This window comes from Achromobacter sp., from assembly GCF_050285565.1.
Classification (GTDB): domain Bacteria; phylum Pseudomonadota; class Gammaproteobacteria; order Burkholderiales; family Burkholderiaceae_B; genus Achromobacter.
Genome location: NZ_JBLZXG010000002.1, coordinates 1 through 55,185, shown reverse-complemented (window position 1 = coordinate 55,185; position 55,185 = coordinate 1). Strand labels below are relative to the sequence as shown.

The following is a 55,185-nucleotide window of genomic DNA, read 5'->3' as shown; positions in this document are numbered from 1 at the left end:
CAGGAACGCGTCCAGGCTGCGGAAGTCGGCGACCTTGGCCTCCCAGCCGTCGCCCGGCACGAACGGCAGTTCGCCCTGCGCGCCCCCGGCGCGGCAGCGGCGCACATCCGAGGCCGTGAAGCGCTGGCCGTCCAGCTTCAGGTCGTCGCCGGGCGCGATGTCGGCGAAGGCTGGCAGGCCCTGCAGCGTCTTGACCTTGCGGCGGCGGGTGATGGCGTACTGGCCCGAGGCGTCCGACAGCCAACCGTCCGAGCCGTCGTCGAACCACAGGTACCACTCGTTCCAAAAGCCGTCCTCGTAGCGCAACTGGATGCGGCCGATCACATCGAAGCGCTTGCCCTCATACTGGCCGGCCGCGCCCAGGCACAGCGGCGAATAGTCTTCCAGCACGTCGGCGGTCTCGCCGATGCGCCTGACCGATTCGGCGTCCTTGAGCAGCGTGCTGCGGCAGGCGCCGCAGACCGCCATGACCGACGCCGTGGAGGTGAACTTGACGGGTGCTCCGCACTGCGGACACAGGACCTGCTGCATGGGCGGGCGGCGTTCAGCTGGTGAGTTTCTTCAGGACTTCGGCCTTGGCCGCGTCGTAGTCGGCCGGGGTGATCAGGCTCTTGTCGAGCAGATCCTTGAGCTGCTGCAGGCGCTGCACCGGATCGCCGCCCGCGGTGGCCGCCGGTGCCTGGGCGCCGGCCGCCGGCTGACCCGGGGCCACGCCCAGTCCTGCCGCCATGGTCTGGCCCAGCGCCGCGCCGGCCGCCAGGCCCGCGCCGATGCCGGCGATGCCGCCTTCGTTCTGCGCCGCCAGCGGAATCGAGGTGGCGGTCTGGTACTGGGTGAACTTGCCCAGGTCGCCGGCCATGCCCATCGCGATCCGGGTGTCCAGCGCCTTCTGCAGTTCCTCGGGCAGCGACACGTTCTCGACCGTGAAGTTGTCGAGCTTGACGCCATAGCGCTCGAACACCGGCCCCAGTTGCTCGGCGATGCTCTGGGACATCAGGCCCTGGTTGCCGGCGATGTCCAGGAACGGCACCTTCGAGCCGCCCAGCGCCGTGGTCATGGCCGCGACCACCATGTTGCGTAGTTGCGCTTCCAGGTCGTCGACGGTGTAGACGTCGCGCGTGCCGCTGATCTCGCGGTAGAACTTGGCCGGGTCGGTGATCTGGTACGAATACACGCCGAAGGCGCGCAGCCGCACCATGCCGAATTCGCTGTCGCGCAGCGTCACCGGCTGGGCCGTGCCCCAGCGCCGGCCCAGTTGCAGGCGGGTGCTGAAGAAGATCACGTCCGACTTGAAGGGCGACTCGAACAGCTTGTCCCAGTTCTTCAGGTACGTCAGCACCGGCAGGGTCTGGGTGGTCAGCTTGTACATGCCGGGGCCGAACACGTCGGCCACCTTGCCTTCGTTGACGAACACCGCCATCTGCGATTCACGCACCGTCAGGCTGGCGCCATACTGGATTTCGAAATCCTGCATCGGATGGCGCCAGGCCAGCACGCCGTCGCTGTCCTCGTTCCATTGCAGGATGTCGATGAACTGTTTGCGGATAAATGAACCGAGACTCATGGCTAGTTCTCCTGTGTCAGAGATGGGGCAACGCGCGGGCCGCTCAGGTCAGGCAGGCGGCGTTGACCACGCCGGCGGCCAGCGAGATCGATCCGATCAGGCCGCCCATGGCGATGTTGTTTTCCTCGATGGCCTCGTGCAGGCCCTGGATGGCGCGCGAGACGACGGCGTAGACCACCAGTTGCACCACCATGGCCGCCAGGCCCCACACCAGGAACATGACGAAGCTGGCGTGGATGGCGATGCTGGAGCAGAGCGTGAACGAGAATCCGACCAGCGCGCCGCCGTAGGACAGCACCGCGGCGATATTGCCCTGGCGGATCAGCTCGAATTCCTTGTAGCGCGTCACGGTGGTGTACACCGCGGTGAAAATGCCCAGCATGACCAGCGCCGAAACGATGTAGATCAGATAGGTCACCGCCGGATGCATCGCTTCTCCCATAATCGCCCCTCCAGGCCCTGATTGCGCGCAGTATATACGGCGCCTTCGATATACTGCGAACGCATTTTCTGAGTCGGAACCCCCATGCGCGACCGCGTTCTCATCCTGTCGGTATTGATCGTCGCATCCTGCGGCCTGGGCTACGAGCTCATCAGCAGCGCGCTGGCCAGCTATCTGCTAGGCGATTCCATCCTCCAGTTCTCGTCGGTCATCGGTTGCTATCTGTTCGCGATGGGCATCGGATCGTGGTTGTCAAAATATGTAAGAGACGACGACGTTTTGAATCGATTCATCGACGTCGAGCTGGCGGTCGCATTATTGGGCGGGGTGTCGGCCGCGGTGCTGTTCATGGTATTTGCCTGGCTGTCGGCGCCCTTCCGCGCCGCCTTGTATGCCGGCGTCTTCATTATCGGGCTAATGGTGGGCATGGAGATCCCGCTGGTGATGCGGGTCTTCAACCAGCGCAAGGCCGAGTTCCGCGAAATCGTCAGCCGCGTGCTGACGTTCGATTATCTCGGCGCGCTGGCGGTGTCGCTGATCTTCCCGCTGCTGCTGGCGCCCAAGCTAGGCCTGCTGCGCACCAGCTTCCTGTTCGGCATGCTCAACGCCGGCGTGGCGCTGTGGACCACCTGGCTGTTCCGCGCCGAGATCCGGCGCCCGGCGGAACGGGCCGTGCGCGGCGGCGTGGTGCTGGGCCTGCTGGCGCTGGGCTTCCTGTTCTCCGGCCAGATGACGGCCTGGGCCGAAAAGGGCCTGTACGGCGACGATGTGGTGCACGCCGAGACCACGCCCTACCAGCGCCTGATCGTGACGCGCTGGCACGACGACCTGCGGCTGTACATCAACGGCAACCTGCAATTCTCGTCGCGCGACGAACACCGCTACCACGAGTCGCTGGTGATTCCGGGCCTGCAGGCCCTGCCCTGGGCCCGCAACGTGCTGGTGCTGGGCGGCGGCGATGGCCTGGCGGTGCGCGAAATCCTCAAGTACAAGCACGTCGAGCACGTCACGCTGGTGGACCTGGATCCGGCCATGACCGGCCTGTTCTCGCGTTCCGAACCGCTGACCAAGCTGAACCAGGGCTCGCTGACCGATCCGCGCGTCACCGTCATCAACGACGACGCCGGCCGCTGGCTGGAAAGCCACGCCGAGGTCTACGACTTCATCGTGGTGGACTTTCCTGACCCATCCAACTTCGGCCTGGGCCGGCTGTATTCGGTGCCGGTCTATCACCTGATGGCGCGGCACCTGGCCGAGAACGGCTACATGGTGATCCAGTCGACCTCGCCCTACTTCGCGCCGCGCTCGTTCTGGAGCGTGGACGCCACGCTCAAGGAAGCCGGCCTGAACACCTGGCCGTACCACGCCTACGTGCCGTCGTTCGGCGACTGGGGCTTCATCCTGGCCGGCAAGCGCCGCGACTACACGCCGCCGGACGCGGTCAGCGTGCCCACCCGCTACCTCGACCCCGCCACCCTGCGCGAGCTGTTCCACTTTCCCGCCGACATGCCGGCGCTGGCCATGCCGCCGAACCGCCTGAACGAACAATCGCTGGTGCGCTACTTCGACGAGGACTGGCGCAAGGTCATCCGCTGATGCGCCGCCGCACTTTCCTGCTGGGCGCCGCCACCGCCGCCGCCGCGGGCACGGCGGGCTACTACCGTTCGCGCGTGGTCGAGACCACGCCCGAGGTGCGCTACCCGGGCATGCAGGCCGGCCACGCGCTGCGCGACGGCGCGGCGCTGCCGCCGTCGTCCGGCGCCCGGCGCTGCCAAGTGGCGATCCTGGGGGCCGGCGTGGCCGGCCTGTCGTGCGCCTGGAAACTGGCGCGCGAAGGCTTCACCGATTTCGTCGTGGTCGAAGGCCCCGAGCCTGGCGGCAACGCCGCCGCCGGCGCGCGCGACGGCCTGGACTACCCGCTCGGCGCGCACTACCTGCCGCTGCCGTCGATGCAGTCCACCCACGTGCGCGAGATGCTGGCCGACTTCGGCATCGCCGAACGCGACGCCTTCGGTGAGCGGCCCTACTACGACGAAGCCATCCTGGCGCACTCGCCGCAGGAACGGCTGCTGCGCGACGGCCGCTGGGAAGACGGCCTCTTGCCGATGCACGGGCTGCCCGCGGCCGATATCGACCAGCATCGCAAGTTCCTGGCGCTGGTGGACCGGCTGCACGGCGCGGTCGGCAACGACGGCCGCAAGGTCTTCTGCATCCCGCTCGTGCTGTCCTCGCGCGACCCGGCCTGGCGCGCGCTGGATACGCTGACCTTCAAGCAGTGGCTGGAGCGCGAAGGCTATACCTCGCCGGCCCTGCACTGGTACCTGAATTACTGCTGCCGCGACGATTACGGCGCGCCCTACGACCGGGTCTCGGCCTGGGCCGGCCTGCATTACTTCGCCAGCCGCGACGGCCACGCCGCCAACGCCGCCGAGGGCGCGGTACTGACCTGGCCGGGCGGCCTGGCGCCGCTGGTGCAGCGGCTGCGCAACGCCGTCGACGCGCGTCTGGGCCACGGCAACTGGCTGCTGCCCGGCACCGCCGCGCGGCTGCGCGAAAGCGCCGCCGGCCCGCGCATCGACTGCCTCGCCCCGGGCCCGGCCGCCCGCGTCTACACGCTGCAAGCGCAACGCGCGGTCTGCGCCATGCCGCTGTTCGTGGCCCAGCGCCTGCTGCCCGACATCCGCGCCTACGGTTACGACCCGGCCACCCACGCCTCGCCGCACGCGCCCTGGCTGGTATCGAACTTCCTCATGGACGGCTATCCGCGCGAAGCCCCGGGCGAACCGCTGTCATGGGACAACGTGGTCTACCAGGGCCAGGCCCTGGGCTACGTGGTCTCGACCCACCAGTTGCTGCGCGTGGCGCGTTCGCCGCGCACGGTGTTCACCGCCTACCACGCCCTGAGCAACCAGACGCCGCAGGCCGCGCGCCAATGGCTTGCCGAGGCCCGCCCCGAGGCGCTGCGCGACGAGGCCGCCGCCGACCTGCTGGCCGCCTACGGCGACGAGTTCTGGCGCCGCGCGCGCCAACTGGAGATCACGGTGCGCGGCCACGCCATGGCCTCGCCCTATTGCGGCTACCTGTCGAACGCCGGGCTGGCCGCCTTGCGCGAGGTCGACGGCCCGGTGCTGTTCGCCCATGCCGATCTGTCCGGCTATTCGGTGTTCGAGGAGGCCGCCTGGTGGGGCGTGGTCGCGGCCGGACGCATCCTGGGGCAGCGGCCGGCAAGCTGACGCGACGGCCCGCAGAAGCAGCAGCAGCGGCAGCAGCAGTGACAGCCCGAGGCACGCCGGCCTGACGCCCGCCCGGCGTGCCCGGCGCCGTGGCCGCGCGCCTCATGGATAGCCCGCGTCGCGCGGCGCCCGTCCCTGCCCTACAATCGGGCGCTCTCTCCTGGACTCGTCAACAATCGCGATGGGCAAGCAAGTCATAGTGCTGGGCGCCGGCATCGTCGGCGTCTGCTGCGCGCTGGAACTACAGCGGCGCGGCCTGGACGTCACCCTGGTGGATCGCCAGCCCCCCGGCCGGGAAACCTCGGCCGGCAATGCCGGCGTCCTGGCCCGCAGTTCCCTCATGCCCTTCAACCACCCCGGCCTGTGGCGCCAGTTGCCACGCCTGCTGCGCAACGACACCGTGCAGTTGCGCTACCGCGCGTCGTACCTGGCGCGCAACCTGGGCTGGGCGGCGGGCTTCCTGGCGCGCGCGCGGCCGTCGGTGTTCCACCAAACCACCGCCGCGCTCGACGGTCTGATCCGGCTGTCGGCGGCCGAACACCTGCGCCTGTTGGAGCTGGCCGGCGCGCGCCACCGCCTGCGCGACAATGGCTGGATCTTCCTGTTCCGCAGCGAACAGGCCTGGCAGGGCGCCGCCCTGGCACGCGCGGCCTACGCCCGCCACGACGTGCCAACCGAGACCCTGACGCCCGCCGACCTGGCCCGGCTGGAGCCCGCCCTGGCGCCGATCTTCGCGCGCGCGCTCTGGATCCAGGGCTCGTATTCCGTGGACGATCCCGGCGCCGTGACCACCGCCTACGCGGACCTGTTCCTGCGCGCGGGCGGCGTCTTGCGCCAACTGCGCGCCACCGCCATCCGCCGCGACGGCGATCGCGGCTGGATTGTGCAAGGCGACGCCGGCTCGGCCACACTCGCGGCCCCGGCGCTGGTGGTGGCGCTGGGGCCGTGGTCCAAGGAACTGCTCAAAACCACCGGCATCGATCTGCCACTGGCGTTCGAACGCGGCTACCACATGCATTACGGCGCCGCCGACGGCCCCGCGCTGAGCCGCCCGGTCTACGACACCGGCGGCGGCTACGTGCTGTCGCCCATGGCGCGCGGCCTGCGGCTGACCACCGGGGTCGAGCTGGACGATTGCGACGCGCCCCCGCGGCCGGTGCAATTGGAACTGGCCGAGGCCCGCGCGCGCGAAGCCGTCGACCTGGGGCCACGGCTCGATCCGCAGGCCTGGCTGGGCCGCCGCCCGACGCTGCCGGACAGCCGCCCGATGATCGGCCAGGCGCCGCGCCATCCCGGTCTGTGGCTGGCGCTGGGTCACCAGCACATCGGCTTCAGCACCGCGCCCGGCACCGCGCGGATACTGGCCGAGCTGATGTGCGAAGACGGCGACCCGGCCCGCCATGCGGCGTTCCGGCCCGGCCGCTTCATCTAGGCCGTATCGACATTCAAAGAAGGCGATGCGCGGGATCAGCCCAGCAGCAAGGCGTCGTCCGACAGCTTCTCGCCGCGCACGCGCTCGAACATGGCCAGCAAGTCCGGCACGTCCATGCCGCGGCGCTCGTCGCCGGATACGTCCAGCACCACCTGGCCCTGGTGCAGCATCACCGTGCGGTCGCCCACGTCCAGCGCCTGGCGCATGCTGTGCGTGACCATCATGGTGGTCAGCTTGCTTTCGGCCACGATGCGCGCCGTCAGTTGCAGCACGAAGTCGGCGGTGCGCGGATCAAGCGCGGCGGTGTGTTCGTCCAGCAGCAGGATACGCGAGGGCTGCAGCGCCGCCATCAGCAGGCTCACGGCCTGGCGCTGGCCGCCCGAAAGCAGGCCGATGCGGTCGGTCAGGCGGTTTTCCAGGCCCAGGCCGAGCGTGGCCAGGCGTTCGCGGAAACCTTCCTTCATGGAAGCCTTGACCGCGCGGCCGTAGCCGCGACGCGCGCCGCGCAGTTGCGCCAGCGCCATGTTCTCTTCGATGGTCAGGTCTTCGCAGGTGCCGGCCATCGGGTCCTGGAACACGCGCGCCACGCGCGCGGCGCGGGCCCAGACCGGCTGGCGCGTGACGTCGGCGCCGTCGATCTCGATGCGGCCGGAATCGACCGGCAGGTCGCCCGAGACGGCGTTCAGGAAGGTCGACTTGCCGGCGCCGTTGGAACCGATGACGGTGACGAACTGGCCCGACGGGATGTCCAGCGACAACCCGCGCAGGGCGCGCGTTTCGATCGGCGTGCCGGCGTTGAAGGTGATCTTGAGGTCTTTTGCGGACAGCATATCAGCGCCCCTTCTTGCCGAGCAGCCGGCGCTTGAGCATGGGAATGACCAGGGCGATCGTGACCAGCACCGCGGTGACGAGGTTCAGGTCCTGCGCCTTCAGGCCGATGAAATCGCTATTCAGCGCCAGCGCGATGAAGAAGCGGTAGACGATGGCGCCGATGATGACGGCCAACGTGGCCAGCACCAGCTTGCGCGACGGCAGGATGCTCTCGCCGACGATCACGGCGGCCAGGCCGATGACGATGGTGCCGATGCCCATGGAGATGTCGGAACCGCCCTGGGTCTGCGCGAACAGCGCGCCGGCCATGGCGACCAGCGCGTTCGACAGCGCCATGCCGCCCAGGATCATGCGGCCGGTGTTCACGCCCTGCGCGCGGGCCATGCGGCCATTCGAGCCGGTGGCGCGCACCGCCAGGCCGGTCTGGGTGGCGAAGAACCAGTCCAGCGCCAGCTTGGCCAGGATCACGATGACCACCAGGATCAGCGGCCGCGCCACGTAGTCCGACAGCCATGCGGGCTGCAGGATGGTGAAGACGGTGGGTTCGGTGATCAGCGGCACGTTGGGCTTGCCCATGATGCGCAGGTTCACGGAATACAGCGCGATCATCATCAGGATACTGGCCAGCAGATCCATGATCTTGAGCTTGACGTTGAGCCAGCCGGTGACCAGCCCCGCGGCGGCGCCAGCGAAAGTCGCGGCGATGGTGGCCACGAACGGGTCGGTGCCCGCGGCGATCAGCGTGGCACAGACGGCGCCGCCCAACGGGAAACTACCGTCAACGGTCAGGTCCGGAAAGCGCAGCAGGCGAAAGGAGATATATACGCCCAAGGCCACCAGGCTGAAGATCAGGCCGATCTCCAGCGCGCCTAGCAACGAGAACAATGACATGGGTCAAATCCAATCAGGTAAGGAACGAGCATATTAGAGATTGGGAACGTCCAAATTCTTGCGTTTCGGGATCAGTTTTACCCGAGCTTTCGCAATAAACGTTTCCTGCCGTGCGATTTTCTCTCGATTCCTGCCAAGGCGTCGCCGGGCTCGGCGGCCAGGGCCGCAAGCGGGCTGCTTGATGGACGCTGCGGGGAGCAAAACGCGGCATGCCGCCAGGGACGTGCCGTTCAAGACCAACGCCATCGCGCCGGGCCGCGCGCATCTTGTGGATGCTGCCGCCCTGAGAACCCCGCGTACCGGCGCGAGGCAAACAAGAACACAAGATAAAACAAAACCCCGCTCATGCCGGGCAGGCACGGGCGGGGCCGAACGACTTGCGCTTTACTTTACCACCACCGCGGCCGACTTGATGATCGCGTCGGACAGCGTCACGCCCTGCTTGGCGGCGGCGCCCGGGTTCACGTAGAGCTCCAGCTTGGAGACCGTTTCGGACGGGATGGCGCCGGGCTTCTCGCCCTTGAGGATGCGCACCACCACCTTGCCGGTCTGCACGCCCAGGTCGCGGTAGTTGATGCCCAGGGCGGCGATGCCGCCGCGCTTGACGCTGTCGGTGTCCGAGGCGATCAGCGGAATCTTGGCGTCGTTGCCGACCTTCACCAGCGACTCGTAGGCCGAGACCACGTTGTTGTCGGTGTTGGTGTAGATGACGTCGACCTTGCCGATCAGGCTGCGGGCGGCGGACGCCACGTCGACCGAACGCGGCGCGGCGGCTTCGACCAGGCTCATGCCCGACTTGGGCAACAGTTCCTGCAGCTTCTTGACCACCACGACCGAGTTGGCCTCGCCCGGGTTGTAGACCATGCCGACGCGCTTGGCGTTGGGCACGATCTTCTTGATCAGCTCGATCTGCTTGTCCAGCGCCAGCAGGTCCGACACGCCGGTGACGTTGGTGCCCGAGGCGTCCATGCTGGCAACCAGCTGGGCGGCGACCGGGTCGGTAACGGCGGAATACACCACCGGCACATCCTTGGTGGCGGCCACCACGGCCTGGGCCGACGGGGTGGCGATGGCGACGATGGCGTCGGGCTTGTCGCCGACGAACTTGCGCGCGATCTGGGCGGCGGTGCCGGTGTTGCCCTGCGCGCTTTGATACTGCCACTTCAGGTTCTTGCCCGGCTCGTAACCGGCTTGCTTGAGGGCGTCCTGCACCCCGTCACGCACCGCGTCCAGCGCCGGATGCTCGACGATGGCGGTGACCGCCACCGACTTCTGCTGCGCCGCCACCGGCGCGGCGATCGCCAGCGCCAGCGCCATTGCGCCAACCGTCAGAAAATGTTTTTTTCCGATCAGCATAGTTAAGCTCCTTGAACCCTTGGTATTTGTTCATTATTACGGCTGTTCCGCGGGCTTCCCCACGGTCCGGACAGCCGTAAAGCCGTATAGTCTAACGTGTCGCAACACAAATTCGCTTGGGGGGAATCCCTGAAATGGTGCACGCGCGGCACGCGCGCCCCATGCCGGGGCGGGCGGCGCCCATATACTGAAAGCGCCGCGCCCGCGCGACACGACATCCGCGACATCCAAAGGGCCATATCATGATCAAACGCGCATTGGGCCGTTCCGGCCTGCAGATCCCTCCCCTGACCTTCGGCGGCAACGTCTTCGGCTGGACGGTCGACGAGGCCGGCACGTTTTCGCTGCTGGACGCGCTGGTCGACGCCGGCCTGAACTTCATCGACACCGCCGACGTCTATTCGCGCTGGGTGCCCGGCAACCAGGGCGGCGAATCCGAAACCCTGATCGGCAAGTGGCTCAAGCGCTCGGGCAAGCGCGACCGCGTGCTGATCGCCACCAAGGTCGGCATGGAAATGGGCCCGGATGCCAAGGGCCTGGCGCCGGCCTATATCCGGCGCTCGCTGGAAGCATCGCTGGCGCGGCTGCAGACCGACCACGTCGACCTGTACCAGTCGCACAAGGACGACCCCGACACCCCGCTCACCGACACGCTGGGCGAATACGCCAAGCTGATCGAGGCCGGCAAGGTGCGCGCCATCGGCGCCTCCAACTACACCGCGGTGCGCCTGTCCGAAGCGTTGATCGCCAGCGAACGGCACAACCTGCCGCGCTACGAGAGCATCCAGCCGGAATACAACCTGTACAGCCGCGAGCCGTTCGAGGCCCACCTGCAGGCGCTGGTCAAGGCGCAGGACCTGGGCACCATCAACTACTACGCGCTGGCCAGCGGTTTTCTCAGCGGCAAGTACCGCAGCCCGGCCGACGCCGGCAAGAGCGCGCGCGGCAAGAAGATCGTCGACACCTACCTGAACGATCGCGGCTACCGCATCCTGAAGGCGCTGGACGAAGTGGCCGAGGACGCCGGCTGCACGCCGGCGCAGGCCGCGCTGGCCTGGCAGATGGCGCAGCCGGGCATCACCGCGCCGATCGTCAGCGCCACCTCGCTGACGCAACTGGACGAACTGGTCAAGGCCGCCAGCCTGACGCTGACGCGCGACCAGTTGGCCAGGCTCAGCCTGGCCAGCGACTGGCGTTGACGCGAGCCCGCGCCAACGCCACGGGCGTCAATCCAGCTTGACGCCCGAGTCCGACACCACCTTGGCCCAGCGCGACACCTCGCTGTCGACGAACTTGCCGAAGGCCGGGCCGGTCAGCGTCGGGATCGCCGACCCGTTGCCCTCCCAGGTCTCCTTGATCTTCGGCGTGTTCAGCGCCTTGGTGATCTCGGCCGTCATGCGCTCGACCGCCTCCTGCGGCGTGCCGGCGGGCGCCCAGATCGCATACCAGGTCGACACCACGTAGTTCGGCACGCCGGCCTCGGCCGCGGTCGGCACGTCCGGCAGCGACGGCGAGCGCTGGTCCGCGGCCACCGCCAGCGGCTTGATCGCGCCCGAACGAATGTGACCGGAGGACGAGCCCAGGCCATCGAACGCCAGATCCACCTGTCCGCCGATCAGCGCGGTCAGCATCGGCCCGGCGCCCTGGTACGGCACATCCACCAGCTTGATGCCGGTCTGCATGGCGAACAGTTCGCCCGCCAGATGGTGGGTGCTGCCCTTGCCCGCCGTGCCGAAGTTGATCTCGCCCGGATGCTTCTTGGCGTAGTCGATGAACTCCCGCAGCGTCTTGACCGGCAGCTTGGTGGCATTGATCACCACCACCTGCGGCGGCTGCGCCACCAGCGCCACCGGCACGAAGTCCTTCTGGATGTTGTAGTTCAGGCTCTTGTACAGCGACGGCGCCAGCGCATGATGCGCGCCCCCCATGAAGAAGGTGTAGCCGTCGGGCCGCGCCTTGGCGGCCACGCCCGCGCCGACGGTGCCGCCGGCGCCGCCCTTGTTGTCGATCACCACCGACTGGCCCAATTGCATCGTCAACTGCTGGGCCAGCGGGCGGGCGAAGGTATCGGTGCCGCCGCCGGCGGGAAAGGGCACGATGAGCGTGATGGGCCGTTCCGGCCAGGACGCGGCGCCGGCAGTGCCGGCAAAGCCCGCGGCCAGCGTGGCCAGCAGGGCCGCGGCGAGTGTGCGGTATTTCATGATGTCTCCTCTTGCTGCAGCGTGGGGACGGCGCGTTTCCCGCGTCTCGTCTCTTGTGTTCTTGGGTTGGGATGCTGCCTGGTTCGGGAATCGTTCTGGAAGGGATCGGGCTCCTTGGAAAAAACTGGCCGGTCCCTGCGGACCGGCCCGGCATGACGGCGCTACAGCGCCTGATAGGTTTCGCGCAGCACGTTCTTCTGCACCTTGCCCATGGTGTTGCGCGGCAACTGGTCGACCAGGTGCACGCGCTTGGGCACCTTGAAGTTGGCGATGCGCGCCTTCAGTTCGGCCTGCATCGCGGCGGCATCGATCTTGGCGCCGTCCTTGGGCACCACCACCGCCACCACGGCTTCGCCGAAGTCGGGATGCGGCACGCCGATGACGGCCGACTCGGCCACGCCCGGCATGTCGTCGATCAGGGTCTCGATCTCCTTCGGGTAGACGTTGTAGCCACCCGAAATGATCAGGTCCTTGCTGCGGCCAACGATCGACAGGTAGTCGGCCGGCACGTCGCGGCCGGCGGATTCGCCGCCCCAGCGCCCCACGTCGCCGGTCTTGAACCAGCCGTCCTCGGTGAACTCCTCGCGGGTCTTTTCCGGCATGCGCCAGTAGCCCGAGAACACGTTGGGCCCGCGCACCTGCACGTTGCCGATCTCGCCCGGCGCCAGCGCGATGCCGGCATCGTCCACCACCCGCACCTGCACGCCCGGCAAGGCGCGGCCCACGGTGCCGGCCAGGCGTTCGCCATCGGCCGGATCGTACGGATTGGAAGTCAGCATGACGGTCTCGCTCATGCCGTAGCGTTCCAGGATGGCGTGGCCGCTGCGCTCGCGGAAGTCGTTGAAGGTCTCGGACAGCAGCGGCGCCGAGCCCGAGATGAACAGGCGCATGTTGGCGCACACCTCGCGATTGAAGCGCTTGTCGGCCAGCAGCCGCACGTAGTACGTCGGCACGCCCATCATCACCGTGCTTTGCGGCAGATAGCGCAAGGCCAGGTCGGCGTCCAGCCTGGGCAGCCAGATCATTTTGGCGCCGGCCAGCAGCGCGCCGTGCGAGGCCACGAACAGGCCGTGCACGTGGAAGATCGGCAGCATGTGCAGCAGCACGTCGTCCGAGCGCCAGCCCCAATACTTGTGCAGCACCTGCGCGTTGGACGCCAGGTTGCCGTGCGACAGCATCGCGCCCTTGCTGCGGCCGGTGGTGCCCGAGGTGTACAGGATGGCAGCCAGGTCGTCCGGCTTGCGCTTGACGGTCTTGAAGGTCTGCGACAGGCCGCCAGCGGCATCCAGCAGCGTGCCGGTGCGGTCTTCGTCCAGCGTGTAGACGTGGGCGCAACCGGCCTTGTCGGCGGCGCGCTGAACCCACTCGCGGTTCTTGCTGGCGCAGACCACCACGGCCGGTTCGGCGTTGCCCAGGAAGTATTCGATCTCGGCTTCGCGATAGGCGGTGTTCAGCGGCAGGTACACCAGGCCGGCGCGCAGCGTGGCCAGGTACAGCAACAAGGCCTCGGGCGATTTCTCGACCTGCACCGCCACCCGCGCGCCCTCGGGCAGCTTGAGCGAGGCGAGCAGATTGGCCAGGCAGGCCGTGGCGCGGTCGATGTCATCCCAGGTGTAGGCCAGCTCTGGGGTTTCGAGCGCGACCTGTTTGCGATCGGCGGGGAATCCGCCCTCCAGCACAGCGTATAGATTGGCGTTGCTCACCGTCTTCAGTCTCCGGAAAAGTGGGGGTCTACGCCGGCCAGGAAAGCGCGCACGCCCTCCTTGTGGTCGCGGCTGTCGGCGTAGGAGAAATAATCCTGGTATTCGGTTTCGGTCAAGGCGCCGCCCCGCGCCAGGCGGGCGGACAGGCGCTTGTTGATGCGCGCGGCCAACGGCGCGCCCTGGCAGATGCGTTCGGCGCTGCGCAGGGCCTGCGCGGCGACCTCGGCATCGGCCACGATGCGCGTCAGCAATCCCAGCTCGCGCGCTTCGGCGGCGCCGAACACGCGGCCTTCGAGCAGGATGGCCAGCGTCGCGGCACGCCCGGCCAGCGCCAGCAGGCCGCGCATCTCGTCGGGCGCCATGGGAAAGCCAAGCCGGTTGATCGGCACACCGAAGCGCGCCGATTCGCCAGCGATGCGCAGGTCGCACTGGCAGGCGATCTCCAGCCCGCCGCCGACGCACACCCCTTCGATCTGCGCCACCACCGGCTGCGGGCATTGCGCCACGGCCTGCAAGGCTGGCGCCAGCACCTCGCGGTGATAGCGCTGCACGCCCGCGGCATCGGCGCGTTCGACCGGGAATTCGCGGATATCCGCGCCGGCGGCGAAATTGCCGCCCTCGCCGCGCACGATCACGCAGCGCAGGCCGTCGTCCGCGGCGATGCGCGTGAAAACGTCGCGCAGTTCGCGCCACATGGCCACGGTGATGGCGTTCAGGCGCCCCGGATGCGACAACGTCACCCAGGCCAGGTGTCCGTCGCGGTGCAGCAGCACACGGCCTGCCGTGTTGTCCGTCATGTCCCCTCGCTGGTTATCGGTTTTTCGTGTCGCGGCGAGCCGCCGCTCAGCCCGCGCGCCCGACGCTGCGGCTGACCTGGGGCTTGCCGTCATGCAGGCGCGCCAGGTTGCCGTCCAGTTCATCCAGGTCGTACAGGTAATTGACCATCAGGCCGCAGGACCGCTTCAGGCCCTTGGCCGAGGTGTCCGCCGCCCAGTTCAGGCGCTCGATGCGCGCGCCATTGCCCAGGTGGAAACGCGCCACGGGATCGAGCGGCAGGCCGTTCTTCATGGCCTGCAGATAATGCGCGGCCAGGCGGAAACCGGCGCGCTTGACCACGTCGGGCGTCTTCTTGCCCTGGGCCGCGCGCGCCAGCCGCTCGACCCAGCGCCGACCGTCGGGCACGCCCGCGCGCTGGCGCGCCTTGGCGCGCGCCTTGTCCTCGCGCACGATGGCCTCGACCGCGTCGGCATCGAGCTTGCCGAGCCAGTCGGCGAAGCCCGGAATCGGCGACAACGTGGCGAACGACTTGAGCTTGGGCAGTTCTTCCAGCAATTGCTCGACCACGCGCTTGAGCAGGAAGTTGCCGAAGCTGATGCCCTTCAGTCCCGGCTGGGTGTTGGAAATGGAATAGAAGATCGCCCAGCGCGCCTTGTCCAGATCCTGGCGCGGCGCGGCGCTGTCCAGCAGCGCCTGCACGTTGTCGGCCATGCTGCCGGCGAAGGCCACCTCGACGAAGATCAGCGGCACGTCCGGCAATTGCGGATGGAAATAGGCGTAGCAGCGGCGATCCGGCGCCACCCGGTGGCGCAGATCGTCCCACGACTGGATCTCGTGCACGGCCTCGTAGATGATCAGTTTTTCCAGCAGCGAGGCGGGCGAGTCCCAGGTCAGCGGCCGCAACTCCAGCAGGCCGACGTCGAACCAGGCCGACAGCAGGCCTTCGAGGTCCTTGTCCAGCGCCTGGATGCCGGCGACCTGCTTGCGCCAGCGCAGCATGTCGGCGCGCAACTCGACCAGCAAGCGCAGGCCCATCGGCTGCGCGTTGAAACGCTTGAACAGGCGCGCGCCCTCGCCGGCGTCCGCGGCGAAGGTGCCGCGCACCTGCGCCAGCGCGGCCAGCATCAGGCGCCGGTCCTTGCCGTCGGCGGCGCCGTACAAGTCGCACCAGCGCCGCGCCAGCTTATTGGCGGCCACGTCGGTCAGGCGCGCCTCGAACAGCCGCCGCACTTCGGATTCGCTGGGCAGGCGGCCGCGTTCCCACAGCCGCCCCAGGCGCGTGATCAGGCTGGCGCCGGCCTCGGCGGCATCCATGTCGACCGGTTCGGCCTCAGGCGTGCGTGCGCCGCGCGCGGGCGCGAGATTGGCGGGTGCGTTCATGGGCGGGGTCCTCGGCTACGGGAAGATCGGAAAGCGGCGGCGGGCCGTCGTCGGCGGCGGCCAGCGCGCGCAGCACCTCTAGCTGGCGCATCAGGTGATGGCGCGCCAGCGCTTCGGCGCGTTCGGGGTCGCGGGCCCGAAGGGCCTCGAAAATGGCCAGGTGCTCGGCACAGGATTCCTGGATGCGGCCGGGCCAGGCCAGGCTGCGGTGGCGCGACAGACTCAGCACCTTGCGCAGGTTACCCACCATGTCGACCAGCCACTGGTTGCCAGCCAGCGCCTGCACCGCTTCGTGGATCAGGTAATTGGTCTGGTAATACGCGTCGATGCGGCCGGCGGTGGCATGGCCGGCCAGGGCCTCGTGCAGCGGCGCCAGCGCCGCCAACTGCGCGTCCGACGCCTTGCACGCGGCCTCGTGGGCGCAGCGGCCTTCCAGCATGGCCATCAACGGAAAGATGTCTTCCAGATCCTGCGCCGACAGTTCATTGACGAAGCAGCCGCGGCGCGGCTCCAGCCGCACCAGGCCCTCGGTGGCCAGCACCTTCAGCGCCTCGCGCAGCGGCGTGCGCGAGATGCCCAGTTCGCCGGCCAGGCGCAGCTCGTCGATCCATTCGCCGTTGCGCAGCGCGCGCGCATGGATCATGCCGCGCAGGCGATCCGCGACTTCCAGGTACAGGGCTTGCCGGACGATGGGTGAGGTCATGGGCAGACGGCCTGACAGCGCCGTAATTCATAATTATGAATAAGCCCATCATAGCCCTGTCCGGTAAATCCGTCCTAGGTTTAGGACTAAGGAATTGCCCTACCCGGCCCCAAAATCAGAAATGCAGGATACCGTCGACCGCGTGACGGGTCAGCGAACGCGCCCAGCGGCGCGCCGGCAAGCCATACTGGGATTCGACCACCTCGGCGCGCGCCAGCAGCTCGGCGGGCGTGACCGCCAGGCGCGGACCGGAAAACGCCAGCACGATCTGGTTGCCGGCGTCGATCTCGGGCAGCAGCACGATACGGTCGTCGAAGGCCTTGGACAGATTGTCGATGTTCTTGCCGAAGCTTTCGTGACGGCCGAACAGGTTCACCGCCACCACCCCGACCTCGCCCAGCACGCGACGGCAATCGCGATAGAACTTGACGCTGTCGCGCACCGGCCCCTGGGCCGAGGCGTCGTACAGGTCGACCATCAGCACCGGGCAACGGCCCGCGTTGAGCGGATCGGCGGCCCATTCGGCGGCGTCGGCGTGCTCCACCCGCAGGCGCTTCTCGCCCGGCAGACGGAAGAACATGTGGCAGGCCGCGGTGACCCGCGGATTCCATTCCACCGCCAGCAGCGGCGCGCGCGTGTGCTTGGCGCAGAAGCGCGCCAGCGAGCCCGCGCCCAGGCCGAACATGCCGATGGCCTCGTCCTTGGGCGGCTCCAGGAACAGCAGCCAGGCCATCATCTGGCTGGTGTATTCCAGCACCAGCTCCGCCGGGTTCTTGATGCGCATGGCGCCCTGGACCCATTCGGTGTTGAAGTGCAGATAACGCACGCCGTCCACTTCAGACAGTGTCGGCTGGTCGAGTTCGGAGGGGAATTTGGATTTGTACATGGGCGCGATTGTAGGCCCGGCGCGCACAGCCGTCGGCGCCATGTCGCCATACGACCGGAATGCCGGCCGGCGCGGGCGAACCGTTGCGGCCCGCCCCGGGATACGGATGCGCGGTCAACGCCGCATCGGCGCGGCGCCGCTCAGATGCGCTCGAAGATCGCCGCGATGCCCTGCCCGCCGCCGATGCACATGGTCACCAGCGCGTAGCGGCCCTGCACGCGCTGCAATTCGTGCAGCGCCTTGACGGTGATGATGGCGCCGGTGGCGCCGATCGGGTGGCCCAGGCCGATACCGCTGCCGTTGGGGTTGACCTTGGCCGGGTCCAGCTTCAGTTCGCGGGTCACGGCGCACGCCTGCGCGGCGAACGCCTCGTTGGCCTCGATCACGTCCAATTGGTCCACGGTCAGGCCGGCGCGCTTGAGCGCGGCCTGCGTGGCGGGCACCGGGCCGATGCCCATGATGGTCGGGTCGACGCCGGCATGCGCGTACGCGACCAGGCGCGCCAGCGGCTTGACGCCGCGCTTGGCCGCGACCGAGGAGTTCATCAGCACCAGGGCGCCGGCGCCATCGTTCAGGCCCGAGGCGTTGCCTGCGGTGACGGTGCCGTTTTCCTTCTGGAACACCGGTTTGAGCGCGGCCAGGCTCTCGGCCGTGACGTCGCGGCGCACGTGCTCATCGGTGTCGAACACCACTTCGCCCTTGCGCGTCTTCTGCACGATCGGCACGATCTGGTCGCGGAAGTGGCCCGCCTCGATGGCGTTGGCGGCGCGCCGATGCGATTCGGCGGCCAGCGCGTCCTGGTCCTGGCGGCTGATGCCGAACTGGGCGGCGACGTTCTCGGCCGTCACGCCCATGTGCATGCGGCCGAAGGGATCGGACAGGGCGCCCGTCATCATGTCCTGCATGATGCTGTCGCCCATGCGCGCGCCCCAGCGCTGCGCCGGCGCGATGTAGGGCGCGCGGCTCATGCTCTCGGCGCCCGCGCCAATGGCGATGTCGGCATCGCCCAGCAGGATGGTCTGCGCCGCCGACACGATGGCCTGCAGGCCCGAGCCGCACAGGCGGTTGACGTTGAACGCGGGCGTCTCCTTGGCGATGCCCGCGTTCATGGCGGCCACGCGCGACAAGTACATGTCGCGCGGTTCGGTATTGATGACGTGGCCCACGGCGACATGGCCGACCTCGTCGCCCTTGACGCCCGCGCGTTCCAGCGCGGCCTTGATGACCGTGGCGCCCAGATCGCAGGGCGGCACGTCCTTGAGCGCGCCGCCAAAGTCGCCGATGGCGGTGCGGACGGCGGATGCGACGATGACTTCGTTCATGATGGGTTTCCTCCTGGTGATCGCGTCATCATACTCGCGCAGTCGCGCGGGCCGCACGCCGATATCCGATCCTTATCGCCGGCAAAAGCACTCAGCCGGCGCGCGACGGTCTTGATGGATACGCCCGCCTCGGCCGCCACGTCATCGACGGTGACGGAGCCCTTTTCCTTGCCGGTCGCCATGCTCCGATCTCAGCGGCCCGCGGCCTTGGCGCTCAGGCCGTTGGCCACGCCCATGTCGGTCTTGGGCACGTCGCGGATCAGCACCCGCACGTCTTCGCCCGAAATGCCGATGCTGGCGCACACGGCCTGGTTCAGCGCCGCGATCAACGCCGATTTCTTGGCCTCGTCACGGCCCTCGATCAGGGCCGCGTCGACGCGCGCCATGGCCTTGCCGATCTCGCCCGCCACGATCACATGTTCGGCCGGGATTTCCTGCAACACGATGCGCACGCTGGACAGCGGCGCGGCAATGCTATCCACCACCGCCTGCGAGGCCGCCTTCAGCAACGCGGTCTTCTGGGCGGCCGAATGGCCCTGCATGATCTGAACATTCAAGATTGGCATGACGGATTCCGATATTCCGAAGAGTGGCGAACCGGCGATCGTTGCCGGCCAGCCATCATATCCGGACTGGCCCCGGGCGCAAGCCTGGCCATTCCCGGGGCCCGGACCAGGGCGGCATGCGCGCCGCCCTGCCCGCCCGGCGGCCATCCTGCCGTCAGGCCGCCTCGCCCCGCTGGGCGGGTTGCGGTTGCCCTTGCAGCTCGGCCTCCTGCGCCGGGCCTTGATCGGCGGCCGGCTCGGACTCGGCCGCAGGCGCGGTCTCGGCCAGCACCGGCGTCACCAGTTCGACCACCTTCTTGCGCGACAGCATGCCGATGAACTCGTCGTTCTCGCCCGTCACGGCCACCGGCTGGTCGCTGTGCACCAGTTGCGCCAGCACCTCGCCCAGGCCGGCCGTGGCCGGCACCGAGGCCAGGTCCTCGACGAAGCGCGACACGTCGCGCCCGCCCTCGCGCACGGCCTGCTCGGCCGCGACCAGCGTCAGCACGCCGGCCAGGCGCTTGCCGTCCAGCACCGGCGCGTACTCGTAGTTCAGCGCGCGCATGCGGTCGACCGCATGCGCCGGACGCGACCGCATGGTCAGCGTCAGCCGCGCCGGGTTCACGGCATGGGTCGCGTTCAGCACCTTGGTGCGGTTCACGTCCTGCAGGAACGACTGCACGTAATCGTTGGCCGGGTTCAGCAGGATGTCTTCCGGCGTGCCTTCCTGCACCAGCTCGCCGTCCTTGAGGATGGCGATGCGGTTGCCCAGGCGCAGCGCCTCGTCCAGGTCATGGGTGATGAAGACGATGGTCTTGTTGAGCTTGGACTGCAGTTGCAGCAACTGATCCTGCATCTCGCGGCGGATCAGCGGGTCGAGCGCCGAGAAGGCCTCGTCCATCAGCAGGATCTCGGCGTCGGTGGCCAGCGCGCGCGCCAGGCCGACGCGCTGCTGCATGCCGCCCGACAACTGGTGCGGATACTGCTGCTCGAAGCCCGACAGGCCGACCTGCTCCAGCCATTCGCGGGCGCGCTGCTCGCGCTCGGCCCGGCCCACGCCCTGCACGGCCAGGCCGTAGGCGGCGTTGTCCAGCACCGTGCGGTGCGGGAACAGCCCGAAGCGCTGGAACACCATGCTCATCTTCTTCTGCCGGAAGGTCTCCAGGTCGCGCTTGTTCAGGCTGACCACGTCGACGCCATCGACCAGGATGTGGCCGGCGCTGGGCTCGATCAGGCGGTTGAAGTGGCGGATCAGCGTCGACTTGCCGGAACCCGACAGGCCCATGATGACGTAGATGCTGCCCTCTTCGATCGACAGGCTGATGTCGCGCAGGCCCAGCGTGTGGCCGCTTTCGGCCAGCAGCGCTTCCTTGCTCATGCCGCCCTGCGCGGCTTGCAGCCACTTCTTCGGATGCGGCCCGAAAATCTTGTAGATGTTCTTGACTTCGATCTTGCTCATCGCTGGCCTCCCATGCGCATGCGCTGTCCATACGATTGCGTGATCCGGTCGAACAGCACGGCCAGCACCACGATGCCCAGGCCCGCCAGCAGGCCGCGGCCCACTTCCAGGCGGTTGATGCCGAGCAGCACTTCATAGCCCAGGCCGCGCGCGCCGATCATGGAAGCGATCACCACCATCGACAGCGCCATCATCGTGGTCTGGTTGATGCCGGCCATGATGTTGGGCAGGGCCAGCGGCAGTTGCACGCCGAACAACTGCTGGCGCGGATTGGCGCCGAACGCGCGCGACGCTTCCAGCACCTCGCGGTCGACCAGGCGGATGCCCAGGTCGGTCAGGCGGATCAGCGGCGGCACGGCGTAGATCACGGTGGCGATGATGGCCGGGATCTTGCCCAGGCCGAACAGCATCACGACCGGAATCAGGTACACAAAGCTGGGCATGGTCTGCATCACGTCCAGCACCGGCAGCATGATCGAGCGCAGCCAGTTGACGCGCGCCATCAGCACGCCCAGCGGAATGCCGATGATCACCGACAGCCCGGCCGCCATGATCATCAGCGCCAGCGTCTGCATGCCGGCGTCCCACAGGCCGAGCACGCCGATGACGCACAACAGCGCGCCCATGGCCAGGCTCAGGACGATGCGGCGACTGACCAGCCAGGCGATGATGACGGTCGCGGCAACCACCGCCCACCAGGGGGAGCTGCGCAGTACCTGCTCCAGCCACACCAGCGCGTGCAGCACGGGCTGGGACAGCGTTTCGAGCGTGTCGGCGTAATTGGTGACCAGGTGATCGACGAAACCGTCGATGGCCCCCCGTACCTGACGGGCGGGAATGATTTCAGGAAACATGTTTTGACTCCATTTAGCGCTTTCGGCATACGCCGCGCCGCGTGGCGGCACGGGGGGAGCAACCGGACGGGGCCGGCCCGCCCGCCGGAGGGCTTTTTCCCCTTGGGGTCATCCCAAGGGGAAAAAGTCCAACCCGGCGGGCCGTCGCGGCTTGCGGCGACGGCCCGCCGCCGGAAAGGCGGCGGGGGTTACAGCGCGCTTTGCACGCGCCCGGCGACGTCGGCGGGGACCCACTTGGTCCAGACGTCCGGCTTGTTCTTCAGGAACCACTTGGCCACGGCGCCGGATTCGTCGCCGGTTTCTTCCATATGGGCCAGGGTTTCGTTCATCACGGGCAGCGGCACCGAGACCTTCGACAGGAACTCGGTCAGCACCGGCGCTTCCTGCGAGAACTTGGTATTCACGGCGGTGAAGACGGGATTGTCGGGATAGGCGCTGGCCTCGGGCTTGGCGCACTTGGGCGACGTCAGGCACTTGTGCTTGTCGGCGTCGTAGGGCGGCATTTCCAGCTTGACCAGATCCATGGCGCCGACCAGCGGCGTGGGCGACCAGTAATAGAACACCACGTTCTGCTTGCGCTTGTAGGCCGACATCAGGGCCGCCTTCTGCGCCGCGCCGGTGCCCGGCGAATACAGCGTGTAGGTATCGTCCAGCTTGAGGGCGTGGAACAGATTGGTGCTGGTGACTTCGCAACCCCAGCCCGCCGGGCAGCCATAGAAACGGCCCTTGCCGGGTTCCTCGGGGTCCTTGAACTTGTCCTTGAACTTCGGCAGGTCGGCCGCGGACTTCAGCTCCGGCAGGCGCTCGGCGGTGTAGCGCGGGATGTACCAGGCCTCGCCGCCCATGTAGAGATCGCCGATCCGCTTGACGCGGCCGGTCTTTTCGGCGCGTTCCCAGGGGTCGGCGACGCTGTTCAGCCAGATCTCGGTATTGATGTCCAGGTCACCGCGCTCGAGCGCGGCCAGCGCCGGCAGGGTTTCGGTGGGCAGGGTTTCGGTCTTGCAACCGTAACCCTTTTCCATGATGAAACGCTCGACATCGACCAGAACCAGGTTGGATTCCCAATTCATCGCGCCGAAATTGATCGGACGCTTGAGTTCGCATTGCGGCGCGTCGGCGGCTTGGGCCGAACCGGCGAAGGCGAACAGAACGGCCACGGCGGCCAGGGTCTTGACGGGGGTGAAACGCATTGGCTTTTGCCTCCATAGGTTCAGGGACACGGCGGCGCTGGTCCGGCCGTGCCATGGAGCTAAGGGGGTTGTGCGGAAGACGGGCAGAACCGCCAATACAAACCGACACTAGCAACAAGAGGATCCGCAGGTGCGGGTCTTGCAAGACAGGAGTCTCAAAAAACGGAGTTTTCGAGAACCCACAGATAGTGAACAAACTGAAAGAAGAAGGCAGCATCTTAACCGAAATTGATGCATGCCCCAACCCCGGCGCCGAAGAAAACAGATACATTCAGACCGGGAAACGTCCGGGCAAACCCTGCTTCCCAAGAGGGGATTCCCCCTTTTCCCCTGGAGAATCCCGGGCCGAAAACACGGATACAATCAGTTAATATTTTGTTGGTATCACTACACTTCCGCCAGCCAACATCGGCGTTTCGAGCGCTTGAAACGGGGTCTCAACGGCCTTCGCCGGCGGCATCGCGGTACATGTAATCACGCCGCCAGGGGTAGGCCTGACCGGGCGGATTGTCCAGCTCGTCGGGCCGCCCGGTGGCCGGGTGGTGGCCCAGCACCTGATGCAACGCGATCCAGCCATGCTCGAAGCCCATGGCGCAGCCGGCCAGGTAGAGCCGGTAGGCGCGCAGCGAACGCGCGCCCTGCTCGCCACCCAGGATCCGCGCGGCCTCCGGCAGGCGCGCTTCCAGCGCGTCGCTCCAGGCCCACAACGTGCGGGCGTAGTGCGGGCGCAGGTTCTCGACATCGACGTCTTCCAGCCCGCCGTTGGTCATCGCCTCCAGAACCACACTGATGTGGGTCAGCTCGCCGCCCGGGAAGATGTACTTCTCGATGAATTCGCCCATGCCGCTGCCGAGTTCGGCGTTGTAGACGCCGGCCGCGGTAATGCCGTGGTTCAGGATCAGCCCGCCCGGCCTGAGCAGCCGCCGCAGCTTGGCGAAATAGCCTTCCAGTTGGGCCCGGCCGACGTGCTCGAACATGCCGACCGAGGCAATCTTGTCGAATGGCGCGGTTTCGTCGAGCTTGCGGTAATCCAGCAGCTCCACGCGCACGCGCCCGCCCAGGCCCTTTTCCTGGATCAGCCGGGTGACGTGCGCGTGCTGGTTGCGCGACAGCGTGATGCCGGTGGCGTCCACGCCGTAGTGCTCGGCCGCCCACAGCAGCAGGCCGCCCCAGCCCGCCCCCACGTCGAGAAAGCGTTCGCCGGGCCGCAGCCGCAGCTTGCGGCAGATATGGTCGAGCTTGGCTTCCTGCGCCTGCGCCAGAGTCATATCGGGCTCGCGGTAGTAGGCGCAGGAATAGACCCGGCGCGGATCCAGCCACAGCGCGTAGAAGTCGTCGGACAGGTCGTAATGGAATTCGATCTGACGGGCATCGCGCTCCACCGAGTGGCGCCACACCGACATCACCTTGCGCACCAGTTCGGTCAGCCAGCCGCCGCGCGCCGCGTCCACCGGGGAGCCCGGCAGCAGCGCCGAGGCCGCCGCCATCACGTCGCGCATCGCGCCTTCGATATCGATGCGGCCCTCGACGTAATCCTGGCCCAGCACGCCGACCGCGCCTTCGGCCAGGTGGGCCAGGGCGGTCTTGTCATGCGTCACGAAGCGCACCCGGGGATCCCGCGCGCCCAACACCGCGCCATCGGGCAGCACCAACTGGACGGCCACCGGCAACGCCTGGAGCTTGCGTTCCACAACAGACAGCAAAGGATTCACGACCTCTCCCCCGGAATACGTACGGATACGACAGACTGTATCGGAAATCCCCTGCAATTTGCGTGTAAGGTGACCCGTGATACAGTCTTCGGCTTGGTGCAAAACGTGCAATAAAGCCCGCACCCTGTCCCTGCGCGACGCCCATCGCGATCCACATGCCCCCTACGCTTTCCTCCCGCGGCCTCCTGCCGGGCTGGCTCATTCTCATGGGCGCCCTGACCGCGATCGGCCCCTTCGCCATCGACATGTACCTGCCGGCGTTCCCGACGATCGCCGCCAACCTCGGCGTGCCGCGCGGCGACGTCGAACGCACCCTGGCCGCCTACCTGATCGGCCTGGCGCTGGCGCAGGTCTTCTACGGCCCGATGGCCGACCGCTATGGCCGCAAGCCGCCGCTGATGGTGGGCCTGGCGCTTTTCATGATCGCGTCGCTAGGCTGCGCCCTGGCCGGCTCGGTCGAGGCGCTGACCGGCTGGCGCGTGGTGCAGGCCATGGGCGGCGCGGCCGGCATCGTGATTCCGCGCGCCGTCATCCGCGACCACTACGAAACCCACGAGGCGGCGCGCGCCATGTCGCTGCTGATGCTGATCATGGGGCTGGCGCCGATCCTCGCGCCGCTGGCGGGCGGGCAATTGCTGGGCATCGCCAGCTGGCGCAGCCTGTTCTGGGTGATGCTGGCCGGCGGCGCCATGCTGATGACCGCGGTCGTCCTGATCATGAAGGAATCGCTCGCGCCCGAACGCGTCGTGCCGCTGCGCCTGGGCACCATCGTGCAGAACTACCGCGCCCTGTTCGCGCACCGTGGCTTCATGGCGCACAGCCTGGCCGGCGGCTTCGGCCAGGCCGGCATGTTCGCCTACATCATCGGTTCACCGCGGGTGTTCATCGAACTGTACGGCGTCGACCCCAAGTATTACGGCCTGCTGTTCGGCACCAACGCGCTCTCGCTTATCGTCTGCTCGCAGATCAGCGCCCGCCTGTTGCGCAGCCACACCCCGCGCCAGTTGCAGCGCCGCGCCCTGACCTCGCTGGCCTGCGCCAGCCTGGCGGCGGTGGCGCTGGCGTTACTGGGCTGGATGACGCTGCCGTTGCTGATGGCCTGCCTGATCTGCTACATGGGCAGCCAGGGCTTCGTGAACCCCAACTCGGCGGCCCTGGCGCTGTCCGACCAGGGCAAGCGGCTGGGCGCGGCCTCGGCGCTACTGGGGACGCTTCAACTGTCGTGCGGCGCCTTGGCGGGTTTCGCCGTCAGCGCCTGGCAGACCGACAGCGCCCTGCCGCTGACGACCACCCTGGCGACCTGCGCCTGCCTGTCGTGGCTGTCGGGCCGGGTGGCCCAATCCCATCCCGCCTGAGCCCGCAGAAGCGGCACGGAAACCACGCTTGAGCCATCTGCCGCGCCTTGGCACTTGATTTACCTGGATTTTTCGTATTAGAATCTACGTCTTCACATGAAGTTTCCCGTGCTGGACTACTATGCTTTGTAGTTCAACACTCTGACCCCCAAGCGCATTTTTGCGGATGGCAGGCAGCGGGTATAAGCACTGGGCGAAATCCCGGAGTTTGAAATCAAAACTCAGGATCTTCCCCCTCATCCACTAAGACTGGGTGGCCGGCAAGATGGCGAAAACCTCGGGCAAGACCCGGCGGCAAGCCTCTCACAGCCCGGCGGCTGACACCCCGTCTACCCCCCGGTGATGCGCAAGAATAAATGAGGTGCATCCATGGCACGCGTATGCCAAGTGACCGGCAAAGGCCCGATGGTGGGCAACAACGTTTCGCACGCGAACAACAAAACCAAGCGTCGCTTCCTGCCCAACCTGCAATCGCGCCGGTTCTGGGTTGAAAGCGAAAACCGCTGGGTGCGCCTGCGCGTCTCGGCCAAGGCCATCCGCACGATCGACAAGAACGGCATCGACGCCGTGCTGGCCGAAATGCGTGCCCGCGGCGAACTGGCCTAATCGGCCCCCCGCCAATCTGACATACTAGGAGCACGACATGGCCAAAGGTATCCGCGAAAAGATCAAGCTCGAGTCGACCGCCGGCACGGGTCATTTCTACACGACCACCAAGAACAAGCGCAACATGCCCGAGAAGATGCTGATCAAGAAGTTTGATCCGGTCGCTCGCAAGCACGTTGACTACAAGGAAACCAAGCTGAAGTAATTCGGCCGGTATCCGGAAAGCCGAAAAAGGCCCTGCATCGCAGGGCCTTTTTCTTTGGCGCGACGCCAGGCTCGGGCCGGCCACCGCGCCTTTTTCCCTGGCGCACAGGCGCCGCGCGTGTTTCAATTGGGCCGAAATTGCAATCGTGCCCTACAAGGCCCAGCCTTGGCCGGCCTCTCCTGCCAGCGATACCCGCCATGCTCCGTCCCTGCCTGACCCTGCTGCGCCGCGCGCTCGCCCCCGCGCTTCTGGCCCTGGCGCTGACGCCGGCCGCGTCCGCCAAGGACACCAAAGAGCCAGAACCGCCGATCCGCATCGGCGAGATCAACAGCTACAAGGCGATTCCGGCCTTCCTGGGCCCGTACAAGAAGGGCTGGCAGTTGGCGCTGGAAGAGGTCAACGCCTCGGGCGGCGTGCTGGGCCGAAAACTGGAAGTGTTCTCGCGCGACGACAACGGCAACCCGGGCGACTCGGTGCGCGCCGCCCAGGAACTGCTGGCGCGCGAAAAGGTGGATCTGCTGTTCGGCGGCTTTCTGTCCAACACCGGCCTGGCGCTGACCGACTTCGCCAAGCAGCAGCAGGTGTTCTTTCTGGCCGCCGAGCCGCTGACCGACAAGATCACCTGGCAGGAAGGCAACCGCTACACATACCGCCTGCGGCCATCCACCTGGATGCACGTGGCCGCCCTGGCGCCCAAGGCGCTGGCGCTGCGCAAGAAGCGTTGGGCCATCGTCTATCCCAATTACGAGTACGGGCAGTCCGCCGTGGCCACCTTCAAGGCCATGATGAAGGCGTTCCAGTCCGATGTGGAGTTCGTCGCCGAGCAGGCCGTGCCGCTGGGCAAGGTCGATGCCGGCGCGGTGGTGCAGGCGCTGGCCGACGCCAAGCCAGACGCCATCTTCAACGTGCTGTTCGCCGCCGACCTGACGCGCTTCGTGCGCGAGGGCAATACCCGCGGTCTGTTCGAGAACCGCGCCGTGGTCTCGGTGCTGTCCGGCGAGCCGGAATACCTGGAACCGCTGGGCGCCGACACGCCCACGGGCTGGATCGTCACCGGCTACCCCTGGTACGCCATCGATACGCCGGCCAACAAGACCTTCGTCGAGGCCTATCGCAAGCGCTACAACGAGACGCCCAAGGTCGGGTCGGTGGTGGGCTACGCTTCGCTGATGTCGATCGCCCAGGGCCTGAAGGCCGCCGGCGAAGTCGACACCGAGAAGCTGGTCGACGCCTTCGCCGGACTGAAGGTAGATACGCCCTACGGCCCGATCCAGTACCGCAAGATCGACCATCAATCGACCATGGGCGTGTACATCGGCGTTACCGCGGTCGAAGATGGCAAAGGCATCATGAAGGACTTCGCCTACATCGACGGCGCGCGCCTGCAGCCGCCGGACGAACAAGTCCGCAAGATGCGCCCGCGCTGATGAGCCTGTCCGGGCTGCTGGCGCAACTACTCAACGGCCTGGCCGACGCCAGCGCGCTGTTTCTGGTGGCGGCCGGCCTGTCGCTGATCTTCGGGGTCACGCGGGTGGTGAACTTCGCCCACGGCTCCTTTTACATGCTGGGCATCTACCTGGCCTGGACCTTCACTCGCCATTTCGGCGACGGCGCCGGGTACTGGGCCGGCCTGCTGCTGGCGGCGCTGGCCACCGGCCTGATCGGCGCGGCCGCCGAACTGCTGGTGCTCAGGCGCCTGTATCGCGCGCCGGAACTATTCCAACTGCTGGCGACGTTCGCGCTGGTGCTGATCATCGGCGACGCCGCGCTGGCCATCTGGGGCCCGGAAGACCTGTTCGCGGCGCGCGCGCCGGGCCTGGCAGGCGCGGTCGGGATTCTGGGCCGGCGCTTTCCGCAATACGACCTGCTGCTGATCGCCGCCGGCCCGCTGGTACTGGGATTGCTGTGGCTGCTGCTGATGCGCACGCGCTGGGGCCGCCTGCTGCGCGCCGCCGCCGAAAACCGCGACATGCTGGCCGCGCTCGGCGTCAACCAGGCCTGGCTGTTCACCTCCGCCTTCACCCTGGGCGCCTTCCTGGCAGGGCTGGGTGGCGCGCTGGCCGCGCCCCGGGTGCCGGCCACGCTCGGGCTGGACCTGGAGATCATCGCCAGCGCCTTCGTGGTGGTGGTGGTCGGCGGCCTGGGCTCGATCCCCGGCGCCTTCCTGGCGGCGCTGCTGATCTGCTGCGTCAAGGCGGTGTTCGTGTTCATCGGCCAGGTGCAGCTCGGGCCCTGGATATTCAACCTGTCCAAGCTCACCCTGCTGGCCGAGTTCGCCGTCATGGCGGTGGTACTGGTGGCGCGCCCCTGGGGCCTGCTGGGACAGCCGCCGGCGCCGTCCTCGCAGACGCCGGCCGCCGAGCCGCCCATCGCTCCGGCCGGCCCGCGCCTGCGGTGGGCCTACGGCGCACTGCTGGCCCTGCTGGCGCTGGCGCCCCTGGCAGCCGCGCACGCCCCCTACCTGGGCATCCTGCTGACCGAGATCCTGATCGCCGCCCTGTTCGCCGCCAGCCTGCATTTCCTGACCGGACTGGCGGGCATGACCACTTTCGGCCACGCGGCGTGGTTCGGCCTGGGCGCCTACGGCGCCGCGCTGCTGCTGAAACTGGCAGCGCTGCCGATGGCGGCCGCGCTGCTGCTGGGGCCGTTGGCGGCCGCGCTCGGCGCACTGGTGTTCGGCTGGTTCTGCGTGCGCCTGTCCGGCGTCTACCTGGCGATGCTGACGCTGGCGGTGGCGCAGATCCTGTGGGCGCTGGCCTATCAGTGGGACGACGTGACCGGCGGCAGCAACGGCCTGATCGGCCTGTGGCCGTCGGGCTGGCTGGCGCACGGCTCCGGATTCTATTACCTGACGCTGGCGCTATGCGCGGCCGGCATCGCCTGGCTGCGGCGCCTGGCGTTCTCGCCGCTGGGCTATGCGCTGCGCGGCGCGCGCGATTCGGCCCTGCGCGCCGAGGCGCTGGGCATGGACACGCGCCGCATCCAGTGGGCAGGCTTTGTCGCGGCATCGCTGACGGCAGGCCTGGCCGGATCGCTGTACGCGTTTTCGAAAGGCAGCATCGCGCCCGACGTGCTCGCCGTCAGCCGCTCGGTCGACGGCCTGGTGATGGTGCTGCTGGGCGGCTTGCAGACGCTGGCCGGCCCGCTGGTGGGCGCCGCGGCCTATACCTGGCTGCAGGACGCCGCGGCGCGCAGCACCGAGTACTGGCACGCCGTCCTGGGAGTGGCCATTCTGGCGCTGGTCATGCTGTTTCCCGCCGGCCTGGCGGGCGCGGCGCTACGCCTGAACCGGAGCTGCGCATGACGGCCGCCGCCCCCTTGTTGCAGGTGCGGGGACTGCGCAAAGCCTTCGGCGGCATCGACGCGCTGGCGGATGTCTCCTTCCAGTTGGACGCCGGCCGCATGCTGGCGCTGATCGGCCCGAACGGCGCCGGCAAGTCCACCTGCTTCAACGTGCTGGGAGGACAATTGCGGCCGGACGCCGGGTCGGCGCGACTGGACGGGCGCGAACTCATCGGCCTGTCGGCCCGCGGGATCTGCCGCCTGGGCGTGGGCCGCACTTTCCAGACGGCCGCCACCTTCCGCTCGATGACCGTGCTGGAAAACGTGCAGACCGCGCTGCTGTCGCGCGACCGCCTGCTGTGGCGGCCCTGGCGCCGCGCCGCATCGCACTGCGTCAACGAGGCGCTGGCGCTACTGGAACAGGTGCAGATGGCCGGCCAGGCCGGCGCCCATTGCGGCGCCCTGGCCTACGGCGAGGTCAAGCGGGTGGAGCTGGCGATGGCGCTGGCGCACCGGCCGCGTCTGCTGCTGATGGACGAACCCACCGCCGGCATGGCCACCAACGAACGCCACGCCCTCATGCGCCTGACGCGCGAACTGGCCGATACACAGCGCATGGCGGTGCTGTTCACCGAGCACAGCCTGGACGTCGTTTTCAAGCATGCCGACCATATCGCCGTGCTGGTGCGCGGCAGCCTGCTGGCCGAAGGCCCGCCCGACCGCATCGCGGCCGACGCGCGCGTCAAGGCGGCCTATCTGGGCACCGACGCACCGGTCTGAGCAACGCTCAGCCTCCGGCCTGCGGGCTGTCCGGCTGGCATTCCCAGAACACCTTGGCGCTGCAGCCCGCGCAAATACCACGATCCAGGCGGGCGTAGATGCTGTGCAGCGCCGTGGCCTTGTCGGGAAACACGTGGTCCGCGCCCAGCCGATCCAGAAAGCCGGTGCGCCGCCACATCGCCAGCACTTCAGGGCGCGGCCGATGGAAGTACAGGTCGCCGCCCAGCGCGCGGCGCGCGGCCAGCTCGTCCTCCCAGACCTGGGCGCCGGCCAGGTCGATGAAATTCATGCTCTTGGCCATCACCAGCAGATGGCGCGGCGCGTCCGGCGCCGCGCGCAATTCCTGCAGGCGCTGCGCCACGTGCGCCGCGGCGCCGAAATAGACCGAGCCCTCCATGCGCAGCAGCTTGAGCTGGGGGCATTCCGGCAGCGCCTCGGGCTGCCGCTCCAGCACCACGAAGCGGCGATCCAGTCCGCGCGAATCGAAGCCCATGGTGCGCATCGCCGGCCGCGAGGTTCGGTGCAGGTACACCATCAGCGACAGCACCGTGCCCAGCAGGATCGCGACCTCCATGCGAAGAGTCACGGTGGCCGCCAGGGTGGCGGCGGCAATGGCGCTTTCGCCGCGCTGGGTGCGGATCAGATGCCGCCAGCGCGGCACGTCCAGCAAGGTCCAGGCCACCAGCAGCAACAGGCCAGCGATGGCCGCGTGCGGAATGCGCGCCAGGAGCGGCCCGCTCAGCGCCACCAGCGCCATCAGCAACAGGGCCGAGAACACCGCGGCCAGCGGCGTCTTCGCACCCGCCTCGTAATTGGGAATGGAACGGTTCAGCGAACCGCAGGACAGATAACAGGAAAAGAATCCGCCGACCACGTTGGACAGGCCCTGCCCGACGAATTCGCGGTTGGCGTCGATGCGCTGGCCCGAGCGCGCGGCCACCGCCTTGGCGATCGAAATGGATTGCGCCAGCGCCACGATGGTCAGGGCGAAAGCCAGGCTGAGCAGATCGGGCAAGGCGCGCCAATCGACCCGCGGCACATGGAACGGCGGCCAGGGCTGGGCCAGGTCGCCCAGCACCGGCACCGCGGCCGCGCCCCAGCGCGGCGCCAGGGCATTGAACGCGGCCGCGGCCAGCGCCCCCGCGGCCAGGCCGGCCAGCATGTAGGGCTTGCGCTTGTCCAGGCGCTTGAGCAGCAGCGCCACGGCGATCGTCACCACCGTGACCAGCAGCGCGCCCGCTTGCACCCGATCCAGGCTGGCGGCCAGGCCCAGCAGCAAGGCGCCCGCGCCGTGCGAGGCGGGGGCCGGCAACCCGAGCGCATCCTTCAAGGCATGCACCGCGATCAACAGGGCCGCGCCGCTGGTGAAACCGAACAGCGCTGACGGCGAGATGAAATGCGCCAGCGACCCCAGGCGCAGGATCCCCACCAGCCATTGCATCAACCCGACCAGCACCGTCACCGCCAGGGCCAGTTCGATATACCCCGGACTGCCCGCCACCGCCAGCGGCGTGAGCACCGCGAACAGCGCCAGCGAATTGGCATTGGTGGGGCCGGACATGACATGACGGCTGGAGCCGAACAACGCCGCCACGATACAGGGCACGATGGCCGAATACAGACCGTACTGCGCCGGCAGGCCGGCCAGCGTGGCGAACGCCACGCCCTGGGGCAGCACCAGCAGGGCCCCGAGCAGCCCTGCCGCCAGGTCGGCGCGCAGCGTCGCGGCGCCGACTTCCGGCACCCAATCGCCAAACACCCGCACCAGCCACGCCCCGCGTCCCGCCGCCATCATTGCCTTCCTTGCGTTCTTTTCTGTCCCTGCCGCGCTCAGCGCAGGAACCTGCGTTCCAGTTCGCGCATGTCCGCGTCGCCCTGCAGGCCGATGATATCTCGCACCGTGGGCAGATCCGCATCCACGCCATGGATGCCGCCATCGGCGCGAATGCGGGCGAAGACCTCGCGCATCGCGCCCACCGCCGCGCGGATCGCGTGATTGCCGTAGATCACCAGCCCCACCTTGCCCAGGGCCTGGATATCGGCCTCGCGCAATTGCGGATAGGCGGTCGGCACCAGCACCAGCGGCACCCGGCCGGACCAGGCCGCGATGAACGCCAGCACCTCGTCCGGCGTGGTCTGCTTGGAATGGATCAGGATGGCGTCGGCGCCGGCGGCCTCGTAGGCGGCCGCGCGCGCCAGCGCCTCTGCCTGCCCGAGCCCGGCGATCAGCGCCTCGGTGCGGGCGATGACGCAGAAATCCGGATCGCGGCGGGCGGCGCAGGCGGCCTCGATCTTGCCCTGGAATTCGGCGACGCGCACCAGTTCCTGGCGGCCGCCGGCACGCAGGCTGGTGTCCTTGGGAAAGGTCTTGTCCTCCATCACCACGGCCGACACGCCCGCCGCCTCGTATTGCGGCACGCTGTAGGCGACGTTGATGGCATTGCCGAAACCCGTATCGATATCGGCGATGACCGGCACCGCGACGGCCGCGGCGATGGCCCGCATCATTTCCAGGTGCAGGCCGGCCGACAGGATGTTGGCGTCTGGCACCGCATAGCTGGCCGACAATTCGAAGCCGCTGCCCCAGATCGCATCGAACCCCGCCTCGGCCGCCAGCTTGGCCGACAGCGGATTGTGCGCGGACATGGCGTGCATCAGGGTGGCGTCCTGCAATTTCTGGCGAAAACGTGCGTGGCGGGGCATGGCGCGGCAGTCGGGCGACCCGGCGCGGAAAGCGCCGGCTGGCCCCCATTTAACACGAAAAGCGGCCGTGGCCGCCGCGCGCGGGGGCCGTGTGCCGGTCAGCCCGCCCCGCCGCCGCGCCGCGCCTTCATCGCCCGGCCGATCGCGGCCAGCGCGTCATCGGACACCAGACGCGCGGCCAACGGCAGCAGTTCCTCTTCCTCGCGCCGGATATGCGCGGCGTAGGCCGCCGCGAACGTCTCCACCCGCGCCGCTGGCAAATCGGCGCGCCGGCCCGCGGCAACCGTTTCCAGGGTCTGCCGCAACGGCGCCCACAACGCCGCCAGACGCACATGATCGGCCACCAGGCCGTCCACCAACGCATGCAGGCAGACCGCGTCAGAGCCCGCCATGGATTCGATCAGGGCGGGAAACAGGTCTTCTTCCTCGTCCTCATGGTGGTGCAGCGCGGCGCTCTGGAAATAGCGCACCACGGCCGCGGCCGCGACCTGGGCCGCGGCATCGCTGCCGTGCACCGGCAAGTGCGCGGCCAGCCGCCGCAAGGTTTCGCACTGGCGCGCGATACGGCCATGACAGGCCGACAGCAGCCCCAACGGATCATCGGGAGTCGGCGCCGCCGCCGGCCCGCCGGGAAAACTCACTGCCATGGCAACCCTCCGTCAGCCCGCGTGGCCGCGCCACCACAGGCGAATCGAATCCCAGGCGCGGCCGGCCAGGCCGGCCTCGGCCACCGGCTCTAGCGCCACCACCGGAAACTGCATGGCGGGCTTGCCGTCGACCATCACGCGCAACGAACCGACCGTGGCCTGGGCCGCGATCGGCGCCACCAGCGGATCCTGCGGCGCCCAGACCGGTTCGACCTTGGCGCCGGCCGGCACGGTGACGTAGGCGTCGCGCGCGAAGCCTGCCTTGAGCGTGTCCGCCTGGCCCTTCCAGACCTCGGGCGTGGCCACCGCCTCACCCTTTGCATAGAGCTTGATGGTATTGAACCCCTGGAAGCCCCATTCCAGCAACGCGCGGCTTTCCTGTGTGCGCAACTTGTCCGACGCAGTGCCGACGACCACGGTGATCAGGCGCCGCTGCTCTTTGCCATTGGGCCGGTGCGCGGTCGCCACGATGCAGTAACCGGCCGCGTCGGTATGGCCGGTCTTCAGCCCATCGACGCTGGGATCGAGCCACAGCAGCCGGTTGCGGTTCGGTTGCGTGATGTTGTTGTAAGTGTAGGTCTTGGCCGAATCGTAGGTCTTGTACAGCTCGGGGTAATCGCGGATGAAGCGCGTGGCCAGAATCGACAGGTCGCTGACGGTGGAATAAGTGTCGGGGTCCGGCAGGCCATGCGGGCTGGCGAAATGCGTGCCGTGCAGGCCCAGTTGCGCGGCGGTGTCATTCATGCGCGCCACGAACGCCTCGACACTGCCCGACACCGCTTCGGCCAGCGCGATCGCGGCGTCGTTGCCGGACTGGATCATCAAGCCGCGCAGCAACTGATCCACCGAGACTTTGGATCCCGGCTCCAGGAACATCTTGGAGCTGCCGGGCGGCACTTTCCAGGCACGCGTCGAGATGGTGACCTTCTGGTCCGGCGACACCTCCTTGTTGTGGATGGCGCCGAACACCACGTACGCCGTCATGATCTTGGTCAGGGAGGCCGGCTCGATCCGGGCGGTGGCGGCGTGCGAGGCAATCACCTGGCCGCTGGTCTCGTCCAGCAGCAGCCAGGCCCTGGCCGACAGGTCGGGCTGGGGCATCGATTGGGCCAGGGCGCCTGACATACATGCGGTCGCAACGAGCAGGCTCGCCGCCAACTTCTTCATCAACATAAAGGGGCTTCACTTCCATGCAGGGTAAGGATGGCGCGCCGGCAACGCGGACAGGCAGCCACCAGGCCGCTCGCGCGCAGCGCCGACACGCGGCGCGAAGCATTGGAACATGCCGGTCGCGGATGGTTCAAAACCCCATTGCACAAGCACTTTGCGCGCAGCGCGCGGCGTTGAAAAAATCGCAGCGAATGTCACCGCATTTTGCAAAACCCCTTGTAGCAGGGGTTTTTCTGCCTGGAAAACAACAAAGATTGCGCGAAAGGCCTTGCGAAAGCGGCTACAACCGCCACTCTTCCGCTATCATCGGGCGCGTAGCGTTAAACGCCGATACCCGGCACGCGCTGCCCCATGTCCTCAACATACGGATTTTGACCATGGCCACGAAAGCTAAAGCTCCTGCCAAGAAAGTCACCAAGCCCGCCGCCAAGGCGCCCGCAAAGAAGGCTACCGCCGCCAAGCCCGCTGTGAAGCCGGCCGCCAAGAAGGTCGTCGCCGCCAAGAAGGTCGCTGCCGCCCCCAAGGCCATCAAGGCTGCTCTGAACAAGACCCAGCTGATCGCCTACATCGTCGAGCAGTCCGGCGTCGAAGCCAAGGCGGTCAAGGCCGTCCTGGCCAGCCTGGAAACCTCGGTGCTGAGCTCCGTGGACAAGAAGGGCGCCGGCGAATTCACGCTGCCCGGCCTGTTCAAGGTCGCCGTGCAGAAGGTTCCCGCCAAGGCCAAGCGCTTCGGCAAGGATCCGTTCACCGGTGAAGAGCGCTGGTTCCCCGCCAAGCCGGCTTCGGTCAAGGTGAAGGTTCGCCCGCTCAAGAAGCTGAAGGACGCCGCGCAGTAATTCCGCACGGTTATCCGGTCAAGCCGGAAAGGGCCTGCCCCGCATGGGGCGGGCCCTTTCTTTTTGCGCGCCCGATCCCGCCGGCGAAGACGCGGCTTGCACGGACAACGGCCAGGCTGCTAGAATTTATCTTCACGTAAAGATACTTTATATAAAAACATCATGAACGATCTGGTCGATCTGGTGCTGTCGCAATGGGAACGCGAATGCCCCCACCTGGACATCTCGCCAATGGGCGTCCTGAGCCGCGTGTTCCGCTTTCATGCCTTTGCCGCGCGCGACGTGGGCCAGGCCTTCAAGCGCCACAATCTGCATCAAGGCGAATTCGATGTGCTCGCGACCCTGTACCGCAGTGGCGCGCCGCACGCCATGAATCCGCAGAAGCTGGTCGCGGCGCTGCTGCTGACCTCGGGCGCCATGACCAACCGGCTCGACCGGCTGGAACAGGCCGGCCTGCTGGCGCGCACGCCCAATCCCGAAGACCGCCGCGGCGTCATCGTCGCCTTGACCCCGGAGGGGCTGCGCGTCATCAAACTGGTGCTCAAGGACTATCTGCGCGAACTTGAAACCCTGCTGCAACCGCTGAGCGCCGCCGAACGCCGCCAGATGGCCGGCCTGCTCAAGAAGCTGCTGATCCCGCACGACCGGGAAACGCCCGGCGGCATCGCCGCCTGAGTCTCCCCTCCCGCAACGCCTCATCGCCCCGCCTCACATGAACGCCGCCCCCGCTCAACCCGCCCCGCTCACCGCGCCCGTCGTCCTGCTGATGTCCGTCGCCACTGGCCTGGCGGTCGCCAGCAACTATTACGCGCAGCCTCTGCTGCACACCATCAGCCAGCAATTCTCGCTGTCCAACGCCACCGCCGGCAGCATCGTCATGATCGCGCAGCTCAGCTACGCGCTCGGCCTGATCCTGCTGGTGCCGCTGGGCGACCTGTTCGAACGCCGCGGCCTGATCGTGCTGATGACGCTGTTGTCCTGCGGCGGCCTGCTGCTGTCGGCCTTCGCCCCCAATATCCAGATGCTGATGCTGGGCACCGCCGTGACCGGCCTGCTGTCGGTGGTGGCGCAGGTGCTGGTGCCGTTCGCCGCCACGCTGGCGGCGCCGCACGAGCGCGGCAAGGCGGTCGGCACCGTCATGAGCGGCCTGTTGCTGGGCATCCTGCTGGCCCGCACCGCAGCCGGCGTGCTGGCGGACCTGGGCAGTTGGCGCACCGTGTACTGGGTCGCGGCGATCCTGATGCTGGCCATGTCCGCAGCGCTCTGGAAAGTGCTGCCGCGCCACCGCAGCCAGGCCGCCATGAGCTATCCGCGCCTGCTCGGCTCGATCTTCCGCCTGTTCGCCGAGGAACCCCTGCTGCGCGGCCGTTCGCTGCTGGGCGGCCTGCTGTTCGCCGCCTTCAGCATGCTGTGGACGCCGTTGACCTTCCTGCTGTCCGGCCCGGACTACGGTTTCACCAACACCACCATCGGGCTGTTCGGACTGGCCGGCGCGGCCGGCGCCTACGCCGCCAACCGGTTCGGCCGCCTGGCCGACCGCGGCCTGGGCAACCAGGCCACCCGCATCGGCCTGCTGCTGCTGCTCGCTTCCTGGGGGCTGATGGCCTTCGGCCAGGCCTCCGTCATCGCGCTGCTGGCCGGCATCCTGATCCAGGATCTGGCGATCCAGGGCGTCCATGTCACCAACACCAGTTCGCTGTACCGCACCCGGCCCGAGGCCCGCAGCCGTCTGACCGCCGGTTACATGACCAGCTACTTCATCGGCGGGGCCACCGGATCGCTGGTATCGTCCTGGCTGTACTCCCATTACGGCTGGCCCGGCGTGGTCACCGCGGGCGCGGTTCTGGGGGCCGTTACCCTGGCCTACGGCGTGCTGGGGGCCAGCGCCCGCATCCCGGAAACCGCCCCGCCCCCTATCCGCGCCTAGCACCTCCTATAATCAGGGGTTTTGGCCGCCCCCGCGCCCGGTGCGCGGGGGCGGTTCACCCATTTTTCGCCATCGTGCACGAGCCCATGCAGGAACGTTACCTCCCCACTACCGTCGAAGCGGCCGCCCACCAAGACTGGCAGGCCCGCGACGCCTATCTGGTCCATGAACACGCGAAGAACCCGGACGGCTCCGAGAAGCCGAAGTTCTACGCCTGCTCGATGCTGCCCTATCCCAGCGGCAAGCTGCACATGGGCCACGTGCGCAACTACACCATCAACGACATGATGGCGCGCCAGTTGCGCATGCGGGGCTACAACGTGCTGATGCCGATGGGCTGGGACGCCTTCGGCATGCCGGCCGAGAACGCCGCCATCAAGTCCAAGGTGCCGCCCGCCAAGTGGACCTACGACAACATCGCCTACATGAAGAAGCAGATGAAGGCGATGGGGCTGGCGATCGACTGGTCGCGCGAAATGTGCGCCTGCGACCCCGAGTACTACAAGTGGAACCAGTGGCTGTTCCTGAAGATGCTCGAAAAGGGCGTCGCCTACCGCAAGACCCAGGTCGTGAACTGGGATCCGGTCGACCAGACCGTGCTGGCCAACGAACAGGTCATCGACGGCCGCGGCTGGCGCTCGGGCGCCCCGGTCGAAAAGCGCGAGATCCCCGGCTACTACCTGCGCATCACCGACTACGCCGACGAACTGCTGGGCGCGGTGCAGAACGACCTGCCCGGCTGGCCCGAGCGCGTGCGCCTGATGCAGGAAAACTGGATCGGCAAGTCCGAGGGCCTGCGCTTCGCCTTCCCGCACCAGATCGCCGGCCAGGATGGCCAGTTGATCCAGGACGGCAAGCTGTACGTCTTCACCACCCGCGCCGACACCATCATGGGTGTGACCTTCTGCGCCGTGGCGCCCGAACACCCCCTGGCCACCCACGCCGCGCAGTCCAACCCGGCGCTGGCCACCTTCATCGAACAGTGCAAGCTGGGCGGCACCACCGAGGCCGAACTGGCCACGCGCGAAAAGGAAGGCCTGCCCACCGGCCTGTTCGTGACCCATCCGGTCACCGGCGACCAGGTCGAGGTCTGGGTCGGCAACTACGTGCTCATGACCTACGGCGACGGCGCCGTGATGGGCGTGCCCGCCCATGACGAGCGCGACTTCGCCTTCGCCAAGAAGTACAACCTGCCGATCCGCCAGGTGGTGGACGTGGCCGGCAAGGCCTACTCCACCGACGCCTGGCAGGAATGGTACGGCGACAAGCAGAGCGGCCGCACCATCAACTCCGGCAAGTACGATGGCCTGTCGCACAAGGAAGCCGTGGACGCCATCGCCGCCGACCTGGGCGCGCAAGGCCTGGGCGAAAAGCAGACCACCTGGCGCCTGCGCGACTGGGGCATCTCGCGCCAGCGCTACTGGGGCACCCCGATCCCCATCATCCACTGCGCGGACTGCGGCCCGGTGCCGGTTCCCGAAAAGGACCTGCCGGTGGTGCTGCCGGACGACCTGATCCCGGACGGCAGCGGCAATCCGCTGGCCAAGAACGAAGCTTTCCTGAAGTGCGCCTGCCCCAACTGCGGCAAGCCCGCGCGCCGCGAGACGGACACGATGGACACCTTCGTGGACTCGTCCTGGTACTTCATGCGCTACACCTCGCCAGGCAACGACAAGGCCATGGTCGACGCGCGCAATGACTACTGGATGCCGATGGACCAGTACATCGGCGGCATCGAGCACGCGGTCCTGCACCTGCTGTACGCGCGCTTCTGGACCAAGGTCATGCGCGACATGGGCCTGCTCAATTTCGACGAGCCCTTCACCAAGCTGCTGTGCCAGGGCATGGTGCTGAACCACATCTACTCGCGCAAGAACGCCCAGGGCGGCATCGAGTATTTCTGGCCCGAGGAAGTCGAGAACGTCTACGACGCGCGCGGCGCCATCACCGGCGCCAAGCTCAAGTCGGATGGTTCCGACGTGACCTACGGCGGCGTGGGCACCATGTCCAAGTCCAAGAACAACGGCGTCGACCCGCAATCGCTGATCGACACGCTGGGCGCCGACACCGCCCGCCTGTTCGTCATGTTCGCCAGCCCGCCCGAACAGACCCTCGAATGGTCCGATTCCGGCGTCGAAGGCTCGAACCGCTTCCTGCGCCGCCTGTGGTCGATCAGCTACGCGCAACGCGACGCCGTCGCCCGCGGCCTGGCCGCTGGCGCCGATTGGGCCGACGCGCCCGCCGCCGTCAAGGATCTGCGCCGCGAGGTCTACACCCTGCTCAAACAGGCCGACTACGACTACCAGCGCATCCAGTACAACACCGTCGTGTCCGCGTGCATGAAGATGCTCAACGCCATCGACGACGCCAAACTGCCGCAAGGCGCCCATGCCGACGCCGCCTACGCCGAAACGCTCGGCGTGCTGCTGCGCGTGCTGTATCCGGTGGTGCCGCACATCACCTGGCACCTGTGGCGCGACCTCGGCTACGCAAACGAGCTGGGCGACCTGCTCGACGCGCCGTGGCCGCATGTCGACGAGGCCGCGCTGGTCGCGGACGAAATCGAACTGATGCTGCAGGTCAACGGCAAGCTGCGTGGCTCGATCCGCGTCGCCGCCAAGGCCGCCAAGGAAGATATCGAGAAACTCGCCGCCGCCCAGGATGAAGTCGCCCGCTACCTGGAAGGCCGCCCGCCCAAGCGGGTCATCGTGGTTCCGGGCAAACTGGTCAACGTCGTAGGCTGATGAGGTCAAGCATGTACTTCGCCGGGCAACACACGCAATCCCCCCGCCAATCCTGGCTGCTGCGCGGCGCCTGCCTGGCGCTGTTCATGCTGATCTCGGCTTGCGGCTTCACGCTGCGCGGGGTCACCCCGCTGCCGTTCGAAACCTTGTACCTTGGCATTCCCGACAACACCCAGTTCGGCGCCGACGTGCGCCGCGCGCTGCGGGCGGCATCGCCCGACACCAAGCTGGTCGCCTCGCCGAAGGATGCGCAGGCGATCCTCCAGGAAGTGTCCAACACGCGCTCCTTGCGCGAGGTGTCGTTGAACGCCCAGGGCCGGGTCGAGGAATACGAGCTCGGCATCAACTACACCTTCCGCCTGATCGACGCCAAGGGCCGCGCCCTGATCCCGGACACGACTCTGTCGATTTACCGCGAAATGCCGTACGACGACCAGATCGTCCAGGCCAAGCAGGGCCAGATCGAAACGCTCTATATCGCCATGCAGCGTGATCTGGTCTCGCGCCTGCTGCGCCGCATGACCGCGCCGGAAGTGCGCAAGGCATTCGAGAACCGCGAACAGCGCGGCGAGGACGGCGAACTGCCGCTGTACGATCCGACCGCCCCGATGCCGCGCAGCGCGCCGGCGCCGTGGCAGACGCCCTCCACCACCGATCCGGCCTATACGCGCTGACCGATGGCACAACCCCTGGACGCGGATCGCCTGGCCGATCACCTGCAGCGGGCGGGCAACCGCCTGGCCCCGCTGTATACGGTGTCCGGTGACGAACCTCTCCTGGTGACCGAGGCCGTGGATGCGCTGCGTGCCGCCGGCCGCGCCGCCGGCTACACCGAGCGCCTGTCGATGGTGATGGACGCGCGCAGCGACTGGAGCGCGGTCGTCGCCGCGACCCAGAGCGTGTCGCTGTTCGGCGACCGCCGCATCCTCGAACTCAAGATTCCCACCGGCAAGCCCGGCAAGTCGGGCGCCGACACACTCGCGCGCCTGGCCGAGCAGGCCGAAAAACAGGCGGACAACCCCGACACGCTGATCCTGGTGGCGCTGCCGCGCCTGGACAAGGCCACCCGCGAAAGCCGCTGGATGCAGGCCTTGAACCGGGGCGGCATGACGGTCGACATCGCCAGCGTCGAGCGCGCCCGCTTGCCCGCCTGGGTCGGACAGCGCCTGGCGCGCCAGAACCAACGCACCGACAACGCCACCCTGCAATGGATGGCCGACAAGGTCGAAGGCAACCTGCTGGCCGCGCACCAGGAAATCCAGAAGCTGGGCCTGCTTTACCCCGAGGGCCAACTGGCGGCCGAGGATGTCGAGCGTGCCGTGCTCAACGTCGCGCGCTACGACGTGTTCGGCCTGCGCGATGCCATGCTGGCCGGCGACATCGCCCGCACCATCCGCATGATCGACGGCCTGCGTGCCGAAGGCGAGGCCCTGCCGCTGGTACTGTGGGCGGTGGGCGAGGAAATCCGCCTGCTGGCCCGGGTGGCGCAAGCCCGCAGTCTGGGACAGGACGCCAATGCCCTGATGCGCCGGCTGCGCATTTTCGGGACGCATGAACGCCTGGCGTTGCAGGCGCTGGGCCGGGTACGTCCCGACGTCTGGCCTGCCGCGGTGCAGCACGCCCATGAGGTCGACCGTCTCATCAAGGGGCTGTCGGTACCCGGACGGCTGTCCGACCCCTGGGAAGAAATGACTCGCCTGGCCCTGCGCGTGGCCGCCGCCGGCACCCGACCGTGAAGGCGGCCCCGGCCGCCGCCACCGTCTCGTCCTCCCGGCCTGTGGCCGGATAAACTACTTCCATCCGCAAGCGGCGTCCCGGCCGCCCCCATTTCACTATGAACGACGCCCTCATGTCCTCGTCCTCCATCGAACAAGCCATGCTGACCCTGGGCGAGAATGCGCGCCGGGCTTCGCGCGCCATGATGCGCGCCAACAGCGCGGCCAAGAATCAGGCCCTGTTGGCCATGGCCGAGGCGCTGGCCGCCAACCAGACCGAACTGCTGGCCGCCAACGCCAAGGATGTCGCAACGGCCCGCGCCAATGGCCTGGAGCCCGCCCTGCTCGACCGCCTGACGCTGTCGGAAAAGACGCTGGCACACATGGCCGAAGGCCTGCGCCAGATCGCCGCCCTGCCCGACCCGATCGGCAGCGTCACCGCCACCACCGTGCGTCCCAACGGCATGCGCGTGGCACAGATGCGCGTGCCGCTGGGCGTGATCGGCATCATCTACGAATCCCGCCCCAACGTCACCATCGACGCCGCGGCGCTGTGCCTGAAGTCGGGTAACGCCGCCATCCTGCGCGGCGGCAGCGAAGCCCTGCACTCCAACGTGGCGCTGGGCCGCATTGTCCAGGTGGGCCTGGCCGCGGCCGGCCTGCCGCAAGACGCGGTGCAGGTCGTCGCCACGGCCGACCGCGCCGCGGTCGGCAAGCTCATCACCATGACCGAGCACATCGACGTCATCGTGCCGCGCGGCGGCAAGGGCCTGATCGCCCGCCTGTCGCGGGAAGCACGCGTGCCGCTGATCAAGCACCTGGATGGCAACTGCCACGTCTACATCGACGCGGCCGCCGATCCGGACAAGGCCCACGCCATCGCCTTGAACGCCAAGACCTACCGTTACGGCATCTGTGGCGCCATGGAGACCTTGCTGGTGGATGCGGTGGCCGCCGTCTCGATCCTGCCCCGCCTGGCCGCGGCGCTGACCGAGCACGGTGTCGAGCTGCGCGGCTGCCCGCGCACGCTGGCGCTGCTGCCGCATGCCAAGCCGGCCACCGATGAAGACTGGGGCACCGAATACCTGGGCCCGATCCTGGCGATCCGCATCGTCGACTCGCTCGACGATGCCATCGAGCACATCGCGCGCTGGGGCTCTGGCCACACCGACGCGATCGTCACCGAAGACCTGTCGGCGGCGCAGCGCTTCCAGCGCGAAGTCGACTCCAGCTCGGTCTACGTCAACCTGCCCACCTGCTTCGCGGACGGCTTCGAGTACGGCCTGGGTGCCGAGATCGGCATCTCCACCAACCGCCTGCACGCCCGCGGCCCGGTCGGCCTGGAAGGCCTGACGACCCTCAAATGGGTACTGACCGGCGAAGGCCAGACCCGCGGCTGACCCGCCCTTCCTACAACCTTCAGTGCGCGGCGCCGCCGCGCCTTACCGGGATTTCCATGCATTCACCCGCCATGGCCATGGCCTTCAGCCTTTTCGTGCTGTGCTTCATCACCTGCTCGCTCAGCGGCCTGGTGCTGTTCTTCTTCAAAAGCAAGCAGATCAACGCCGCGCTCAAGCATCCCTACCTGCAGCATCGCCCGTTCGAGCGCTATCCGCTGGCGATCAAGGCGGCGATCATGCTCGACTATTTCTTCCGCCTGATGTTTCCGGGCACCCGCTTCTGGTTGATCGGCAACGCCAATGATCTGCTGGCCCATGTCGATCCCAAGCAGACGCCGCTGGCCCTGAAATGGCCGATCGTCGGCTTCTGGGGCTCCTGCTGGCTGGGCCTGATCGCCATGATCGTCCTGTGGACCCTGCTGTTCATGGGGATGTGAAGCGCATGCAGTTGCAGATCGAAGACTACCCCGGCAGCACCGACGCGGCCCGCATCCTGATCGCCGCGCGCGAGGCCGGCACGGCCGGTCCGCGTCTGCCGTCCGACTGTCGCCCGCAGACCCAGGGGCAAGCCCTGGCGGTACAGCAGCGCACCGCGCAATTGCTGCGCGAGACGCGCCAGGACGCCATCGCGGCCTGGAAAAGCGCCTTGCCATCGCCCGAGAAAACCGTGGTCGCGCCCATCTACGCGTCGACCGTGGCGTGCGGCGCAGTGGTCCCTACCCGCGCGCCGGTCGTGCGCATCGAACCCGAAATCGCGTTCGAACTGGCGCGCGACCTGCCTGCTCGCGACACCGCCTACACCCCTGCCGAGATCGACGCCGCCATTGGCGCGGCGCGGCTGGCATTGGAGGTCCTGGGCTGTCGCTACGCCGCGCCGGAACATGCCAGCCTGCCGGAACTGCTGGCCGACCACATGTTCAACGCCGGCCTGGTGCTGGGGCCGCGCATCGCCTCGCCCGATGCCGCCCCCGCCAGCATGACCCTGACCCTGTCGATCGACGGCGTCGAAGTCGAGCAGCACGCGGGCATTCATCCTAACGACAACGCCAAGGCCGGCCTGTATTGGCTCGCCAATTTCCTGCGCGAGCAGGGCCTGGGCCTGCGCGCGGGCCAACACGTCATCACCGGATCGTATGCCGGATTCCTGGACGTGCCCGCCGGCCGCGACCTCGAACTCGCCTACGGCGACCTGGGCGTCTTGAAACTGAGGTTTACCGCCGGTTAAGCTGGGGGCCGCTTCCAACCACGTGCCGCCCATGCTGACCCTGCGCCCCTTCTCGCCCTCCGACTACCCCCTGCTCGCCAGCTGGTTCAACAGCCAGGCGGAAGTGGTGCAATGGGGCGGCTCGCATGTGTCGTATCCCCTGGCGCCGGCCGACATGGACGCCATGCTGCGGGAAGGGCATGCGCAACCTCCGGCACGGCGCTGCTGGATGGCCTGCCGTGAAGGCCATGACCAGCCTGTCGGCCATGCGCAGCTAGCCTTCGATTGGCGCGACGGCAACGCCCGGCTGGGTCGCGTCGCCATCGCCCCAGGCGCGCGCGGCCAGGGTTTGGCACGGCCCATGGTGGCCTTGATGATCGACGAAGCCTTCGGCACGCCGGGCATCGAACGCCTGGAACTGAACGTCTACATGTTCAACACCCCTGCGATCCGCACCTACGAGGCCTTGGGCTTCACGCTGGAGGGCGTGCGCCGCTCAGCCACGCGCGCCGGCAACGCCCGCTGGGACACAGGCATGATGGGCCTGCTGCGCGCCGAATGGCAGGCCGCGGCCGCCTGAGCCGCCGCACCGCGCGCCAGGCTTGCCCTTGGCTTGCCGGACTCGGCGTCAGCGCGCCACCGGTTCAGCCAGCGCGACCGCGGGCCCGGCTGCCTCGATGGCTTCGCCCGCCGCCAGGCACAGGTCTTCGCGGTAACGGCCCGCCACCACCTGCACCCCGACCGGCCGATCACCCACGTTGCCCATGGCCACGGACAGGCCAGGCAGCCCCATGAAGGGCAGGCCGATCTGTGTCATCTGGGCGCGCCAGACACGCTCGTAGGCAACCTCGCCCTGCAGGTCAAGGTTGTCGGTGAACGGCAGTTCGGCCGACACCGGCAGCAACAGCACCGGATACTGCGCCAGGAACATTTCCCACAGGCGCGTGAGCGTCGCGCGCCGCGTCAACACCGCAGAGAAGCGGGCCATGTCGATGTCGGCCACGCGCGCGCGCTGGCCTTCCAGGGCCGTCAAGGCACCGCGATCGCCTTCCTTGCGGGCCGCCTCGACCATGCCGTCATAGCCGTCGGCCATCCACATGCGGATCTGCAGATCGGCGGCTTCGCGCAACGGCGGCACGGCGTCGACCGTGTCGACCGACCAACCGGCTTCGCTCAGGCGCCGCGCGGCGTCCTGCAGCGCCTTGACCACCGCCGGCTCGGTGTCCATGCCGTCCGGATTCAGGCACAGCGCCGCCCGGCGCGGCACGGTCGGGCCGGTCAGCGGCGCCGGCACCCACCAGGGGTCGCGCGGATCGGGCGCGGCCATGACGGCCAGGCCCAGCCGCAGATCGGCGATGCTGCGTCCGAGCGGTCCCGACACCGCGGTGATCTGGCCGCCGATGGTGCGTTCCGGCAGGGTCGCGTTGTAGGCGGGCACGCGTCCCAGTGACGGCCGCAAGCCATGCACGCCGCAGGCATAGGCGGGATAGCGGATGGAGCCGGCGATGTCGGTGCCGTGCGCCAGATGCCCGATACCGGCCGCCACCGCCGCTGCCGCGCCGCCGGAGGACCCGCCCGGGGTCAAGGCGGGATTGCGCGGATTCCGCGTGTCGCCATGCAGCCGGTTGCCGGTGAACCAGCGCAGCGAGAACGCAGGCGTGTTGGTGCGCCCCACGATCACGGCGCCGGCGCGGCGCAGGTTCGCGACCACCGGATTGTCGACGCTGGCGATCAGATCCTTTTGCAGCGTCACGCCGTTGGTGGTGGCGTAGCCGGCCTGGTCGACGTTTACCTTGATGGTCACCGGCACACCGGCAAGCGCGCCGGGATCATCGCCGCGCGCCAGCGCCCGGTCGACCTCGGCGGCCTGGGCCAGGGCGTCGTCGGGACGGTGATCGACCACGGCGTTGATCCGCGGGTTCACGGCCTGCAGGCGCGCCAGCGCGCTTTGCGTGGCCTCGACTGCGGAAACGTCGCGCCGGCGGATGCGGGCGGCAAGCTCTACTGCGGACAAACGCCAAAGATCGGACACGCGGCACTCCTGTTGCTAGGACATGGAAGACGGACGGCCGAACGCCGCCGGACGGTCAACCTTAGCGCCCCTTGCCCGCGCCCACAAGCCACGGCTTACCGCAAGCACGGCGCCCGTCAGCCGGCCTCGAACACCGCGATGATGGCATCCGCCACCGCTCGCACGCGCGCCGTGCGGTTCAGGTCGCCGTGCATCACCAGCCACAGGTCATAGGGTTCGCTGCGGTTCGGCCAGATCCGCACCAGGTCCGGATACTGCGGCGCCATATGGATCGGCACTTCGCCGATACCCAGCCCCGCGGCCACCGCCTCGATGATCATCATGCCGGAATTCAGTTCCATCGCGATGCGACCGTTGCCCGTCGGTTCGCCGCAAAAGGTATCTGACCAGCCCGGCAGCACCGACTGCTGGTAGGTCACCAGCGTGTGGCCGGCGAACGCGGTGCCCGGGCGCGGTTCGCCGTGCGCCTTGATGTAAGACTTCGAGGCATACAGCCCGACCTCGCGGCGCGCCAGGTGGCGGTGGATCAGATCGGGGCTATCCGGCTTGACGTTGCGGATCGCCAGGTCGGCCTCGCGCCGCGTCAGGTTGCTCAGCTGGATCGATGTCGACAGCGCGACGCGGATATCGGGATGCTGCGCATGCAAGCGGCGGATCGCCTCCATGATGAAATAGCTGGCGACCGTCTCGGACGCCGCCACCCGCACCACGCCCGACAGCCGGTGATCCAGCCCCTGCATCTGGCGCTGCAACTGGTCCGCGGCCTGCTCCATCCGCTCGGCCGCCGCGAAGGCCTGTTCGCCCGCGGCGGTCGGCACATAGCCGGAAGGCGTGCGCAGGAACAACCGCGCATCCAGCGACGCCTCCAGCGCCGCCAGCCGCCTGCCGGCCGTGGCCTGATCGATCTGCAACAGCGCGGCCGCGCCGCGCAGGGTGCCGTTGCGATAGATCGCCAAAAAAATACGCGCGTTGTCCCAATCCATGGCGCCAGGTCACTCCACAAAAAATCCAGGTCGTTAATGATGCATATTTGCATCACGATAAAGCAATTATTCCTCTTTTTTGCATCACCGAAACCTCCTAACCTGTGCGCCTCGGAAAGTCCCTGGAAGCTCCCCGCCATGCGCACCGCCTGCCCCACCGCTGCCCTCCCGCCCGCCCCTGCGGCTACTGCCCCGCGTCCCGTCGCCACTGGCCTGTTGCCGCTGGTCACGCTGGCCATCGGTTTTGTGATGGCCATGCTGGACGTCACCGTCGTCAACGTCGCCCTGCCCAGCATCGCGCAGCAATTCACCGTGCCGCTCACCGACCAGGTCTGGATCGTCGACGGCTACACGCTGACCTTCGCCGCGCTGCTGCTGGTGGCCGGCGCCCTGGCCGACCGCTACGGCGCCAAGACCATCTACCTGGCGGGCCTGGGCGTCTTCACCCTGGCCTCGCTGCTGTGCGGCATCGCGCCGGATGGTGACCTGCTGATCGCCGCCCGCATGCTGCAGGGCCTGGGCGCCGCGCTGTTCATGCCCAGCTCGCTCAGCCTGTTGACCCACGCCTACGAGGACGAGCAGGTGCGCAACCGCATGCTGGCCGCCTGGTCGGCCATCGTGGCCGTGGCGGGCGCCGCCGGGCCGCTGCTGGGCGGTCTGCTGATCCATCAATTCGGCTGGCGCGGCATTTTCCTCATCAACCTGCCGCTGGGCCTGGTCGGCCTGTGGCTGGCGCGGCGTCGCATCCAGGCCGCGCCGCGCCGGCCGCGCGCGCTCAATCCGCTGAGCCACACGCTCGGTGTCACGGCGCTGGCGGCCTTGTGTTTCGTCCTGATCCAGGGCAACGCCTATGGCTGGTCGTCGCCTCCCATCCTGGCGTCTGGCGCCGCGGGCGTGCTCGCCATCCTGGCGCTGGTGCGCCGCGAACGGCGTCACGCCGAACCCATCCTGCCGCGCGCTCTGTTCCAGACCACGCAATTCGCGGCCGCCAATGGCGTCGGCTTCCTCATCAACCTCGCCGCCTACGGCCAGCTGTTCCTGCTCAGCCTGTTTCTGCAACAGTCGCGCGGCGCCGACGCCCTGCAGACCGGCATCCAACTGGTGCCGATGCTGGCGGTATTCTCCATCGGCAACCTGCTGTCGGGCCGCCTCTCGACCCGCTGGAACGTATCGACCGCGCTATTGGGCGGCATCGCCCTGGCAACGGCCATGAGCGCCGTCGGCCTGCTCACTTTCGCGCCCGACATGGCCTACCGGCCCTTCGCCGCGATCATCGCGCTGGCGAACCTGGGCGTCGGCATCGCGGTGCCGGCCATGACCAGCGTCGTCATGCAGGTAGCGGGCAAGCACCACGCCAACAGCGCCGCCGCCGCGCTGAACGCCAACCGCCAGGCGGGCGCGCTGGTGGGGGTCGCCTTGATGGGCACCATCCTGCACCTGCTGCCGGACTGGCACGCCAGCCTGCCCGCTGCCTACGCGGTCATCACCGCCGGCTACCTGGGCGCCGCCGCGCTGGTGTGGCGGCATCTGCGCCGAGCCCGCAACGCGTAGCGCCGCAAACGCTCAGGCCGGGCCCAGGATCGCGACACCACGCCCGGCGAAGAATCGGTCGAAGTCGGCAAGCGCGACGCAGACGTCGGCCTGGGTGCCCGGCTCGCCGGAAGGGTTGTGGAAGGTCACCGCCTGCGCCGTGGCGCGAGTGACCAGCACCAGGTGGCCGCCCTTGGACGGCGGCTCGCGCTCCGGCCAACGGATCCACGGATGCACCGACGCGATAAAGTAGCGCGCCCGCGTCATCACCTGCGCCAACTCGTCGGTGCGCAGGCCCTCCCGCACCTCGGCCTCGAGCCCAAACTCGCGCGCCACGAAGCGCACGAAAGGCGCATAGATCAGGCCCTTGATGGCGCCGTCGTCGGTCTCCGCATAGGCGCCGTACGGCAGGCTGCGGCGCGCCAGCTCCAGGGTCGGATGGATGCGCCCCGACTCGGCGGCCAGCACCATTTTCAGGCAGGCCATGCCGCAGACATGACTGGCCCAGCGCGCATACTCGTCCACATCCCGCGCGCCGGACGCACGCCAGGCCGGATCGTCTTCCAGGCGCAGTTCCTTGCGGATGATCGCGCCCGCGAGGTGGGCCGATTCCCATTGGCAGAAATACGGTACCGCCGGCGCCATGCCGGATCGCGACGCGCGCATGATTCGCTCCACGCTTCAGATGCCCGGACGGGAGGGTGCCCGGTGGCGCTATCTTGCCCGTGGCCGTGGCGCATGGCAACAGGGCCATCTTTGCTTCACAATGGGCCTTCCCTTCGACACCTTCCGGAGCGCCACATGACCGACACGTCCTCCTTTCCCGCCATCCGCCGCGTCGCGGTCGTCGGCGCCGGCACCATCGGTGCAAGCTGGGCCGCGCTGTTCCTGGCGCACGGACTCGATGTCGTGGTGTGCGATCCCGCCGCCGACGCCGAAGCGTCGACCCGCGCCCGCGTCGCCGCGGCCTGGCCGGTGCTGGCCGAACTGGGACGCGTGGCGGCGGGCGCAACGCCCGACGCCTTGCGCTTCGAGGCCGATCTGGCCATCGCGCTGCGCGACGTGGATTTCGTCCAAGAGAACGCGCCCGAGCGCGAAGAATTCAAGACCGACCTGTTCGCCCGCATGGACGCCCTGCTGGCGCCGCACGCCATCGTCGCCTCCAGTTCGTCCGGGCTCATCATGAGCCGGCTGCAGGCGCGCTGCGGGCGCGCGTCGCGCTTCGTCATCGGCCATCCGTTCAATCCGCCGCACCTGATCCCGCTGGTGGAAGTCGTCGGCGGCCGCCAGACCTCGGCCGCCACCATCGACCGCTGCATCGATTTCTACCGCCAACTGGGCAAATATCCGATCCGCGTCAACAAGGAGGTTCCGGGGCACATCGCCAACCGCCTGCAGGCCGCGCTGTGGCGCGAAGCCATCCACCTGGCCGCCGACAACGTCGCCAGCGTGGCCGACATCGATGCGGCCGTATCGCAGGGGCCGGGCCTGCGCTGGGCCTTGTTCGGCCCGCACATGACCTTCAACCTCGGCGGCGGCGCTGGCGGCCTGGCGCATTTCATGGCGCACCTGCTGGGACCGGTGCAGACCTGGTGGGACGACCTGGGCGCTCCCGAGGTCACGCCGGAACTGCAACGCCGCCTGATCGAAGGCGTCAACGCCGAGGCCGGTTCGCGCAGCATCGCCGACCTGGTCGAAACGCGCGATGCACAGTTGACCGCGCTGCTGAAGGTACTGCAGCGCTGATTCCCCCGGGCGTGGGCACGGATGGCCAGCATCGCTGATCGCGCTGTGGCGTGGAAACTCCGGCGGCGGATCGTCCCCGACGGTTTGCACCGCTGGTATCCTATGACCGATGCCCCGCCGCACAGGGCGCCCACTTGCACGCAGGAATTCCGCATGGTCTCCGTCATCCACGATACACAGCACTCCCGCTATACCGCCACCGTCGACGGCGTTCCGTGTGTGCTGGACTACCATCTGCGCGACGGCGTGATGACCATCACTCACACAGGCGTTCCAGGCCAGGTCGGTGGTCGCGGCATTGCCGCCGAACTCACCCGAGTCGCGCTCGAATCGGCCCGCGCCCAAGGCTGGAAGGTGCGGCCGCAATGCTCCTACGCCGACGTCTACATGCGCCGCCACCCCGAATACAACGACCTGCTCGCCTGATCCGCGCCGTGACCACGCCAGACCCGATCGCCTGTCCCTGCGGCACGGCCAAACCCTACGCTGCTTGCTGCGGACGCTGGCACACCGGCGCGCAGGCATTGCAGGCGCCCACCGCGCAAGACCTGATGCGTTCGCGCTACAGCGCCTTCGTGTTGGACAAGCTCGCCTACCTGCTCGACACCTGGCATCCCAGTACGCGCCCGGCGTCGCTCGAACCGAATCCGCCTGGCCTGAAATGGCTGGGATTGACCGTCAAGCAGGCCCGCGACCAGGACGCCGATCACGCCATCGTCGAATTCGTCGCGCGCAGCCGGCTGGCCGGCCGCGCCAACCGGATGCACGAAGTCAGCCGCTTCGTGCGCGAAGCCGGCCGCTGGTACTACGTGGATGGCGACCTAAGCTGATGCCAGTTGGCGACGCGGCAGCTCGCCATCCTCGCCCACGGCCCGCTTCAGCACAGACACCAGGTTCGCGGCCGCGCCGCCCGCCGCGACATGGGTTTCACCCACGATCGCCAATTCGGTTTGCGGCGCTGGCGCCAATCCCTGCGCTGTGCCGAGGATTTCGTGCTCCGGCAGACAGGCGCACGCCGGCAGCAACGAAATGCCCAATCCGGCGCTCACCGCCGCCTGCACCCCCGCCAGGCTTTGGCTGTGATACGCGGCGCGCCACGGGCGCCCAGCGCTCTCGAGCGCATAGATCATGCGTTTGCGATAGATGCAGCCCTGCGGGAACAGCACCAATGGCACGGGCTGCTCGCGCAGCAACAGACGCCGGTGGCCCACCCAGACCAGGCGCTCGGGCCAGGCCGCCAGGCAAGGGCCGTCACCCGGTTCGCGCTTGACCAGCGCCAGATCCAGCTCCCCCGCCGCCAACCTGGCCTTCAGGTCGAAGCTCATCCCGCTGCCGGTTTCCAGGCGGATATCCGGATGGCTGGCGGCGAATCCCGCCAGCAACGTCGCCAGACGCGACACATCGAAGTCCTCGGGAATCCCCAACCGGATCGCCTGCATGCGTCGCGGCGCCGACAACACCAGTTCGGCTTCGTCCGCCATCGCCAGCAGCTTGCGCGCATATGCCAGCATGAGCTCGCCATCCTCGGTGGCCGCCACCTGACTGCCGGCCCGGTCGCGCAGCAGCAACGTCTTGCCCACGCTCTGCTCCAGCTTGCGCACCTGCTGACTGACGGTCGATTGCGTGCGATGCACACGGCCGGCGGCGCGGGTGAAGCTGCCTTCATCCACCACGCAGACGAGGGTTCTGAGTAATTCCAGATCGAGCATGGGATATCCGATAGCCAGTGGGGCAAGGAGGGAGGCAGCAGATATTTATAGATCAACTGACAAGAGTTCTATTATTAATTTTACAACTTACCACGGCCTCCCTAAGCTGGCCCTGTCCCCACCGGCTTTCCAAAGGAGAATCCCATGCCCCTGGACCACCTTCCCCGTCCGCAATGGCTGACTTTCGACTGTTACGGCACCCTGATCCAGTGGGACGAGGGCCTGCAAGCCGCAGTGGCCCGGATCCTCGCCGCGAATCCGCAATCCCGCGCGCCGACGCCCGGGCAGTTCCTGCGCGTCTACGACGAGCACGAACACCGGTTGGAACGCACGCCGCCCCACCTGTCCTTCGCCGACATCAGCCGGGAAGCGCTGCGCCTGACCATGCGCGACCTGGATCTGGCTTACCGTCCCGACGATGCCGTGATGCTGACCGGCAGCATCTCCGCGATGCCGCCGTTCCCCGAAGTCGTGGACACGCTGGCGTCGCTGAAACGCGCCGGCTTCCGACTGTGCATCATCTCCAACACCGACGACGGCATCATCGCTGGCAACGTGGCACAGCTGGGCGGCCATATCGACCGCGTGATCACCGCCGAACAGGCCGGCGCCTACAAGCCGTCCCGGCGCATCTTCGCCCATGCCCACGACAGCCTCGGCGTCACGCCCGATGAAGTCGTGCACGTCTGCGCCAGCCCCCACCTGGATCACGCCGCCGCGCGCGATATCGGCTTTCGCTGTGTGTGGATCGATCGCGGCACCGGCCGCCAACCCTTGCCGGACTACCGTCCCGACGCTACTGTATCGACTCTGGACAAAGTCACCGGCTTATTCCAACAAGCCGGCTGGATGTAAGGCCGCGCTGCGAGCCCGCCTGCAAGGACGACTCCACCCTTGACCTCACTTCGGACTGCCCATGAACAAAGATCCTCACTTCGCCGACGCACTGTTCCATGCTGAACGCGTCGCCAGCCTGCGCGCCGACCTGGCGCTGGCCCTGCGCGCGGCCGCCGCTCACGGGCTCGGCGAAGGCGTATGCAACCACTTCAGCGTGGCGCTGCCCGGTGACACCGATCATTTCCTGTTGAACCCGCGCGGCCTGATGTGGCACGAGGTGCAGGCCGACGACATCGTGCTGGTCGATGCGCAGGGCCGCAAACTCGCCGGCCGTCACGAGGTCGAGCCTACCGCGATGTTCATCCACGCCGCGATCCACCGCGTCGCCGGCAAGGCCTGTGTACTGCACACGCATATGCCCTACGCCACGGCCCTGACGCTCACGGCAGATCGCGCGCTGGATACCACGCTGTCGCAGAATGCCATGCGCTTTCATGGACGCATCGCCGTTGATGGCGATTACAACGGCCTGGCCCTGGACGCCAGCGAAGGCGAGCGCATCGCCCATGCCATGCGCGGCGCCGATATCGCCTTCCTGGGCAATCACGGCGTGGTGGTCTGCGGCGAACGTCTCGACTACGCCTACGACGACCTGTTCTTCCTTGAACGGGCCTGTACCGCCCAGGTACTGGCGCAATCCACCGGACGGCCGCTGGTGCCCGTCGATCCAGCGATAGCCGCCAAAGTCGCCGCCCAGATCCAGGGCGAACGCCTGCAATCGGAACTGTTCTTCGCCGCGCTCCGCCGCCAACTACCGGATGCCGCTCACCGCCACCCGGGTTGACGATGGCAATCGGGGCTTGCGCGCCGCACGACGGTGCAGGTTCAATGCCCTGAAGCCCGGCTTGGTCAATTCACCGCCATAAAGCAAAAACCCCGCAGGCGCTAGCCTGCGGGGTTTTCTTTTCGAATAACTGCCTGATACTGACCTACTTTCACAGACGTCCGTCCACTATCATCGGCGCGAAGGCGTTTCACTGTCCTGTTCGGGATGGGAAGGAGTGGTACCACCTTGCTATGGGTATCAGGCTTGACCTGCCGAGCATCCTGCCGCGATGGCGGGCGCTCCAATCCTGGGTACAGCATGGGCCTGTTTCGCGCGCAACGATCAGAGCCAGGCTCAACAATCGTGCCACGCAAATACGGGCTTTTCACACAAATACAAAACCCCACAGGCGTGAGCCTGCGGGGTTCTGAGCAATAAAAGCCTGACGATGACCTACTTTCACAGAC

Annotated in this window: 53 protein-coding genes and 1 rRNA gene (1 of these 54 only partly in view); 26 read left to right on the top strand and 28 right to left on the bottom strand. The window is 67.9% G+C overall.

Features of this window, described 5'->3' with window-relative positions; all coding sequences use genetic code 11:
* The 3 genes in view from ACN6O8_RS03340 to ACN6O8_RS03330 are tightly spaced (at most 43 nt apart) and all read right to left on the bottom strand, a layout consistent with a single transcriptional unit that may run on beyond the window.
* On the bottom strand, window positions 1-531 hold the start of the coding sequence (locus tag ACN6O8_RS03340; RefSeq protein WP_427989654.1) for a DUF4178 domain-containing protein. It extends 939 nt beyond the left edge of the window; the window shows 531 of its 1,470 coding nt (coding positions 1-531); its start codon is at window positions 529-531; its stop codon lies beyond the left edge, outside the window.
* Between the two features lie 13 nt (window positions 532-544).
* Window positions 545-1,564 carry an SPFH domain-containing protein gene (locus ACN6O8_RS03335; protein ID WP_427989653.1) on the bottom strand — a complete coding sequence of 340 codons (1,020 nt, stop codon included), beginning with the start codon at window positions 1,562-1,564 and terminating at the stop codon, window positions 545-547.
* 43 nt (window positions 1,565-1,607) lie between these two features.
* The gene (locus ACN6O8_RS03330; RefSeq protein WP_427990152.1) at window positions 1,608-1,994 is read right to left on the bottom strand and encodes a DUF350 domain-containing protein; all 387 of its coding nucleotides are present in this window, start codon (window positions 1,992-1,994) and stop codon (window positions 1,608-1,610) included.
* A gap of 96 nt (window positions 1,995-2,090) precedes the next feature.
* On the opposite strand from ACN6O8_RS03330, the gene ACN6O8_RS03325 reads away from it, so the two are divergent.
* The 3 genes from ACN6O8_RS03325 (at window position 2,091) to ACN6O8_RS03315 (ending at window position 6,671) form a co-directional block, all read left to right on the top strand.
* On the top strand, window positions 2,091-3,602 hold the full coding sequence (locus ACN6O8_RS03325; RefSeq protein ID WP_427989651.1) for a polyamine aminopropyltransferase: 1,512 nt from the start codon (window positions 2,091-2,093) through the stop codon (window positions 3,600-3,602).
* Entirely contained in the window at window positions 3,602-5,239 is a 1,638-nt protein-coding gene (locus ACN6O8_RS03320; protein WP_427989650.1) for an FAD-dependent oxidoreductase, read from the top strand. Before ACN6O8_RS03325 ends, ACN6O8_RS03320 begins: the two co-directional genes overlap by 1 nt.
* A 181-nt stretch (window positions 5,240-5,420) precedes the next feature.
* Window positions 5,421-6,671: an NAD(P)/FAD-dependent oxidoreductase gene (locus tag ACN6O8_RS03315; RefSeq protein WP_427989649.1), complete on the top strand. Its 1,251-nt coding sequence runs from the start codon at window positions 5,421-5,423 to the stop codon at window positions 6,669-6,671.
* Between the two features lie 35 nt (window positions 6,672-6,706).
* Here ACN6O8_RS03315 and ACN6O8_RS03310 read toward each other — a convergent pair whose 3' ends face one another.
* The 3 genes from ACN6O8_RS03310 to ACN6O8_RS03300 all read right to left on the bottom strand — a co-directional run bounded on the left by ACN6O8_RS03310 (window position 6,707) and on the right by ACN6O8_RS03300 (window position 9,749).
* Complete coding sequence (locus ACN6O8_RS03310) at window positions 6,707-7,501, bottom strand: ABC transporter ATP-binding protein (protein ID WP_427989648.1); 795 nt, start codon at window positions 7,499-7,501, stop codon at window positions 6,707-6,709.
* A gap of 1 nt (window position 7,502) precedes the next feature.
* A complete protein-coding gene (locus ACN6O8_RS03305; RefSeq protein WP_427989646.1) occupies window positions 7,503-8,393 on the bottom strand; it encodes an ABC transporter permease in 891 nt (296 codons plus the stop codon).
* Window positions 8,394-8,777: 384 nt separating this feature from the next.
* A complete protein-coding gene (locus tag ACN6O8_RS03300; RefSeq protein ID WP_427989645.1) occupies window positions 8,778-9,749 on the bottom strand; it encodes an ABC transporter substrate-binding protein in 972 nt (323 codons plus the stop codon).
* 242 nt (window positions 9,750-9,991) lie between these two features.
* Here ACN6O8_RS03300 and ACN6O8_RS03295 point away from each other — a divergent pair, with 242 nt between their 5' ends.
* Window positions 9,992-10,948, top strand: coding sequence for an aldo/keto reductase (locus ACN6O8_RS03295; protein WP_427989644.1), 957 nt, complete (start codon window positions 9,992-9,994; stop codon window positions 10,946-10,948).
* Between the two features lie 27 nt (window positions 10,949-10,975).
* Here ACN6O8_RS03295 and ACN6O8_RS03290 read toward each other — a convergent pair whose 3' ends face one another.
* The 13 genes from ACN6O8_RS03290 to ACN6O8_RS03230 all read right to left on the bottom strand — a co-directional run bounded on the left by ACN6O8_RS03290 (window position 10,976) and on the right by ACN6O8_RS03230 (window position 24,481).
* The gene (locus tag ACN6O8_RS03290; RefSeq protein WP_427989643.1) at window positions 10,976-11,950 is read right to left on the bottom strand and encodes a Bug family tripartite tricarboxylate transporter substrate binding protein; all 975 of its coding nucleotides are present in this window, start codon (window positions 11,948-11,950) and stop codon (window positions 10,976-10,978) included.
* Window positions 11,951-12,111: 161 nt separating this feature from the next.
* Window positions 12,112-13,653: a malonate--CoA ligase gene (locus tag ACN6O8_RS03285; protein ID WP_427989642.1), complete on the bottom strand. Its 1,542-nt coding sequence runs from the start codon at window positions 13,651-13,653 to the stop codon at window positions 12,112-12,114.
* A 5-nt stretch (window positions 13,654-13,658) separates the two neighbouring features.
* Window positions 13,659-14,450: an enoyl-CoA hydratase/isomerase family protein gene (locus ACN6O8_RS03280; RefSeq protein WP_427989641.1), complete on the bottom strand. Its 792-nt coding sequence runs from the start codon at window positions 14,448-14,450 to the stop codon at window positions 13,659-13,661.
* Window positions 14,451-14,496: 46 nt separating this feature from the next.
* Window positions 14,497-15,810: a malonyl-CoA decarboxylase domain-containing protein gene (locus tag ACN6O8_RS03275; RefSeq protein WP_427989640.1), complete on the bottom strand. Its 1,314-nt coding sequence runs from the start codon at window positions 15,808-15,810 to the stop codon at window positions 14,497-14,499.
* A complete protein-coding gene (locus ACN6O8_RS03270; RefSeq protein ID WP_427989639.1) occupies window positions 15,761-16,513 on the bottom strand; it encodes a GntR family transcriptional regulator in 753 nt (250 codons plus the stop codon). Before ACN6O8_RS03270 ends, ACN6O8_RS03275 begins: the two co-directional genes overlap by 50 nt.
* Before the next feature lie 115 nt (window positions 16,514-16,628).
* Window positions 16,629-17,399: a spermidine synthase gene (locus ACN6O8_RS03265; RefSeq protein WP_427989637.1), complete on the bottom strand. Its 771-nt coding sequence runs from the start codon at window positions 17,397-17,399 to the stop codon at window positions 16,629-16,631.
* A gap of 140 nt (window positions 17,400-17,539) precedes the next feature.
* Window positions 17,540-18,721 (bottom strand): beta-ketothiolase BktB, encoded by a 1,182-nt coding sequence (bktB, locus tag ACN6O8_RS03260; RefSeq protein WP_427989635.1) that lies wholly within the window; start codon window positions 18,719-18,721, stop codon window positions 17,540-17,542.
* On the bottom strand, window positions 18,718-18,903 hold the full coding sequence (locus tag ACN6O8_RS03255; RefSeq protein ID WP_427989634.1) for a hypothetical protein: 186 nt from the start codon (window positions 18,901-18,903) through the stop codon (window positions 18,718-18,720). The genes bktB and ACN6O8_RS03255 overlap by 4 nt, the downstream gene beginning before the upstream one ends.
* 9 nt (window positions 18,904-18,912) lie before the next feature.
* Window positions 18,913-19,287, bottom strand: coding sequence for a tautomerase family protein (locus ACN6O8_RS03250; protein WP_427989633.1), 375 nt, complete (start codon window positions 19,285-19,287; stop codon window positions 18,913-18,915).
* Window positions 19,288-19,441: 154 nt separating this feature from the next.
* Window positions 19,442-20,725: a quaternary amine ABC transporter ATP-binding protein gene (locus tag ACN6O8_RS03245; protein WP_427989632.1), complete on the bottom strand. Its 1,284-nt coding sequence runs from the start codon at window positions 20,723-20,725 to the stop codon at window positions 19,442-19,444.
* Window positions 20,722-21,579: an ABC transporter permease gene (locus ACN6O8_RS03240; protein WP_427989631.1), complete on the bottom strand. Its 858-nt coding sequence runs from the start codon at window positions 21,577-21,579 to the stop codon at window positions 20,722-20,724. The genes ACN6O8_RS03245 and ACN6O8_RS03240 overlap by 4 nt, the downstream gene beginning before the upstream one ends.
* A 188-nt stretch (window positions 21,580-21,767) precedes the next feature.
* Window positions 21,768-22,769 (bottom strand): ABC transporter substrate-binding protein, encoded by a 1,002-nt coding sequence (locus ACN6O8_RS03235; protein ID WP_427989630.1) that lies wholly within the window; start codon window positions 22,767-22,769, stop codon window positions 21,768-21,770.
* 437 nt (window positions 22,770-23,206) lie between these two features.
* Entirely contained in the window at window positions 23,207-24,481 is a 1,275-nt protein-coding gene (locus tag ACN6O8_RS03230) for a class I SAM-dependent methyltransferase (protein ID WP_427989629.1), read from the bottom strand.
* Window positions 24,482-24,687: 206 nt separating this feature from the next.
* Between ACN6O8_RS03230 and ACN6O8_RS03225 the strand changes: the two genes are divergently transcribed.
* The 6 genes from ACN6O8_RS03225 to ACN6O8_RS03200 all read left to right on the top strand — a co-directional run bounded on the left by ACN6O8_RS03225 (window position 24,688) and on the right by ACN6O8_RS03200 (window position 30,709).
* The gene (locus tag ACN6O8_RS03225) at window positions 24,688-25,836 is read left to right on the top strand and encodes a Bcr/CflA family multidrug efflux MFS transporter (protein WP_427989628.1); all 1,149 of its coding nucleotides are present in this window, start codon (window positions 24,688-24,690) and stop codon (window positions 25,834-25,836) included.
* A 369-nt stretch (window positions 25,837-26,205) separates the two neighbouring features.
* Window positions 26,206-26,442 carry a 50S ribosomal protein L28 gene (gene rpmB / locus ACN6O8_RS03220; RefSeq protein ID WP_006385639.1) on the top strand — a complete coding sequence of 79 codons (237 nt, stop codon included), beginning with the start codon at window positions 26,206-26,208 and terminating at the stop codon, window positions 26,440-26,442.
* 37 nt (window positions 26,443-26,479) lie between these two features.
* Complete coding sequence (rpmG, locus tag ACN6O8_RS03215; RefSeq protein ID WP_003810296.1) at window positions 26,480-26,647, top strand: 50S ribosomal protein L33; 168 nt, start codon at window positions 26,480-26,482, stop codon at window positions 26,645-26,647.
* Between the two features lie 197 nt (window positions 26,648-26,844).
* Entirely contained in the window at window positions 26,845-28,074 is a 1,230-nt protein-coding gene (locus ACN6O8_RS03210; RefSeq protein ID WP_427989627.1) for an ABC transporter substrate-binding protein, read from the top strand.
* Entirely contained in the window at window positions 28,074-29,951 is a 1,878-nt protein-coding gene (locus ACN6O8_RS03205; protein ID WP_427989626.1) for an ABC transporter permease, read from the top strand. Before ACN6O8_RS03210 ends, ACN6O8_RS03205 begins: the two co-directional genes overlap by 1 nt.
* Entirely contained in the window at window positions 29,948-30,709 is a 762-nt protein-coding gene (locus ACN6O8_RS03200; protein WP_427989625.1) for an ABC transporter ATP-binding protein, read from the top strand. The genes ACN6O8_RS03205 and ACN6O8_RS03200 overlap by 4 nt, the downstream gene beginning before the upstream one ends.
* A 7-nt stretch (window positions 30,710-30,716) precedes the next feature.
* Here ACN6O8_RS03200 and ACN6O8_RS03195 read toward each other — a convergent pair whose 3' ends face one another.
* The 4 genes from ACN6O8_RS03195 to ACN6O8_RS03180 form a co-directional block, all read right to left on the bottom strand.
* Complete coding sequence (locus ACN6O8_RS03195; RefSeq protein WP_427989624.1) at window positions 30,717-32,504, bottom strand: SulP family inorganic anion transporter; 1,788 nt, start codon at window positions 32,502-32,504, stop codon at window positions 30,717-30,719.
* Window positions 32,505-32,539: 35 nt separating this feature from the next.
* A complete protein-coding gene (locus tag ACN6O8_RS03190) occupies window positions 32,540-33,412 on the bottom strand; it encodes a phosphonopyruvate hydrolase (protein ID WP_427989623.1) in 873 nt (290 codons plus the stop codon).
* 98 nt (window positions 33,413-33,510) lie between these two features.
* The gene (locus ACN6O8_RS03185) at window positions 33,511-34,059 is read right to left on the bottom strand and encodes a hemerythrin domain-containing protein (protein WP_427989622.1); all 549 of its coding nucleotides are present in this window, start codon (window positions 34,057-34,059) and stop codon (window positions 33,511-33,513) included.
* Window positions 34,060-34,071: 12 nt separating this feature from the next.
* Window positions 34,072-35,232 (bottom strand): D-alanyl-D-alanine carboxypeptidase family protein, encoded by a 1,161-nt coding sequence (locus ACN6O8_RS03180; RefSeq protein WP_427989620.1) that lies wholly within the window; start codon window positions 35,230-35,232, stop codon window positions 34,072-34,074.
* 374 nt (window positions 35,233-35,606) lie between these two features.
* Between ACN6O8_RS03180 and ACN6O8_RS03175 the strand changes: the two genes are divergently transcribed.
* The 10 genes from ACN6O8_RS03175 to ACN6O8_RS03130 all read left to right on the top strand — a co-directional run bounded on the left by ACN6O8_RS03175 (window position 35,607) and on the right by ACN6O8_RS03130 (window position 45,635).
* The gene (locus ACN6O8_RS03175) at window positions 35,607-36,065 is read left to right on the top strand and encodes an HU family DNA-binding protein (RefSeq protein WP_049072689.1); all 459 of its coding nucleotides are present in this window, start codon (window positions 35,607-35,609) and stop codon (window positions 36,063-36,065) included.
* Between the two features lie 162 nt (window positions 36,066-36,227).
* Window positions 36,228-36,740: a MarR family winged helix-turn-helix transcriptional regulator gene (locus ACN6O8_RS03170; protein ID WP_427989619.1), complete on the top strand. Its 513-nt coding sequence runs from the start codon at window positions 36,228-36,230 to the stop codon at window positions 36,738-36,740.
* Window positions 36,741-36,777: 37 nt separating this feature from the next.
* On the top strand, window positions 36,778-37,992 hold the full coding sequence (locus ACN6O8_RS03165; protein ID WP_427989618.1) for an MFS transporter: 1,215 nt from the start codon (window positions 36,778-36,780) through the stop codon (window positions 37,990-37,992).
* Between the two features lie 86 nt (window positions 37,993-38,078).
* Complete coding sequence (gene leuS / locus ACN6O8_RS03160) at window positions 38,079-40,736, top strand: leucine--tRNA ligase (RefSeq protein ID WP_427989616.1); 2,658 nt, start codon at window positions 38,079-38,081, stop codon at window positions 40,734-40,736.
* Between the two features lie 11 nt (window positions 40,737-40,747).
* Complete coding sequence (gene lptE / locus ACN6O8_RS03155) at window positions 40,748-41,410, top strand: LPS assembly lipoprotein LptE (RefSeq protein ID WP_427989615.1); 663 nt, start codon at window positions 40,748-40,750, stop codon at window positions 41,408-41,410.
* 3 nt (window positions 41,411-41,413) lie between these two features.
* The gene (holA, locus tag ACN6O8_RS03150; RefSeq protein WP_427989614.1) at window positions 41,414-42,472 is read left to right on the top strand and encodes a DNA polymerase III subunit delta; all 1,059 of its coding nucleotides are present in this window, start codon (window positions 41,414-41,416) and stop codon (window positions 42,470-42,472) included.
* Between the two features lie 98 nt (window positions 42,473-42,570).
* Entirely contained in the window at window positions 42,571-43,851 is a 1,281-nt protein-coding gene (locus tag ACN6O8_RS03145) for a glutamate-5-semialdehyde dehydrogenase (protein WP_427989613.1), read from the top strand.
* A gap of 56 nt (window positions 43,852-43,907) precedes the next feature.
* Window positions 43,908-44,288, top strand: coding sequence for a hypothetical protein (locus tag ACN6O8_RS03140; RefSeq protein WP_427989612.1), 381 nt, complete (start codon window positions 43,908-43,910; stop codon window positions 44,286-44,288).
* A gap of 5 nt (window positions 44,289-44,293) precedes the next feature.
* Window positions 44,294-45,076, top strand: a complete 783-nt coding sequence (locus tag ACN6O8_RS03135) for a 2-keto-4-pentenoate hydratase (RefSeq protein ID WP_427989611.1) — start codon at window positions 44,294-44,296, stop codon at window positions 45,074-45,076.
* A gap of 31 nt (window positions 45,077-45,107) precedes the next feature.
* Window positions 45,108-45,635, top strand: coding sequence for a GNAT family N-acetyltransferase (locus tag ACN6O8_RS03130; protein ID WP_427989610.1), 528 nt, complete (start codon window positions 45,108-45,110; stop codon window positions 45,633-45,635).
* 48 nt (window positions 45,636-45,683) lie between these two features.
* Here the strand turns inward: ACN6O8_RS03130 and ACN6O8_RS03125 are convergent, their stop codons facing one another.
* The gene (locus ACN6O8_RS03125) at window positions 45,684-47,087 is read right to left on the bottom strand and encodes an amidase family protein (protein ID WP_427989609.1); all 1,404 of its coding nucleotides are present in this window, start codon (window positions 47,085-47,087) and stop codon (window positions 45,684-45,686) included.
* A 116-nt stretch (window positions 47,088-47,203) separates the two neighbouring features.
* Window positions 47,204-48,070, bottom strand: a complete 867-nt coding sequence (locus tag ACN6O8_RS03120; protein WP_427989608.1) for a LysR family transcriptional regulator — start codon at window positions 48,068-48,070, stop codon at window positions 47,204-47,206.
* A 138-nt stretch (window positions 48,071-48,208) separates the two neighbouring features.
* Between ACN6O8_RS03120 and ACN6O8_RS03115 the strand changes: the two genes are divergently transcribed.
* A complete protein-coding gene (locus tag ACN6O8_RS03115; protein ID WP_427989607.1) occupies window positions 48,209-49,621 on the top strand; it encodes an MFS transporter in 1,413 nt (470 codons plus the stop codon).
* A gap of 12 nt (window positions 49,622-49,633) precedes the next feature.
* Here the strand turns inward: ACN6O8_RS03115 and ACN6O8_RS03110 are convergent, their stop codons facing one another.
* On the bottom strand, window positions 49,634-50,266 hold the full coding sequence (locus tag ACN6O8_RS03110) for a hypothetical protein (protein WP_427989605.1): 633 nt from the start codon (window positions 50,264-50,266) through the stop codon (window positions 49,634-49,636).
* Window positions 50,267-50,401: 135 nt separating this feature from the next.
* Here ACN6O8_RS03110 and ACN6O8_RS03105 point away from each other — a divergent pair, with 135 nt between their 5' ends.
* From ACN6O8_RS03105 to ACN6O8_RS03095, 3 genes are all read left to right on the top strand, one after another.
* Complete coding sequence (locus ACN6O8_RS03105) at window positions 50,402-51,346, top strand: 3-hydroxyacyl-CoA dehydrogenase NAD-binding domain-containing protein (protein WP_427989604.1); 945 nt, start codon at window positions 50,402-50,404, stop codon at window positions 51,344-51,346.
* Window positions 51,347-51,499: 153 nt separating this feature from the next.
* Window positions 51,500-51,772: a GNAT family N-acetyltransferase gene (locus ACN6O8_RS03100; RefSeq protein WP_427989603.1), complete on the top strand. Its 273-nt coding sequence runs from the start codon at window positions 51,500-51,502 to the stop codon at window positions 51,770-51,772.
* Between the two features lie 8 nt (window positions 51,773-51,780).
* Window positions 51,781-52,176 carry a YchJ family protein gene (locus ACN6O8_RS03095; protein ID WP_427989602.1) on the top strand — a complete coding sequence of 132 codons (396 nt, stop codon included), beginning with the start codon at window positions 51,781-51,783 and terminating at the stop codon, window positions 52,174-52,176.
* Here ACN6O8_RS03095 and ACN6O8_RS03090 read toward each other — a convergent pair.
* Window positions 52,168-53,055 carry a LysR substrate-binding domain-containing protein gene (locus ACN6O8_RS03090; protein WP_427989601.1) on the bottom strand — a complete coding sequence of 296 codons (888 nt, stop codon included), beginning with the start codon at window positions 53,053-53,055 and terminating at the stop codon, window positions 52,168-52,170. The two genes, ACN6O8_RS03095 and ACN6O8_RS03090, sit on opposite strands and share 9 nt — an antisense overlap.
* 144 nt (window positions 53,056-53,199) lie before the next feature.
* Here ACN6O8_RS03090 and ACN6O8_RS03085 point away from each other — a divergent pair, with 144 nt between their 5' ends.
* Both ACN6O8_RS03085 and ACN6O8_RS03080 read left to right on the top strand, forming a co-directional pair.
* Window positions 53,200-53,910 (top strand): haloacid dehalogenase type II, encoded by a 711-nt coding sequence (locus tag ACN6O8_RS03085; RefSeq protein WP_427989600.1) that lies wholly within the window; start codon window positions 53,200-53,202, stop codon window positions 53,908-53,910.
* Between the two features lie 61 nt (window positions 53,911-53,971).
* Entirely contained in the window at window positions 53,972-54,736 is a 765-nt protein-coding gene (locus tag ACN6O8_RS03080) for an aldolase (RefSeq protein WP_427989599.1), read from the top strand.
* A 132-nt stretch (window positions 54,737-54,868) separates the two neighbouring features.
* Here the strand turns inward: ACN6O8_RS03080 and rrf are convergent.
* Window positions 54,869-54,981, bottom strand: a 5S ribosomal RNA gene (gene rrf / locus ACN6O8_RS03075).
* Between the last annotated feature and the right edge of the window lie 204 nt (window positions 54,982-55,185).

What these genes read in the sequence shown, in the direction of transcription:
- ACN6O8_RS03325 (WP_427989651.1), top strand. Translation starts at nt 2,091, where the DNA reads ATGCGCGACCGCGTTCTCATCCTGTCGGTATTGATCGTCGCATCCTGC.
- ACN6O8_RS03280 (WP_427989641.1), bottom strand. Translation starts at nt 14,450, where the DNA reads ATGACGGACAACACGGCAGGCCGTGTGCTGCTGCACCGCGACGGACAC.
- ACN6O8_RS03190 (WP_427989623.1), bottom strand. Translation starts at nt 33,412, where the DNA reads ATGCCCCGCCACGCACGTTTTCGCCAGAAATTGCAGGACGCCACCCTG.
- ACN6O8_RS03250 (WP_427989633.1), bottom strand. Translation starts at nt 19,287, where the DNA reads ATGCCAATCTTGAATGTTCAGATCATGCAGGGCCATTCGGCCGCCCAG.
- ACN6O8_RS03140 (WP_427989612.1), top strand. Translation starts at nt 43,908, where the DNA reads ATGCATTCACCCGCCATGGCCATGGCCTTCAGCCTTTTCGTGCTGTGC.
- ACN6O8_RS03300 (WP_427989645.1), bottom strand. Translation starts at nt 9,749, where the DNA reads ATGCTGATCGGAAAAAAACATTTTCTGACGGTTGGCGCAATGGCGCTG.
- ACN6O8_RS03315 (WP_427989649.1), top strand. Translation starts at nt 5,421, where the DNA reads ATGGGCAAGCAAGTCATAGTGCTGGGCGCCGGCATCGTCGGCGTCTGC.
- ACN6O8_RS03205 (WP_427989626.1), top strand. Translation starts at nt 28,074, where the DNA reads ATGAGCCTGTCCGGGCTGCTGGCGCAACTACTCAACGGCCTGGCCGAC.
- ACN6O8_RS03310 (WP_427989648.1), bottom strand. Translation starts at nt 7,501, where the DNA reads ATGCTGTCCGCAAAAGACCTCAAGATCACCTTCAACGCCGGCACGCCG.
- ACN6O8_RS03320 (WP_427989650.1), top strand. Translation starts at nt 3,602, where the DNA reads ATGCGCCGCCGCACTTTCCTGCTGGGCGCCGCCACCGCCGCCGCCGCG.
- ACN6O8_RS03185 (WP_427989622.1), bottom strand. Translation starts at nt 34,059, where the DNA reads ATGGCAGTGAGTTTTCCCGGCGGGCCGGCGGCGGCGCCGACTCCCGAT.
- ACN6O8_RS03105 (WP_427989604.1), top strand. Translation starts at nt 50,402, where the DNA reads ATGACCGACACGTCCTCCTTTCCCGCCATCCGCCGCGTCGCGGTCGTC.
- ACN6O8_RS03120 (WP_427989608.1), bottom strand. Translation starts at nt 48,070, where the DNA reads ATGGATTGGGACAACGCGCGTATTTTTTTGGCGATCTATCGCAACGGC.
- ACN6O8_RS03245 (WP_427989632.1), bottom strand. Translation starts at nt 20,725, where the DNA reads ATGAGCAAGATCGAAGTCAAGAACATCTACAAGATTTTCGGGCCGCAT.
- rpmB (WP_006385639.1), top strand. Translation starts at nt 26,206, where the DNA reads ATGGCACGCGTATGCCAAGTGACCGGCAAAGGCCCGATGGTGGGCAAC.
- ACN6O8_RS03135 (WP_427989611.1), top strand. Translation starts at nt 44,294, where the DNA reads ATGCAGTTGCAGATCGAAGACTACCCCGGCAGCACCGACGCGGCCCGC.
- ACN6O8_RS03200 (WP_427989625.1), top strand. Translation starts at nt 29,948, where the DNA reads ATGACGGCCGCCGCCCCCTTGTTGCAGGTGCGGGGACTGCGCAAAGCC.
- ACN6O8_RS03145 (WP_427989613.1), top strand. Translation starts at nt 42,571, where the DNA reads ATGAACGACGCCCTCATGTCCTCGTCCTCCATCGAACAAGCCATGCTG.
- ACN6O8_RS03130 (WP_427989610.1), top strand. Translation starts at nt 45,108, where the DNA reads ATGCTGACCCTGCGCCCCTTCTCGCCCTCCGACTACCCCCTGCTCGCC.
- holA (WP_427989614.1), top strand. Translation starts at nt 41,414, where the DNA reads ATGGCACAACCCCTGGACGCGGATCGCCTGGCCGATCACCTGCAGCGG.
- lptE (WP_427989615.1), top strand. Translation starts at nt 40,748, where the DNA reads ATGTACTTCGCCGGGCAACACACGCAATCCCCCCGCCAATCCTGGCTG.
- ACN6O8_RS03270 (WP_427989639.1), bottom strand. Translation starts at nt 16,513, where the DNA reads ATGACCTCACCCATCGTCCGGCAAGCCCTGTACCTGGAAGTCGCGGAT.
- ACN6O8_RS03240 (WP_427989631.1), bottom strand. Translation starts at nt 21,579, where the DNA reads ATGTTTCCTGAAATCATTCCCGCCCGTCAGGTACGGGGGGCCATCGAC.
- ACN6O8_RS03170 (WP_427989619.1), top strand. Translation starts at nt 36,228, where the DNA reads ATGAACGATCTGGTCGATCTGGTGCTGTCGCAATGGGAACGCGAATGC.
- ACN6O8_RS03180 (WP_427989620.1), bottom strand. Translation starts at nt 35,232, where the DNA reads ATGTTGATGAAGAAGTTGGCGGCGAGCCTGCTCGTTGCGACCGCATGT.
- ACN6O8_RS03335 (WP_427989653.1), bottom strand. Translation starts at nt 1,564, where the DNA reads ATGAGTCTCGGTTCATTTATCCGCAAACAGTTCATCGACATCCTGCAA.
- ACN6O8_RS03235 (WP_427989630.1), bottom strand. Translation starts at nt 22,769, where the DNA reads ATGCGTTTCACCCCCGTCAAGACCCTGGCCGCCGTGGCCGTTCTGTTC.
- ACN6O8_RS03110 (WP_427989605.1), bottom strand. Translation starts at nt 50,266, where the DNA reads ATGCGCGCGTCGCGATCCGGCATGGCGCCGGCGGTACCGTATTTCTGC.
- ACN6O8_RS03330 (WP_427990152.1), bottom strand. Translation starts at nt 1,994, where the DNA reads ATGCATCCGGCGGTGACCTATCTGATCTACATCGTTTCGGCGCTGGTC.
- rpmG (WP_003810296.1), top strand. Translation starts at nt 26,480, where the DNA reads ATGGCCAAAGGTATCCGCGAAAAGATCAAGCTCGAGTCGACCGCCGGC.
- ACN6O8_RS03085 (WP_427989600.1), top strand. Translation starts at nt 53,200, where the DNA reads ATGCCCCTGGACCACCTTCCCCGTCCGCAATGGCTGACTTTCGACTGT.
- ACN6O8_RS03225 (WP_427989628.1), top strand. Translation starts at nt 24,688, where the DNA reads ATGGGCGCCCTGACCGCGATCGGCCCCTTCGCCATCGACATGTACCTG.
- ACN6O8_RS03080 (WP_427989599.1), top strand. Translation starts at nt 53,972, where the DNA reads ATGAACAAAGATCCTCACTTCGCCGACGCACTGTTCCATGCTGAACGC.
- ACN6O8_RS03275 (WP_427989640.1), bottom strand. Translation starts at nt 15,810, where the DNA reads ATGAACGCACCCGCCAATCTCGCGCCCGCGCGCGGCGCACGCACGCCT.
- ACN6O8_RS03210 (WP_427989627.1), top strand. Translation starts at nt 26,845, where the DNA reads ATGCTCCGTCCCTGCCTGACCCTGCTGCGCCGCGCGCTCGCCCCCGCG.
- ACN6O8_RS03265 (WP_427989637.1), bottom strand. Translation starts at nt 17,399, where the DNA reads ATGTACAAATCCAAATTCCCCTCCGAACTCGACCAGCCGACACTGTCT.
- ACN6O8_RS03290 (WP_427989643.1), bottom strand. Translation starts at nt 11,950, where the DNA reads ATGAAATACCGCACACTCGCCGCGGCCCTGCTGGCCACGCTGGCCGCG.
- bktB (WP_427989635.1), bottom strand. Translation starts at nt 18,721, where the DNA reads ATGAACGAAGTCATCGTCGCATCCGCCGTCCGCACCGCCATCGGCGAC.
- ACN6O8_RS03165 (WP_427989618.1), top strand. Translation starts at nt 36,778, where the DNA reads ATGAACGCCGCCCCCGCTCAACCCGCCCCGCTCACCGCGCCCGTCGTC.
- ACN6O8_RS03115 (WP_427989607.1), top strand. Translation starts at nt 48,209, where the DNA reads ATGCGCACCGCCTGCCCCACCGCTGCCCTCCCGCCCGCCCCTGCGGCT.
- ACN6O8_RS03295 (WP_427989644.1), top strand. Translation starts at nt 9,992, where the DNA reads ATGATCAAACGCGCATTGGGCCGTTCCGGCCTGCAGATCCCTCCCCTG.
- ACN6O8_RS03305 (WP_427989646.1), bottom strand. Translation starts at nt 8,393, where the DNA reads ATGTCATTGTTCTCGTTGCTAGGCGCGCTGGAGATCGGCCTGATCTTC.
- ACN6O8_RS03175 (WP_049072689.1), top strand. Translation starts at nt 35,607, where the DNA reads ATGGCCACGAAAGCTAAAGCTCCTGCCAAGAAAGTCACCAAGCCCGCC.
- ACN6O8_RS03255 (WP_427989634.1), bottom strand. Translation starts at nt 18,903, where the DNA reads ATGGCGACCGGCAAGGAAAAGGGCTCCGTCACCGTCGATGACGTGGCG.
- leuS (WP_427989616.1), top strand. Translation starts at nt 38,079, where the DNA reads ATGCAGGAACGTTACCTCCCCACTACCGTCGAAGCGGCCGCCCACCAA.
- ACN6O8_RS03195 (WP_427989624.1), bottom strand. Translation starts at nt 32,504, where the DNA reads ATGATGGCGGCGGGACGCGGGGCGTGGCTGGTGCGGGTGTTTGGCGAT.
- ACN6O8_RS03100 (WP_427989603.1), top strand. Translation starts at nt 51,500, where the DNA reads ATGGTCTCCGTCATCCACGATACACAGCACTCCCGCTATACCGCCACC.
- ACN6O8_RS03090 (WP_427989601.1), bottom strand. Translation starts at nt 53,055, where the DNA reads ATGCTCGATCTGGAATTACTCAGAACCCTCGTCTGCGTGGTGGATGAA.